This is a genomic window from Moraxella boevrei DSM 14165 (assembly GCF_000379845.1).
GTDB classification, from domain to species: Bacteria; Pseudomonadota; Gammaproteobacteria; order Pseudomonadales; family Moraxellaceae; genus Faucicola; species Faucicola boevrei.
Window position 1 is genome coordinate 57672 of sequence record NZ_KB903770.1, and the last position, 57671, is coordinate 115342.

Sequence of the window (57671 nt, forward strand, 5' to 3'; positions counted from 1 at the left end):
AAAATGGCAAAAACAAGGCTTTTTGGTGGCATTACAATGGCTATTTAATCAGCGAATTCGTTTGCCAAACCAGTCAAATTTAAGCGTTTGGCAACGGCTGGCAAGCCACGAAAAGGGCGAACGCTTTTTGATTGATTTACGCCAATTATTGGATATTATCAATGAGCAAATCAGCCATGATTTTGGCGGTGTGGCAGGCGAGCATCAGCTTTTAGAATGGTTTGCCGAGCAAGTGCAGACCGAACCGAACGATGATAGATTTTTGCAACAACGCTTGTCAAGCGAAATAGGGGTGCAGTTGATGACGATTCATCAGTCTAAGGGATTGGAATTTGGCATTGTATTTGTGGTTGGCTTAACCAATAATGTGCGAAAACTTGAGCCACCGCATTTGTACCTATACACAGACAACAGCGACAAAATTTTGTTAAATAGTCGACATTTATCCGCTCTTTCACAAGATAATGGCAAAAGTTTTGCGGATGAAGAAATGCAAAATCTTTATGAAGAACGCCTACGCTTACTGTATGTGGCGTTAACACGAGCCAGAGAACGTGTCTACATCGTGGTAAAATCAGCTTATAACAAGAGCAATCATTACACGCCGTTAAAGCCATTTTTGGCAGATGTGGACGGTACAAAAGATATCAAAGATTTTAACCTTGATGAGCGTTTGTATGATGTTGTTAATATCATTGATACGCAAAATCTAAAAAATAGCCTAAGCAATTATTTAACACTTATTCAAAAACAACAAAAACCAATACTCAGGCGAGAAGATAACACAACGCTACAACAACCCGACACAACCAGTTTGTCAAATAACATAAATAGCACAGAAGATTATGAAAATTATTTTCAAACAATTATTAAAAAAACCGAATTTAAAAGTTGGCAATCAACCAGCTTTACTAATTTAGCGAAATATAACAAAGAAGTAGACATGCTTGAGCTAAAAGAAAAAGATGATGAGCTGATTGCACCGATTGAGCAGGAAGATGAGCAGCAAAATATTGTCATTACAGAAGATAATCAACAAGATTTGGATATTCGGTTTAGCTTTGAAAAAGGCACGTCAGCAGGGACTTTTCTGCACGGTGTGTTAGAAAATTTGATGAATTTAACAATTTCTAAACGTCGTGATAACGCTGAAATGCAAGTAATTATTGATAGGGAATTACGTAATCAAGGGTTACCTGAAAAATATTTTTCAACCTTTATCAATGAAAATGCCCATGATGACAATCAAAAAGCGTACGATAAATTAGTCGCTTGGCTTAACGATATCATGAACACGCCATTATCTGCCCCGAATTCTCAAACTCATGAAAGTGTGGGCGTGTGCTTAAAAGATATTGAACCACAACACAAACAAACCGAAATGGCTTTTGAGTTATATTTAAAAAACAATTTGGATTTTGAGGCGTTAAATGCGTTGTTTAAAAAGTATGATAAACCGTTGTTATTACAGAATTCGGTGGACACCCTTTGGCAATATCTTAAAGGCGAAATTGATTTGATGTATCACTATCAAGGAAAATATTATGTGGTTGATTATAAAAGTAATTTTTTAGGTAGTGATTTCGCTGATTATAACCAAAATGCCATGCAAAATGCCATGGACCAGCATCATTATTGGCTACAAGCGATTATTTATCAAGTCGCGTTACACCGTTTTTTACGGTTGCGGTTACCGAGTTATGAGGTGAACACGCATTTGGGTGGGGTAGAGTACGCCTTTTTGCGTGGAATGTCGCCAAACAAAAACACAGGGCGATATGTTTGGCAAATTCCAAGTGAAATGCTTATTGCTTTAGATAAATTATTTGGTTAATTGGCTAAACATCTACCAAAAATCAATAGGAAAAAATATGCAAAATCTCTCAAAAAAAGTTGAAAATTCATTAGGCTTAGACAGCGTTGCTGAATTTATTGCGTTACGCCAACAACAAAAACAGCGTTTAATATCAAAAAATAGCCTAAGCAAAATTAAGCAAATCATTATATCAAATCCTACAGAAACAGAAAATTTTACCCAATTATCAGACATTAATATCAAACAATTATTTAATTTATTGGATAATGCCTTGGAAAATGGCAATACAATTTTTAGCCTAAACTGCCATGTCAATGATAAGCAGATTTTACAATCTTGGCAAAATAACGGCTGGCTTACCCAATTAGATGATGCACCAAGCCAAATTAACACGCCAGTCGTGGTGCGTAAACAGGGTAATCAGTGGACTTTTTGGCTACAACGCCAATGGTTCGCCGAATATCAGTTAGCAACTCAGTTATTGGCAATGACACAGCGTGAAGTAAGGCAGTTGGATTTTGATAATCAACCGCCAATCGCTTCTTCAAATAGTCAAGATAAAAATAATGAAAAAATTAAAACGCCAAATTTTTTGCAACAACAAGCGATTGATAAGGCCAACCGTTACGCATTTAGCATTATTACAGGTGGACCGGGAACGGGCAAAACTTTTACCGTTACTGAGTTGGTGAAACGCCTACAGCACGCACATCAGCAAGCCCAAACGAACGACCCAAATTTGCCTGCATTATCCATTGCATTGACCGCACCGACAGGCAAGGCGGCACAGCGGATGCAAGAGTCACTACAACATACTTTAAAAGGTGAAAAAATCAGTCTAGAAAACGCCAAAACCTTACACCGCTTGCTCGGTATTGGACAGCACGGCACGCCACGTTATCACAAGCACAATCCATTGCCTGATGACTTGGTGATTGTGGACGAAGCGTCAATGCTTGGGCTTGAGCTTGCCAGTCAATTGATAGATGCGATTAAACCGACAGCACGCTTGATTTTGCTAGGCGATACCAATCAGCTCTCGGCGGTAGATGCAGGCTCAGTGTTGGCAGATTTGTGCAAAATTGACGCATTACAAGATTTTCGTACAGAATTAACCGAAACCCAACGTTTTGACGGTAATTCAAAAGTGGGAAAATTAGCACAGCCCATTCAAAAGGCCTTAAACAACAATAAACCTTGTGATATCGATGATTTATTAGAAACTACCGATACGCTAACGGCAAAAAATCCTGAAAAAATCGCCTTGTTACCCGCAGAAAAATTTCAATCGCCAGTTACCCTTTACCAATTACTAGCCGAGCCATACCAACCGTTTTTTGCATTGTTGATAGATTGGCAAAAAAATGGGGTAAATTTAACCGATGAAAATCGCAAAAAATTGTTTGATATTTTTAACCGATATCGTATTTTAACCGCAGGTAATCATGGTATTTTGGGCAAACAGGCGTTAAACGAACAGCTTAAAAAAATCTTTTTTCAACATGGTCAACAGCAGTCCAATTATTATTTTTTTCATGGTTTGCCGATTATGATTACAGCGAATGATTATCATTTGGGATTGTTTAACGGTGATATTGGTATTTGTTTGTGGGTGAATGGGGCGTTAATGGTATGTTTTGCTGATAAGGATAAGTTGGTGGCGATAAATCAACTTAGCCCAAGCGTGTGTGAGCCTGCCTACGCCATGACAATTCACAAATCACAAGGTTCAGAGTTTGACTGTGTGGCGGTGTGTGTGGGGCAGTCACATCAGCGGTTGTTAAGTCAAGAGTTGATTTATACGGCCATCACACGTAGTAAAAATGAGGTGATTTTGGTGAATGAAAAGCAGAGTTTGGCAATGGCATTGCAGAAAAAATCACATCGGCATACGGGGTTGGCTTTGCAGTTTTGATTTAAAAAAGTTGGGCAAAACCCAACTTTTTACGTTTAATATCGAACAATTATTCTTTAATCGCATAAATACCAGGCATATGACGTAAATAACCATGATAATCCATACCACAGCCATAAACATAACGGTCCGCAACGTCCACCCCAACAAAATCCACATTAAAATCCGCTACTTTACGGTCATGTAATTTGTTTAACAACACGCAAGTTTTGACAGATTTTGGGTTTTCTTTTTTCAGCTCGTCCACCACCGCTTTTAGGGTAATACCTTCATCAAAAATATCATCAATCAACAAAATATCTTCACCAGCCACCGATACATCAGGCTTAAATTTCCACTCAAGCTCGCTTGTACCTGCATTGTTACGATAACGTGTCGCATGGATATAATACATTCGATGATAAAAGGTAAATTGCGTCAACAGTTGACCTGCAGGGATTAGCCCACCATTCATCACCACCATGACAATCGGATTTTGCCCTGCATAGTGCAGATTGACACTCGCCGCTAGACGCTCATACGCCGCTGCCACTTCAATACTACTAATCAAACATTCAGAATTGCGTAAGGCTTCTTCAATTTGTTGGTTGCTTAATTGGCTCATACATCACCTTTTGGGATTGAAAATTTAACCATTTTATCACATTTTTTTTACATTCGCATTAGTGGCTTTCAAAAATCAACACTTGATAATAAGTGGTAAACCGAGCGAGTGAATCTTGGGGCATTTGTGGAATTAGGCGGTTAAGTGCCAGCGATAACGCCTTGTTAATTACGCCGTCTGCAATCGGTATCGCCCCACGTTTTAACATATTTAACGGCAATGTTTTGGTAAAATCCACCAAAAAATGTTGCAAACACGCCTGCGTTAATTCGCTAAAAAGCCGAGTTAAATTTTCCACTTCCGCCTTGCCATTACCTTGTTGCACATTGGCAAAACTTGCCAATATTTGTTTGGCTAAATCATCGGACAATGGTACGCTAATACGGCGGTTACCTTGTGGGTCGTTTTTTAATACTTGTTTATCAAAAAATTCAAAACTTGGCAACACGTCATTGTTTTTAGCAGGGCTTAAAACGGTATTAATTAACCTATCGGTTGTTGTTTCAATCGTATGGCTGACTTTTATCAAATGTTGCTTGCGGTCGGAGTCCTCAGGTAAACTTTCAATCAGTTTAACCAACATGATATCAAGCAATTCCTGGTTGGTTAAATGGGTGATTTTATCACGGTACACGTCATAACGCTCGAGACTGTTTTGAGCAATTAACGCATAAGCGGTATCAATCGTGTTGGATAATTCGGCAGACGGCAAAAATCCGAAATAGTAAGACATAATATTCACTTAAAATGTTAAAATATGATTATTAAAACTTAATAATATTGATTAAAATAATCGAATATTGTAAAAAAAATCTCGACTGAATAGCAAGGATTTTTTGATAAAATCGCTTAAAAATACGCCAAAATAAAATTTATTTTGTGAATATGTTTATTCTTGTTAAAAATTATGCTAAATTGTCACTATTTATTTGTATTTGTAGGGAAAAATTATGTATCCTCTTGCCAAATTAACCACGAGTGTGTTATTGGTGTTATCTATAACTGCTTGCCAAACGCAAACCGCCAACCAAATCAGTCAACCTACCCAAAAACGGTTAACCCCAAAAATCACAACTGCCAAGACGTTAACCGCACAAGATTTGATGAAAAATGCGATGTTACAACGTTTTAGCCAAAGTTATGACTATGAAAAAACCACCAATTATCAAGTCGATATGTTGTACAATCAGCAAGACATTGAAAGCCAAGATGCTAGCGTATTTTTGACCGCAATCCAAGCCTTTAGCGTTAAAAAAGGTTATGATGACGACAGTCGCTATGACAGTCGCCCTGAACGCAAGGCATGCGAAGTGGATTTTAGCAAAAGCTATAGCCAAACCATTCAACAAGCCAATCCAAAAACGGCTAAAAAGTCAAGCGATAATAGCGAAACTGTAACAACAAAATCAACACAGCAAATTAATCAAGAGCTAGAAACGGTTTATCAAAACTACGAACAATGTTTATCGCAACTGCCACCTTTGCCCAAAAAAGAACCGCGTGAAAAATCCCTTGACGAGCTATTAGCCGATATCGCAAATGATGTGCCAACCGTAAATACGACGGTTGAAAAAGATGAACTTGCAACAACTGAAACGCCAAGCAAACAAATTCTAACCGATAATTCAAAGATTGTTTATAAAAATACTGATGAAACCAGTGCTAATCATAGCAATAAAAATAGCAATTCTGAATACACCACCATTGAAAATATCGTGGAAAATCAGCCATCAGTTTATCAAATGAGCTTACAAAAGGCGATTGATAAATTAAAAGAACTTGATAATAATAACAAAAATTGGCGACCGATTGATGAAAATGATGAAACACAATCAACGAGCGAAACAGGGATAACGAGCAAGGTTAACAAGGATAATTTGGCAAAAATGTTGTTTAATTTACGCTTAACGCCTGCTCAAATTGATGTGATTAATCAAGCTTATCTATTGCCACAAACCATTAAATATCAAGGCAGTTACAACCACCAAACAGGTCAGTTTAGCACGGTGGTAGAAGAAAATACTGAAACGCCGTACACCCAAGCCTACAAACGTGTGCCGATGCTGATTGATATCAATGAAATGAGCGTGATTTTTGAGCCTGATGTGGCGTTGCCCTTGGTGAGTTTTATGGTGGATAAGCCGTTGCCTGATTTGGCAGGAAAATCGGTAAAATTCACCTTGCCAGCAGATTTACGCCAAAATATTCCATTAACCTTGTTAAAAGATAGCTTGATCCAAGCGATTCGCAAGGCATATGCCGACCTTGATGGTGAAAAATTTGATGAGTTAGTATTAGATGATTATGGCAAATCCATTCACGCCAGCCGATTGGTAAAGGTAAGTTTAAACAGCAATGATATCGGCTTTGTGGTGGGGCGAGTAGTAAAATATTTTGCCAGTCATTTACAGCAAATCCGTGAACAACACCCTGAGTATATTAGCGATGATAAAAACTTTAATTTGACATTAGATTTTTTAATCAACCTAAATAAAGTGTACCGTGCAGAAGATTTGGCAAAACTGGCTCAATTGGTAGAAACGGTTAGCCCCCTGTCATTTAACAATTTTAATTATTATTATTTTGACAACAAAAATCAACTAATTGCTTATCGTAAAATTAACGATTACCGTTCAGGACTGTTTAACGCTAAAGCCCAATCTATTACGCTAAACCGCTTACAGTACCGTGAAACCCCAACAAAACACCGCTATTATCAGCCAAATCCTGCCGATATTGTGGACGGAAATGCCTTATTAGAAAATTATTATCAGGATAAAAAACTGCGTGGACAAGCCCAAGATGCACGTTTTGGCTATGCTTATGAGTTGGCGGATAACGAAACTGAAACCGAGATAGATAGTGTATTTGCACCTGTACCCGTTAATTATTAAGTTTTATTAAAAAGATGGTGGGAGTTTTAAAGGAAAAACATGAAAATCTTATTTCAAGCTAATTTTACCCAAAAAATGGCAAGTTTTTGCAAGCAATCACTTAATTTATCGCTTAGCATGGCGGTGCTTGCGACCACGTTAACCGCTTGCCAATCAGTTAAGACGCAACCGCAAGTGAACCCAATTTCTGCTGAAAATAGCAAAAAAGTGCTGGCTGATGCGGTGCAAAAAACCTTATACCGTAATCAAAGTTGGATTGCGGAGCATCAAATTTATCTAAACGCCAACCCTGAACAAGACACAAAAAAGAACCTGACAACGGATTGCCAAACGGAGCATGACGATGCCTTAGTTACCCAAATGAAGACCGATAAGCTAACTGATTTTTCGCAAGTAGCGGATTTGCCCGATGATAAAAAATTGGTGTACGAGCAGATTAAACAGACATTTTTAGCCTGTGAAAACACCGTTAATCCTGTCGCCGAAGGGATTGCAGAAGCAGAAAAAGACGATAATTATTTATATGAAAGCGAAATTCCAAGTGACGATGCATCTGATAACAATGCAAACATTCGTGAAAGCTTAAATGAACTCAACGAAATCATGGGGTATATAGGACTAAATCAAGACCAAATCCGTAGTCTTAATCAGTTTATGCTAAAATCAGGTAAACTCACGATTAGCGGAAATTATCAGCCTTATCAAGGTATTGTCAGTATGCAACTTGATGCAGGGTTTGAAAATAAGAACCTAAAATACCATTATCGGTTGCCGTTGGTTGCTAACTGGAAAAGCCAAAGCCTGTATGTCAAGCCTGACGTGATTATGCCGAGCGTGGCATTGTATTTGGACAATCAACTTGGCATGACGTGGCAAGATAAATGGTATAAATTTAGTTCAAATTCTGAAGATTTGCCTGCAAATGTAACCACAAAATCGTGGCTAATGGCGATAAAACAAAGTTTTGATGCGTTACCAAACAGTCAATTTCGCACGATTAATCGCAATTTGTTATTGCCAAATATTGCCTATGCCAACCAAAAAATTGCCGAAAATGGTGTTGTGATTGAATGGCAACAAACCGCCAAAGAGCAAGATAATCTATATCAAGATATGATAGAAAATTTTATTCAGCAAATGGACAAACAGATTGCTAACAGTAATGAAAATCAGCAAAAAAATTGGCAAAACTATAAACAAAAATTAAATCATTATTTAGAAAAACGTCTTACGATTGAGCCGAGCGATGACAATCGTTTGACAGGGCAACAGACTTATTTTGTGGTGGCAAATGGACAACTTAAACAAATTTTTGCCAAAAACACCGCCACGTCTAACGCCCAATCTTTTCAACTTAATACCTGGGTAACGTTTGACCCCAATGAAAAATTAATTACGCCAATCAACCGCCCAAGCACGCTCAATACGCTTAGCAAAAGCATTAACGATACGCCAAACGGCAATGTGATTGATGCCAAAGCGGAAATCAAACGTTTGGTGGAATTGGATAATTCTCGGCGATTATTTGGTGAAGAGCCTGAATGGTTAAAACATTTGGCAAAAATTGCTGATATTGATACCGAACTGGATAATGAAGATTATTGATTGTTTAACAAAATCATGGGGTAAAATTTAAAAACTCGCTAGAATTGGTGTATAATACATGCTTTTAACCAATGAAATAATATTATGAATATATCTACACATTCTAGCCAAAATGCAGTGGTATTACTATCAGGGGGCTTGGACTCGGTAACCTGTCTGTACTGGGCGAAAGCAAATTTTACCAAAGTGACTGCTGTAAGTTTTGACTATGGGCAACGCCACAATAGTGAACTAACTTCTGCCAAAAATATTGCCAAAATTGCCAAGGTTGACCACCGAGTGATTGCTATTGATTTGGCTCAGCTTGGCGGTTCGGCATTGACCGACCAAAGCATTAATGTACCTGATGCGGATAAAACCGCAGACTTTAGTGATAATCAAAACAATGACAATATTCCTGTTACTTATGTACCTGCTCGCAACACGATTTTTTTGTCCCATGCGTTGGCAGTTGCCGAAGTTACTCAAGCCAACACCATTGTGATTGGCGTGAATGCGGTGGATTATTCGGGTTATCCTGACTGCCGTCCTGAATATATTGATGCTTTTGCAAAAATGGCGAACCTTGCCACCAAAGTGGGCGTTATGGGCAATCATCTCACGATTGCAACGCCTTTGTTGCATTTAAGTAAAGCAGATATTATCAGATTAGGCGTTTCGCTCGGTGTGGATTATAGCCTGACCGTGTCGTGCTATCAGGCAGACAGCGAGGGTAGGGCGTGTGGCAACTGCGATAGTTGTTATTTACGTCAGCAAGGTTTTTTACAAGCTGAAATAGACGACCCAACCCGTTATCAGTAAAATAACCTTATTTCAGTTAAAACAGGAAACTCTATGAAAAAATCAATCTTTATGGCAATCTTGTTAAGCAGTAGTGCGATGTTGCCAAACCTTGCCAACGCCAACGCTCAAGTCAATGCGTGCGTGGCACAAATGACCGAGAAAAAAATCACCGACAACAAATCCGCCCAAAAAGTGTGTAGTTGCGTGGTTAAAGAACAATCACAAATTACTCAAAAACAAAAAAATGAATTGGATAATTGGGTAAAATCTGGCAAAGATATCCGTACCAACAAAACCTTTCAAAACATCAGTAACCGTATGAAAGCGTGTGGTAATGGGATTATCAAATAGTTTTTGCCATTAAAGTTTGCCATTAACGACAGCTATTTAAACAAATAAAAAAGGTGGGTTAAATGGTAACTAACCGCACCTTTTTTATTACTAATTTTCATTTTTTAAATATAGTTAAATAATTATAAATTCTAAATAAACAGTTGTATTAGTTTTTCTGCCGATGTTTTGGCATTTAATACCGTCATAAAGGTATAAGCCCCAATAAATTTTCGGCTAATAAACATAAACTCTTTTGGTGGTACGCTAAAAGCTTTTGAGCTTGCTGACTTGCTCGCCAGCCCAATCACACGGTTATGTAAATCACTTTTTGCCCAAATATAATTGCCATCTTTGTCCAAACAGTGGCTAGGAATATTCGGATTATGGCTTGGCAAACTAAAGGGTTCGCTTGCCAACAAAAATAACTTAACGATATCATGCTTGACTTGTTCATTCATTTTGGCAAAAAAGCTATAATACTCGCCTGCATCGTTAATTGCTTCGTACATTTGTTGGCGGTCATGATAAAATCCTGCTAACAAAAAACGTTTGGCAATTGTTAACAATTTTTCATCAAACTGACGAATTGCCCCAAAATCAAGCAAAACCAGCTGGTCGCTAAGGTGGGCATCGGTTTGCTGTTCAGCAGTGCGTATCAGATAGTTGCCAAAATTAGGGTCGGTCTGCATATCGCCCCATTCAAAAATCTCTCGCAACATGATTTCAATAGAGGCTTGTCCGATACGATCTCGACGTGCTTCAGGCAAAATAAACACTTGTTCATCGGTAATCGCAATGCCTTGTTCAAAGGTCATACACAGCACTCGGCTCGTGCTATAATCGTTGATAATGCGTGGCACGACATACCGCTTATCAGCATTTAGGCGTTGATAAAACGTTTCGGTGGTTTTCGCTTCTAACAGATAATTGACTTCATGGTGCAACAAATCCCGAATTTCTTCAAACCATTCATCTAACTGGCGAGTTTGTGGCACGGCATTGGTAACTTTGAGCAGTTGACGAAACAAATCAAGGTCGCTATCCACCGCATCAGCGATATTGGGGTATTGTACTTTTAGCACCACCTGTTCGCCTGTGGTTCTTAAGGTTGCACGGTGTACTTGAGCAAGGCTTGCCGTACCGATTGGCGTCGTGTCAATATCAAAATCGTGGATTTTTTCGCCCAACTCGTGGCGTAACGCAGTCTCAATAATATGCCAAGAAAAAGTTGTCGTGTTGCTGTTTAAGGTTTGCAAGGCTTCGGTAATTGCTGGTGGTAAAAAATGCTCACCGTATAAAGCCAGCATTTGTCCGATTTTTACCACAGAGCCTTTGAGTTTACCTAACTCATCAACCAAATATTGGGCTTGTTCTTTCATAAAGGCTTGTTTATCCAGTTGTTTTTGTTCTTTGGATTTAAACACGCCAAACGCACTATTGGTCGCCCAACGTCTGCCGATGTTTAGCGACGCTTTGGCAATGGACAAACGTCTGTCTAATGCCGATGTCTTTAGCGTATCAAGGGGTTGGCTGTTCGGATTGTCCGTCATTTATCTGCCTGCAAAGTTTATTAAAAAGTGCGTCAAAAGTTGCATCAAAAAAGTTGCGTTTGTCAAAATGCGGTCATTTTAACATAAAAAAAGATTTTTACAAAAAATTCAGCCGTCATTATCATGGTAAAATTGTTAACAAAACCGCCCCAAAAAGTGGTAATCTACTTTTTTATTGGCAAAAATTATGCTATTATTTTTCGCAATTTTTTAAAAACAGAAGACCGCTTATGCAAAATCTTAGCAAAAATCCAATTTTTAATAAAAATAGTTTAACAAAAAATTTAGCAAAACTTGGTTTAATCGGTTTAATCGCCACCGCCTTACCACAAGCCTATGGTGCAGAAGCCACTATTGTCAAAACCGCTCCACGTTCTGCCACGCAAATTGCCATTGTGCCATTTGCAGGGGCAAAAGGCGTGTCTGATGTGGTAGAAAACTATTTGACAAATATCGGACAAATGGCAGGCAGTGACAGCTTACCTGAAAATCCTTACAGCAGTGGTGAGCTACATTTAGAATTATGGCAAGCCCGTCAAGTGCCGTATGTAGTGGTTGGTAACAGTAAAAGTAACCGTGGCAATGTAGAAATTAATTTTGAAGTCATCAATGTACAAACAGGGCAAGTGCTAGGCGGTGTGCATACCGAAAAAGCCCAAAATAATAACCAAAGTTTGCGTTTTGCGAGTGCCAAAATTGCTGATAAAGTGTTAGAATTAATCACAGGTATTAAAGGTGATTTCTCAGGAAAAATTGCTTATGTGGTGAAACAAGGTACAGCCAAAAATGCCACGTCATACCTAGTCGTATCGGACGTGGACGGCTATAACCCACAAACCATCCGCACGGTAAAAGGCAATATTAAAGCGTTAAATCCATCCGCTAACGGCAGACAGTTCACCTTTGAAGAACAACAACACAATGGCTATCCTGTTGTATATGTCGCTGATATTAATGGTGCGGTAAATTTGGTAACGCCTTACAAAGCCAATAACCTTGGTGGGGCGATATCCCCTAACGGTAGCCAACTTTTGTTTAGTAGTGATAAAGACGGTAATCCTGATATTTACCTTGCTAATGCCAACGGTGGCAATCCACGCCGATTGACCAACAGCCCCGCTCCAGAAATATACCCAAGTTGGTCGCCAGATGGCAAATCATTCGTGTTCACGTCTGACCGTCATGGTAACAACCGTGGGCAAATTTTCCGTTACAATTTAACCAATGGGCAAATGCAACAATTAACGAGTGGTGGTTTAAATAGTATGGCTCGTATCAGTAATGATGGCAAACAAATGAGCTACTTATCAGGCACAAATAACGGTGTGGTGCGTGATTTGACCACAGGTTCAGTAAAATCTATAAATAACGCAGGGGTAAGCGAAGCACCGAGTATTTCACCCAATGGCATGCATTATATTTACTCAACCAAAAACGCCTTAACCATTAATACCAAAGGCAACGTAATTAGCATTAATCCAAGCCAATACGGTGTGCCAAAAGGCACGATTTATAACCCAATTTGGCTAAATCCAAATCGTTAACGATTTTTCTTTTCTAAATTATTCGTGTAAGATGGATTAGCTTTTTTGGCGTAGTCCATCGTGTTATTTATATTTTTTAAAGGCTTATTATGAAAAAATTATTATTAAGTTTAATGATACTTAGTAGTGCTAGTTTTGCTAATACCGTTGCGGTATGGAATTCTGAACTGGCGATTGCCAATACCACTTTTGCCAAAGATAAAATCGTCACCACTCAAAACGCCATTCAACCCAAACAACAACAAATCAAAACCTATCAAGCCAATATAGAAAGCCTACAGCAACAATACCGCACCGCTGATGATAGTCAAAAAGCTGAGATTGCCAAACAAATTGAAAGCAATGTTAAAAACTACGAACAAGTTTCTGCCCAAATTCAGCAGACTTTAACTATCAATCAAAAAGAAATTTTTAATAAAATCAACCCACAACTAAAAACAATTATGCAAAACTTGATGAAACAAAAGAATATTGATGTTTTGATTGACGATGCGACGGGAGCGGTGAGTTTTGTTAAACCTGAGTTTGACATTACCAATGACGTTACCAATGCCTTAAATCAACAAGTGAAATAATTGATTAAAAAATGAGCAATCTTACGTTAACCGAACTTATTCATCAGTTGGCAAATGACCCACAAACGTCAGTAAAAAATACGGATATATTATTAACTTTTGCTAAAAACAATCCAAACTTTACTTTAACAGGTATTGCTCCATTAAAAGATGCAAAAGCCAATGAATTGGCATTTTTGGCAAACCCAAAATATCAAGAGCAACTAAGCAACACCCAAGCAGGGGCAGTACTGGTACACGATAAATTATTACCAACATGTCAACCTAATTTTCCAAATCAGACGTTGCCAATTGAGGTGGCAAATCCCTACCTTGCTTTTGCTAAATTAAGTGAAAGTTTTGTATATCAGCCCAATGCTTTGATAAGTGGGCGTATGCACCCAACTGCTAGCATTGATGAGAGTGCTAGCATTGGGCGTGATGTGAAGATTGGGGCCTATTGTGTGATTGGCGAAAATGTTGAAATCGGTGATAACTGCGTGCTTGACAGTCACGTCGTCGTGGCAGATTTTGCAAAAATTGGGCAGTGTTGTCAATTAAAACCCCATAGTTTTGTAGCACATCATTGTCAACTTGGTGATTTTGTGGTGCTACATAGCCATGCCAGTATCGGCAATGACGGCTTTGGATATGCCCCAAAAGGTGATACGGCGGTGGTCGGTTGGCAAAAAATTCATCAGCTTGGGCGAGTGGTGATTGGTAATCATGTGCGTATCGGTAGTCAAAGTTGTGTTGACCGTGGGGCATTAGGTGATACTGTGATCGGCAATCATGTGATAATTGATAATCTTGTACAGATTGCCCATAATGTGCAAATCGGCGACGGCACGGTGATTTCAGGTTGTGTCGGTATAGCAGGTAGTAGTAAAATCGGCAAGCGGTGCGTGTTAGCAGGGGGTGTTGGCTTGGTAGGGCATATTGAAATTTGTGATGATGTTACCATCACAGGCATGAGCATGGTTACCAAAAGCATCCAACAAAAGGGCAGTTATTCATCAGGCACGCCGATGTTACCAACCCCAATGTGGAAAAAAATGGCAATTAAAATCAAACAGTTAGTTAAAAATTAAATTTTTTAATGATTTGATTAAAAATTTAAAAGGAAAATGTATGGACACCGAGTTATTAACCGAACAAGATTTGACCGCTTTAGCAGAACGCCAAATCACTTTGCCCATTAACATCATGGAGTTGCGTGATTATTTGCCCCACCGTTATCCGTTTTTGTTGCTTGACCGAGTAACCGCTTGTCGCCCTGATGAGTGGATTACCGCCATTAAAAACGTGTCAATTAATGAACCATTTTTTCATGGGCATTTCCCTGAAGAGCCTGTAATGCCAGGGGTGTTGATGATTGAAGCCTTGGCACAATCGGCAGGGGTATTGCAGTTTATCAGCAAAAATGTCAAACCCAAAGACGGTATTTTATATCTGTTTGCAGGGGTGGATAAAGTCCGCTTTAAACACTTGGTAATCCCCGGTGACCAGTTGGTGTTACGCACGCAAAAAACCATGGCTCGGGGCGGAATTTACAAATTTTCTGCCACTGCAGAAGTGGCAGGCGAGTTAGCAGTGAGTGCTGAAATCACCTTAAGTGAACAACGCCGTCAATATGGTAAAGGCTAAATTTGGCAAATTTTTGGCAAAATGCTATAATAGGTCCTTTTCACGGTTAAGGAAAATTCATGCACATCCACCCAACGGCAATCATTGATCCCACGGCAAATATTCACCCATCTGCCAAGATTGGGGCATTTTGCGTCATTGGTAATGCGGTCAGTATTGGGGCAGATAGCGTGCTACATTCGCACGTTGTGGTCGCTAAAAATACTCGCATTGGTAAGCGTAATGAGATTTTTCAATTTGCTAGTATTGGTGAAGATTGTCAAGACTTAAAATATCAAGGCGAAACAACTTGGTTAGAAATCGGTGATGATAACTGTATCCGTGAAGCCTGTAGCTTACATCGTGGCACTGTCCAAGACAAGGGTTTAACCAAAATTGGCAACCGCAATCTATTCATGGTAAATACCCATATTGCTCACGATTGTCAAGTTGGCGATGATAATATTCTTGCTAATAATGTCGGTGTGGCAGGTCATGTAGTGATTGGTAATCATGTGATTATCGGCGGTAATTCGGGCATTCACCAGTTTTGTCGCATTGATGATTTTAGCATGATTGGTGGAGCGAGTTTGGTTTTAAAAGATGTGGGTGCATTTAACATGGTATCGGGCAACCCTGCCAAAAGCCATGGTTTAAACGTGGAAGGTATGAAACGCAAAGGCTGGTCAAGCCGAACTATTGATACTTTAAAACAAGCGTATAAGATTATTTATCGTTCAGCTCTAGTAAAACAATCAGCAATTGACGCTTTGCAACCACTATTATTAGAAGAACCAAAAGTGCAATTATTAATTAATTCTTTAATCTATAGTGAGCGTGGATTAACTCGTTAAATCACTGGGTTTATTTCATATTTTTTTAAAATTATAATAATCATTTACAAAATTACTGACAAGATTTTGTTAAAATTTGTTATAATCCTAACATAAAATTGCTATTTTGGCATGGTTATTGTTTTTGTCATTATTTTTATGGAGCGTTTTGATGAGTACTCAACACATCAGTCAGACGCAATTTGAAGAATTGCGTGATTTATTGGAAGAAGATTTTTTAGATTTAATTAATACTTATATGTCGGATAGCGAACTACGCCTTGAAGAAATGCAAGTGGCGTTTGACAATGATGATAACCGCATGGGGTTTGAAGCATCGCACAGCCTAAAAGGGGCAAGCTCAAACCTTGGGGCAACGCATTTAACCGAGATGTGCTATCAATTGCAGGAAATCTGCCGTGGCGGTCAAATTCATAAGCACCAACAATTAATTGACGAAATCAAAGCTGAATCGCAAGCGGTGAATACTGACATTAAGCAATTAATCGGGCAATAATTGCATCCATTTTTGGCAATCTAATGGATAAGCAATTAACACAATTATTAGATAATATTTATATTATCATGGTGAATACTACCTTGCCTGCCAATATTGGCTCAGTGGCTCGAGCCATGCGTACCATGGGTTTACACCATTTAATTTTGGTTAATCCGAAAAAACCGATTGATGAGGATGCGATTGCGCTATCGGCAGGGGGCGAAGCGATTTTACACAACTGCCAATATACCGATACCTTGGCAGAGGCGATTGCCGATTGTCAATGGGTATTTGCCACCAGTAGCCGTCAACGTCATATTCCAAAACCTGTACTTACCCCACGTAATTCGGCAAAACTGTTAATCAATCAGTTTTTTTCACAACGCCAAAATGGTGATGTACTGCCAAAAATCGCTTTTGTATTTGGACGTGAAGACCGTGGTTTAACCAATGACGAACTTATGTTGGCGGATTATCATGTGCAAATCCCTGCTAATCCTGACTATAGCGTGCTAAACGTGGCAATGGCGGTGCAAGTGATTGCTAGCGTGATTTATGACGTGGCGGAAGAAACCTTATTAAACCCAAATTTAGTAGAAAAATCACCCAAAATTTCGCATGAATTGGCGTTAAATTTTCGCCAACAATGGGACGAGCCTGCGATTAATCATACACAAAAACAACAACTTGAAGCCAGTTTTTTGGCATTATTAAGCGATTTAAATCTGTACGATGCCCATCAATCTAAAGTGTTACCGCAACGGGTCAGCCGATTATTTGGACGGTTGCAATTAGATATCAAAGAATTTCAACTGTTACAAGCGATGATTGCCAAAATCAAACAACGTCAATAAATTTAGCGTGCTAAATCTAAAAACCGTTCGTATTAAGTTGTTTAAAATGCCATGGTTTTCCAATACTTCAAAAGGTTCACTACGAACGCAAAACCTAATTTTTAGCAAAATTTCTTTTAAGCAAAGCTAAGATGTAAGTTTTCATCTTTTACCAACGCTTTTAATGCCAATAAATTATCATCATCAGGTAAAATTTGCCAATGTTCAGGCATATTCAAATTGGCAATCGCAAAATCGGTATAAACACACAGATTTAACGGCACGCCAGCGTGATTTTCAGCAGTTTCGTCTGATTGGTTTAACTGATGTGAAAGATAGTGAATGGTAGAGTTATCCGCCTTTAATAACAAGTTTTGCAACCGTTCAAATAACGACAAATCCGTGCCTGCGATTTTTACCGAGATTTTTTTGAGCCAGCGTTTGCGAGCGTCTGTCATAGTTAACACGTCTTGTAATGTCGCATAAAACACGCCGTCTCGCTCACGTACGGTACTTTCAATCAGCACCACGCTTTCTACTTTGAGTTTGTCTTTTAGGCGGTGAAATTTTTCGGCATAACAGCTGACTTCAATGCGACTTTTGCCGTCATCAAGGCTAATCACCGAGCGGTTGCCAAAATTTGCCACATCCATGATAATCCCTGCGATAAACAGTGTACTGCCAAATTTGGTTTCGCTCAATTTATCCAAAGTGCAGTTGGTGTAGCGTTTGAGTTCATCACGATAACTGTCCACAGGATGCCCTGTCAAATATAGTCCAAGCGTGTCCTTTTCGGCTTTTAGGCGTTCTTTATCTGTCCAAACAGGCTCATGTGGTAACGGCGGTGGAGCGGAAACTTCGCTCATCTCGGCAAACATATCCATCATGCCAAGACTATCATTTTGGCGGTGTTGCTCGGCAGACTGTACTGCTTTTGGTAATTCTTGCAATAATGCACCACGAATATCAAAGGCTTGTTCTTTGTTTAATTCAGGGCGTAAGTTTTGGGCAAAACTGTCAAAACAACCTGCACGAATTAAGGCTTCTAGCGTGCGTTTGTTGACTTTTTTGGTATCTACTCGCCGACAAAAATCGTACAAATCGGTAAATTTTCCACCTGTTTGACGAGCATGAACGATGGACTCTACCGCCCCTTCACCCACGCCTTTTAACGCTCCCAAGCCATAAATAACAGTCTTTGGGTCTTTGGGTACAAATTCCCAATTGGAATGATTAACGCACGGATTTTCAACGTTTAGACCAAAGTTTTCTCGGCAATCATTGATAAAAAACACCACACTATCGGTATTATTCATATCAGACGTGATAACCGCTGACATAAATTCTGCAGGGTAATAATGCTTTAGATAGGCGGTCTGGTAGGCTAATACGCCATAGGCTGCCGAGTGAGATTTGTTAAAACCATATTCGGCAAATTTTTCCATTAAATCAAAAATTTCACCTGCCAATTTTTCATCAACACCTTTTTCTCTGGCACCGTCGGTAAAAATAGAGCGTTGTTTTGCCATTTCTTCAGGTTTTTTCTTACCCATGGCACGGCGTAACATATCCGCACCGCCAAGACTATAACCTGCCATGATTTGCGAGATTTGCATTACCTGCTCTTGATAGACAATCACGCCATACGTGTTAGACAACACAGGCTCAAGCCATTCATGGTCGTAAGTAACGTCAAGCACGCCGTGTTTACGGTCAATGTACATATCCACCATGCCACTGCCGAGCGGACCGGGACGATACAAGGCACACATCGCAATCACGTCTTCAATATTCGTCGGTTTTAGCTTTGCTAAATATTTTTTCATGCCTGAGCTTTCAAGCTGAAAAACCGCGGTGGTGTGGGCGTCTTGTAACAGACCATAAGTTGGCTTATCATCAAGCGGTAATTCGTCCAAATCTAACGGAGCAAGCCCCTCGTTCGCTCGGCGTTGGTTAATATTTTTGACCGCCGCATGGATAACGGTTAAATTTCGCAAGCCTAAAAAGTCAAATTTAACCAAGCCGACTGCTTCTACGTCATCTTTATCAAATTGGCTGACGCGATGCCCTTCGTCATCACAATAAATCGCACTAAAGTCGGTGATTTTGTTCGGTGCGATTAACACACCCCCTGCGTGCTTACCGACACCACGGGTTATCCCTTCCAAACGCAACGCCATTTCCCAAATTTCATTGGCATCTTCATAATCCATATTATCAGGATTGTTTAATAAATCTTTTAGCTGGGCTTCTTCTTCCACCGCTTCTTTGAGCGAAATACCAGGTGTTTTTGGAATAAGTTTGGAAATTTTATCCGCCAAACCATAGGATTTTCCTTGCACACGAGCCACATCTCGCACCACCGCTTTTGCCGCCATTGTACCGAAGGTAATGATTTGTGAAACCGCTTCACGTCCGTATTTTTGAGCAACATAATCAATCACTCGGTCTCGCCCTTCAATACAAAAATCCACGTCAAAGTCAGGCATGGACACCCGCTCAGGGTTTAAAAAACGCTCAAAAAGTAAATCGTAAGCCAGTGGGTCAAGGTCGGTAATGTTCAATGCATAAGCCACAAGCGAGCCAGCCCCAGAGCCACGACCTGGTCCGACGGGAACGTCATTGGCTTTTGCCCAACGAATAAAGTCCATCACGATTAAAAAATAGCCAGGGAAACCCATGTGCAAAATTGTATTAATCTCAAACGCTAGGCGTTCGTCATATGGTTTGCGAATTTTTTCCCACGTTTCATCACGGCTTTCTAGCGGATATAGTTTTTCCAAACGACGTTCTAAGCCTTCTTGTGACGTTTTACGAAAAAATGTATCAATCGTATCTTCAGGTGGAATGGGGAAGGCGGGTAACACAGGTTTACCTAATGTCAAAATCACATTACAGCGTTTTGCTAAATCTAGCGTATTATCAATCACTTGTGGCATATCGCTAAACAAATCTGCCATTTGGGATTGAGTTTTTAAATATTGTTCTTCGGAATACGCTCGTGGGCGGTTGGGGTCGGCAAGGATTTGCGAATTGGCGATACACACACGGGCTTCATGGGCTTCAAAATCATCTTTGACCAAAAAACGCACGTCATTATGAGCGATGATTGGCACATTGTAAGCGTTTGATAGGCGAATGGCTTGCTCAATAAAACGGTCTTCATTGGCACGATTGGTACGTTTTACCGCAAAATATAAGCGGTCGCCAAACACGTTTTGCCATTCTTGTGATAAAGTATCAGCACGCTTAGCATGATTAGACAACATGGCTTGTCCCACGTCCGATTTTTCGGTGAGTAGGGCGATAATCCCTGCGTGATTTTCAAAAACCCAATCACGTTTGATAAGCGGTTTGCCAAGTACTTGTCCATGCGTAAAGCCGAGTGACACGATATTGGTTAAATTTTTATAGCCTTGCTGGTCGCTTGCCAACAACATCACGCTGTGGTGTTCGTCATCTAGCAGGATTTCTGAACCGATTATTGGCTTAATACCGCTACCCAAACAGGCTTTGTAAAATTTGACCGTGGCATACAAATTGGATAAATCGGTCAACGCCAACGCCAACTGACCGTCTTTACTCGCCGTTTTCACCAATTCCTTGATACGCACGATAGAGTCGGTAATGGAAAATTCGCTGTGAATGCCAAAATGTACAAATGCCATGCTATGCCTTTTGAAAATAGAAAGATGATAACTAAATAAGTATGATTTTTAGATTAGAAAAGTCTATTATAGCATTTTTGCTGAAAAAAAGCATAAATGGCGAGTTTGTTGTTTTTGATTTAAATTATTTTTATTTTTTTTAATTCATTGCTTGCTATGTTGGCTGTGTAGAGTTGGTATACAACCACTTAAACGTAAGCTATAGATGATGAGGAGAACGGCGTGAGTGATTTAGAGAATAGATTTAGCAATCAAGTGAATTTGGAAACTTATCAAGCTCAAGTGGAAAATTTGGCATTGTTATTGAATATTTTGGCGGAGAATGTTGCTGAGTTAAAGCAGGGGGTTGTGGATGTTATTCGAATGCTGAATGGTTTCTAATTTAAAATAAAAAACAAAAACCTTTAAGGTAAAGTTAAAGGTTTTTGTTTTATTTGCTTGATTATTTTAGTAAATCAAAGTGTTTACATTTGTAAACAGTTATTTTATAATGGAAACAAAAAATGAGTTATCTTTATGAAATGCCACTCCAACAAAGCCATTAGCCAAGCGATAGAGTATGCTCTTGCAAATGGTTGGCATAAAATAGAAAGTGGTAAATCAAGCCATGCTTATTGTCGGTTACGTTGTCATTTTGGACATAGTGAACATCAAATGAGTGTTTGGAGTACACCAAGAAATCCTGAAAATCATGCCAAACAAATTATCCGTAAAGTTGATGAATGTAAAGGAGCTGAATAATGAATACTTATCATTTTACCATTATCGTCCGTGATGCCACTGCCTTTGATGATAGCCTTGATGATTTGTTGTTTGAAGCAGGTTGTGATGATGCGTTGGTTTGCCGTTTGGATAATGTGATTTATCTTGAGTTTGACCGTATTGCTGATACCGCCAAAGATGCGGTTAAGAGTGCGTTTGCCAATTTAAATCAAGCTGGATTTTATGATTTGATTTTGCAAGAAAAAGGTGTATCATCATTGGCAGAAATGGCAAAACGCCTTGATGTTTCAAGGGCGACAATGAGTCATTATGCCAATAATAAGCGTGGTTGTGGTAATTTTCCAAAACCTGTTGCAGGGGTATTGTCAGGTTCGGCTTTGTATGATTGGGGGGAGGTTGCCGAGTGGTTGTATCGGCAAGGCAAACTGTCGCAAAATGATTACGATGTGGCAACGGTTAGCCTTGCGTGATTTGTTTATCAATTATTCCTTATAAATTATAAATTTTTCAAATCATATTCTTTAAAACTGATAATCTCTTCGCCCAGTTTTGCGTTTAAGTCGGTTAAAAGATTGATGATTGGCAAAATTTCATGAAAATAAAACACTTCGGCTGCCTTTTTGATGTCGCCAAATCCCCCTGCGTTGCTTGGCACGATGCCCATGAGTTGTGGTGGCACTCGGTGTCCTGCTAACTGGTCGTCTCGGCTTGCGATTTTGATGTTCATAAATTCATCTTTGGCAGCGACTTCGGCAAGTGGTATCACTTTGGCACCGTCTGCCTTGCCATTTGGCACATACATGAATAAGTTTTTAAAGTTACCAGCCCCTTTGCTTTCTTTGACCGCTTGCTCTAGGATGTCCACGTCTGCTTGTGTGGTGAGTGGGTCGGATAAATATAAAATATAGCCTGCGTCAAACTGAATTTTTCGGTGGTAAGACAGCTCTTTTATCCGCAACGCCATGCGAGTTTTGACTTCTATGCTATAATTAATGCCAGTGTAATACGAATAAAATGCTTTGACGTGTTCAGCCACGGCAATGCCCGCACCTGTTGTGTCTATGCCCAAAAATTCTACTTGGTAACGTTCGCAAACTTTTTTATCGCTAAGATATAAGTCGCCCCAATCTGCCGAGATTTTAACAACAAAAATGCACGAGCAGGGGCGTGCTTTTGTTTACCGTTTTGTTTTAAACCGTTTAAAATTGCGACCCAATCTTGCCAAAATCCTAAACTAGCCCACACAAAAAAAGCCGTATCCCTTGTAGAATACGGCTTTTTAGATTTAAAAAGCAAAATCTAGCCCACGAGAATAAAAAGCCCTAACAGACCATAAAAATCCGCTAAGGCATTGATATATAAACGTTTTTTAACCTTTATTATCAATATCACCTAGCCCACAAACTGATCCACAATAGGGGATTATACTCTGCTAAGTTATTGATTTTAAAAGATTTTATATGGTGGCGATGAAGAGACTTGAACTCTTGACCTCACGATTATGAGTCGTGCGCTCTAACCAGCTGAGCTACATCGCCTTTTGTAGGGGCATATTATACGCAAAAATTTTTACACGTCAAGCGATTTTTAAAAAATTATCAAAAAATCTGTATTTTTTACCAATTACGAAATTGTACAGGTTTTTCCATGTCAATCTCACTCGGTGCAACGTGTGGATAATGTTGGTCATGCCCGATATCGCAATCTTCCGACTCTTTTTTAGGGCGGTGAATATAGCCGACACGTTCATCTACAGGCAAATATTCATGCTCCCACACCATAACTGCCTGCATACAGGTATGACGCTGTTCATCGGTTAAACGTACGCCATTTTCCCATTTATCAAGCTGAATGGCAGTGCGAAATTTTTCAACAATTTCAGGGGTTAGGGCATCTAAAATCTGCTGTTTATCCATAGCAAAACCTTATTTTTTAAACATTTTTGACAAAAACTGCTAATATAACAAATTTTTTCAAATTTTGCACAAGTAATTTGCAAGAAAAATCTTGACAAAATTTTATAGAATTATTAATCTGGCAAGAAGGATTTTTTAAAACAAATGACTGTAAGCCAAATCACTCTTAGCTTTGACTTGTTAAAAAGTCTGTTCAATTTCACCATTTTCAAGGAAGATTAAGATGAGCAACATCAACCTAAGCGATTATCAACCTGCTAGTGAAAATTATCAATATCCGTTAATTATCAAACACTTATTAGACAGGGCAAAAGTCGCATCTCGCAATCAAAAAATCCATTATGCCGATAAGTTGACTTATAATTATACCGATTTTTTTAAACGCATTAATCGCCTTGCCAATGTGTTACAGTCACTAACTCTACAAGCGAGAAATGCGGTAGCGAATGGCATTGAAGCCTATACTGCTTATGGTATGTCGGAAAGTGGCAAGGTGGTTATTTACACACGCAAGATATTGCTAAGATTGATAACAATGGCTTTTTGCAAGTGACTGACCGCCTAAAAGACGTAATTAAATCAGGTGGTTAATGGGTGTCATCTATTATTTAACATAATATACATTATGCGAAATTGAACATTTTCCTAAAAATAGCATATTTTTGCAAAATTTTCAGTTGCTTTTTTGTTATGCTAAGTTTAATCAAACTCCACAATTGTCATTGTTATTTGTCATGGTTAAAAATTACACTTCGTCATCATCTACCAACATTTTTTCACTCATAGCAACGGTGTTAAACCCACAATCCACAAACAAAATCTCACCTGTAATGCCACTTGCCCAAGGTGATAACAAAAACAAGCTAGCGTTACCGACTTCTTGTTGGGTGACGTTACGTTGCAACGGTGCGATTTTTTCATTCATGTCCAACATTTTACGAAATGACTTAATACCACTTGCCGCCAATGTGCGAATTGGTCCTGCAGAAATCGCATTAACACGAATACCATCTGCCCCAAGTGAGCTTGCTAAATAACGCACCGACGCTTCCAAACTCGCCTTTGCTAAGCCCATCACATTATAGTTTGGCAACACCGAAATACTACCTTCATAAGTTAATGTTAACAGTGAACCTTGACGTTTTTTGAGCAATTCACGGCTCGCCTTTGCCAACGCAATAAAGCTATAACTGCTGATATCATGAGCAATCGCAAAGCCCTCACGGGTGGTAACATCGGTAAAATCGCCGTCAAGCTGTTCGGCAGGTGCAAAACCAATGGCGTGTACCACACCATCAATCCCATCACCCCAAATATTGGCAACTTTGGCAAAACACGCTTCAATATCCGCATCATTCGCCACATCACACGGCAATACCGCCACCGCACCAAAAGCTTTGCTCGCCATATCTACCCGTTTTTTGATTTTATCATTCGGATAAGTCAAAATCAGCTCTGCCCCTTGTGCATGCAGGCTTTCGGTGATTGCCCACGCAATGGATAATTTACTGGCAATGCCTGTTACCACAAATCGTTTGCCTGTTAACAACATGATGATTTCCTTAAAAAAATGGATGAAAAACCACATTATAGCACATTTTGGCAAAAATAAATTGCATAAAAAGTACAACTGTAAACCTTAATGCTTGATGGTTAAATTGATAATATTTTTTAAAAACAAGGATATTAAATATCAATTAATTACAAAAAAATACTTTACAAAAATCAAATAATCCTTAAAATAACCCGATTTATTTTTGGTCGGTTTTTAGAATGTCAAATAACACCCAACGCCCTATTGGTTCTGATTTTATTTTTGATGTAGACAGCACTGCACAGCATTATGCCCAAATTATCAGCAATGCAGGGGAAGATTTGAGCCGTGCAGGACTGGTAGATACACCGATGCGTGCCTCTAAAGCCTTTGCATTTTTGACCCAAGGTTATCATCAAAATTTGGAAGAAATTACCAACGGTGCGATTTTCCCTACTGATAACAATGAGCTGATTTTGGTAAAAAATATTGAGTTTTATTCCATGTGTGAGCATCATTTGTTGCCATTTTATGGGGTGGCTCATGTGGCGTATCTGCCTGATAATAAAGTAATTGGCTTGTCAAAAATGGCTCGTATCGTGGATATGTACGCTCGCCGTTTGCAAATTCAAGAAAATCTCACCAAACAAGTCGCCCAAGCGGTCATAGACATGACAGGGGCAAAAGGCTGTGCGGTGGTCATGGATGCGGTGCATATGTGCATGATGATGCGTGGTGTTAACAAGCAACAGTCTAGTACTCGCAGTATCTCAATGTTGGGAGAGTTTAAAGACAATAAAGACGCTCGCAATGAGTTTTTAATGGCAATTCCACAACCTTAATCAATCGTATATTGATATCAATTTAAAAAATTATCACGATTTACCACTAGGTTAGTGTAAAAAATTATGCTATTGTTGACATTTTCATACGATTAATAAGTCAAATAAAATGTCAACTTTTATCCAATTTTTACAAGAATCTCAAACCAAACCCCTTATCCAAGCACCCATGGCAGGCGTGCAGAATAGCAAACTTGCGATTGCCGTTTGTCAAGAAAATGCGATTGGATCATTGCCTTGTGCCATGTTATCTGCAGACAAAATAGAACAAGAAATTATCAAAATCCAACAAGCGACTAACACACCGTTTAATGTCAATTTTTATACTTTACAAAAATTTTATGATGAATTTAATATAGATAATCAAAATATTGCTCTTACAGGGGCAAGACAGCCGTTTAACCGTGAAAATGCGGAACTGATTGCCGATTTAAAAGTGCCGATTGTCAGTTTTCATTTTGGTTTGCCTGATGATGACTTGTTAACTATGGTTAAACAATCTGGTGCAAAAATTTTGGCAACAGCAACCACTGTAAACGAAGCCAAATTTTTGGCAAATAAAGGCGTTGATGCGATTATCGCTCAAGGTATTGAGGCTGGCGGGCATCGTGGTATGTTTTTGGATAAGGATTTAACCACGCAATCAGGTACATTTAGCTTATTACCAAATATTGCTAAATTATTGAAAAATAGTGATATTACACTTATCGGAGCAGGTGGGATTAGTGATAATATCACGGTAAAATCGGCTTTTGGGTTGGGGGCAGATTTGGTACAAATTGGCACGGCATTTTTGCTTGCTGATGAGTGCGATACCAAGCCAACTCATAAATTTTTACTTCAAATTTAACCAATTTATTTAGTGGTGGTGTGGCTCGTGGTATGGTTACGCCATTTATGCGTGATTTTGCGTTTGTGAATGACAATGTTCCGCCTTTTCCTTATGCGTCATTTGTGCTAAATCATTTAAAAAATAATTTAGCACAGTACAAAAACAATCCTTACCAAGATTATTTTAACAGTTTTTGGGCAGGGCAAAATGCACCGCTTGCTCAGGCAGGCTCGGTAAAATCAATTATTGACAGAATTTTGCATTAAGAATTAATCAAAAAATCCAACAAATCTTGAAAATCATCTGGCAAATCTGCGGTAAACTGCCTATTTTCGCCAGTTTTTGGATGCACAAAACCCAGCTCATAAGCGTGTAAGGCTTGACGTGCAAAACGTTCAATCACCTGTTTTTCATCATCATTAAAATGTTTTAACAACATCGCCGTTTTGCGTTTGTCATAATACACAGGGTCACCCAGCAAAGGATACCCCAAATGCGACAAATGCACACGGATTTGATGTGTTCGCCCAGTTTCTAACCGTACACTGACCAAACTCACCCCTTCAAAAATTTCTTGCACATTGTCAATATGGGTAACGGCAGACTTGCCAGAGCCGACCACCGCCATTTGGGTGCGTTTGGTTGGGTGGCGTCCAATCGGTGCGTTAATGGTATGATGTTTAACAAGTTCACCCACATTTGCCAATACCAACGCTTGATAATGGCGATAAACCGACTTGTCTTTTAGCTGATTAATCAGGTGTAGCTGACTTTGACTGTCTTTGGCAATCACCATAAGCCCTGTGGTTTCTTTGTCAATCCGATGTACTAAGCCAGCTCTGGGTAAATGTTTGCTATTTGGGTAATGATACAGTAACGCATTGACCAGCGTGCCAGTCCAGTTGCCCGCTCCGCCATGCACCACCATGCCTGCAGGCTTGTTAATGACCAAAACGGCATCATCTTCATACACGATATCAAGCGGTATATTTTCAGGCATATCGCTTTGTTGCTCGGCAAGGGTCGCATTTAATTGTAAAACATCGCCAAATTTTAACCGATATTTGGGTTTTTCTGCTTTGCCATTGACGGTTAATTCGCCTGTTTCTAGCCAAGTTTTGACTTGTTCTCTGGAGTAATTTTCAAAAGCAGATGTGGCGATTTTATCAATTCGTTCACCGATTTCATAGTCTTTTGGGGTGTAGTTTTGTTGTATGATTTGGTTAAAATCTTGAAGATTTTCTGCATCATTTTCAATAAAATCTGTTGAATTTTGCTCAGTTTGCATGGTGTTTTCTCAAAAGCGTTAAAAATAGATTTAAAAGTATAGCGTATCATGATAAACTTAGCGAAATTTTTTTTCGTATAATGACAAAATTATTGCAAAATTTTTTGTAAAAAAAACAAAAACGAGGTTTTTATGCAAAATGCTAACACAGTTTTTAACAAAATGTCTGGTTTAAAATTGGCAGGCGTGTCAGTGTTGACCGTTGCCGTGATGGGATTGACAGGTTGCCAAAGTTTAAAGTCTAACAAGCTTTTTGGTGGAAAAAACGAAATCAAAGCCGAAAAAGCTGAAAAAAGCGAACAAGCTTATTACCAAGAAGCCAAAGCCAATTTTGATAAAGGCAATTATAGCAAGGCGATTGCCAATTTAAACGATTTACGCACATTTTATCCAGTCGGTGATTATAGTGAACAAGCGTTGCTTGATTTGATGTATGGTTATTTTCAACATGGCGATTATCAAGATGCCGTCGCCAGTGCCGAAAAATTTATCCAACTTTATCCAACCAACCCACAAGTTTCTTATGCCTACTATGTGCGTGGCGTTGCCAATATGCAAACCGCTAGCAACGGTATCATGAAATATACCAAATTAAACCCTGCACACCGTGATGTGGGTTATTACCGTTTGGCATTTAGCAATTTTCAAGAATTGATTACCAAATATCCAAATAGCCCTTATGCCCCTGATAGTGCGTTGCGGATGCGGTATTTGTACAATCAATTTGCCGAAAATGAAATGGAAGTCGCTCGTTGGTATATCAAGCGTAAAGCCTACCTAGCATCTGCCAACCGTGCCAAGTGGGTGTTCCAATATTATCCACAAAGTCTAGCCGTGCCTGAAGCGATTGCTACCCTAGCCTATAGCTATGACAAACTTGGCATGAGCGACACCGCCACTCAATACAAGCAATTATTAAAAATCAATTATCCAAATTTATTGGCAAATAACGGCTTGGTACGCCTAGAAAATACACGTACGGCGAATGATTGGTTAAACAAAGCCACGCTTGGATTATTGGGAAAAAGTACCGATAACGTTGTGGTTAATCAAGCCACGACAAGCGATATTGCCACAAAACCCCAAATCGTGCAAAGTATGCAAAGCGTGGCAAATTTACGCCTTGCTCCTGAAGAAAATACTGAGGCTAAAACGGATGATAATGAAAGCTTGTTAAGAAAACCAAAAAATCTAAATATTGGTTTGGATTTACCACAAGACGAACAGCATTAATTTATTTTTTTAATATTAATTTTTAATATTATTTAAAAAATACAAAAGGTGTGAGCCATTCGCACCTTTTTTAATCCGTTTTAATTTTTTAAGCATTAAATATTTCCCAATTTTTCCATGACTAATCACATTATTGAACAAATTCTGCAACAAGCGGATATTGTCAAAATCATTGGCAAACACGTTGAACTCAAAAGATCTGGCAATGAGTTTAAAGGCTGTTGTCCGTTTCATGGTGAAAAAACGGCATCGTTTTTTGTCAATCCGCAAAAAAATCTGTACAATTGCTTTGGTTGTGGGGCAAAAGGCAATGCACTTACCTTTTTAAAAGAATACGAAAACCTCACTGCAGGCGAGGCGTTAAAAGAATTATCCAAACAAACAGGCATTGAATTGCCAAAAGAACCGATACAAAAAAATCAAACCTATCAACGTCAGCCAAAACCACAAACACAACAGACACAACAAAATCAACAACCGTTAAATCCACCAGATTTTGCCAATAGTGACAATAATTATCACGATGAAAACTGTTTTTTAGAAAATGGTGCTGAGCCTAAATTTAATCATGATTTTATTCCTGCAAATTTTGATAATAACCAAACGGTTAATTTTGACGCATTATTCACTGATAACGGGCAACTTACAGACAGTGCGAATTTTTACCAGCCGAGGGATTATGATGCAATTGACATCGCTGAGTTAGAAGACGGCTCAACTAGTTTGTACGATTTATTAGCCCATGTTGCCGAGTTTTATCAACAACAATTGGCAAAAAATTCTATGGCTCAAGTCTACTTTAAACAGCGTGGCTTGACGGATGAGACCATGGCGACTTTTGGCTTGGGCTACGCTCCGAGCGGTTGGCAAAATTTGGCAAATGCCTTTCCTAGAGATATTTCAGGCTTGAAAATGTTGGGTTTGGTACAAACATCAAAAAAAGGCAGGGATTATGATTTTTTACGTGAACGGGTCATTTTCCCCATTCGTGATAATCAAGGGCGGGTTGTCGGCTTTGCAGGGCGTGCGTTAGCAGATAATGTAACACCAAAATATCTCAACTCAAGCGAATCCCCTGTTTTTCATAAACAGCAAATTTTGTACGGTCTATACGAAGGACGGCTTGCCAAAGCCAAAAATTGGCTAGTAGTAGAAGGCTATATGGACGTGATTAGCCTACATCAGGCAGGCGTGTATGGTGCGGTGGCGAGCATGGGAACGTCAATTGCGACCAATCAAATTGAACGGTTATTGCAGTTAAATCCTGTGTTAACCTTAAGTTTTGACGGCGACTTGGCAGGGCAAAAAGCGTCATGGCGAGCCATGGAAACGGCTCTACCTGCATTGACTGACGGCAAAGAATTGCGGTTTTTGACCTTGCCAAACAACCACGACCCAGACAGTTTTGTCAAAGCCCACGGCAAATTAGCAATGGAACAACAAATTGCCAACGCCATTCCGTTATCGCAATATGTGTTTTCGGTGTTAAGCCAACGTTACAATACCGAACGACCAGAAGAACGTGCCAAACTGCTCAAAGACGTGAGCGACTTAACTCAAAAACTACCAAAAGGTAGCTACGGTTGGCTGTTACGAGAAGAAATGCGAAATCGCTTGGGGCTTGGCAAACGTAAAACCAATCAAAATACCCAAGATGCATTGTTAAATTTTGATAGCGAACTTACCAAAGAACGCTTGTTACAACTGTGTTTTTTGTATCAACCGAGCATTCTTGGCAATAAAATTCACCAAAAAATCAATCATTTTTTTGTCGAACATCTGCTTGAAATGTCAGGGGCAAATCAAGTTAACTTTTTTTACCTAGACATTGCCAAAAAAGATTTAAAACCTGTGTATGACGTGTTTAATGACGTTTACCAACCGACTGATGACGAACAAAAGTCGGAAAATGCACGGTTGTCTCGGATTTTGCAAGCGGAAAAAGCCTTAGAAATCCGAACCGAGCAACATTTACAACAACATCCGATTGAACCGATAACGTGGCAACAAGTTGTTGACAAAGAAACCTATCAGCTGATTGACTGGATACAGAGTATTCAAGAGCCATTAGAACAACTTGAAATGCAGGTAAAACAACAATCGGATGCTGATGATTTTGCAGTTATCAATGCCAAAGCCCATTTTATTTTTGCAGGCTTACCGATAACGTTACGGCAGGCGTTGGCGGGACATTGGGTGGATTTTTTTATCAGTTTACGCCAACGCAATGTTACGGATATTGGTGATTTGATTACCGAACTGATGTTGGTTAATATCAAAGATACGTTAGAAAAACAGCGTGCCAATGAAAAAAACTTGGTAAATATTAATTATTATAATACAAAAGTCAGACGGTTTGTTGCGTGGTATCAGCAGTGGTTACAACAAAAAGATGATTAACCTAGCATTTTGATACTATCCTGCTGAAACATATCCATTTCAGGGGCAAGTACTTTCATAAAACGGTCAAAATACAATAATTGTTTGGTTAAAAGAGCAAAATCTCGTGGAAAATGAATACCATGCCGTTTGCCAACTTCAACGATTTGTAACATCATTTGATTGATTTCATCGGCGTGGTCTTTGAGTTTGGTCGGGTCAGTTTTATCAATGGTTTTACCGATAAACAAGCTATCTTCGGCAAGGATTTTTTTCATCACCATGCGTAAATCATCCGCCAACTCATCCACATTCATCAGCCGTGCATCGTGGGTTATATTCATGTCAATCATGTGGCGAGCCATACCACGATAGTCTTCTTTGGCAAAACTATCCATCATTAACACACACGCTTGCCATGCTTTGGGTTCAAGTTTTCCAACAATGCCAAAATCCAAAAAGCCAATCCGACCATCGGTCAATAACATCAAATTCCCTGCGTGCAAATCCGCATGAAAGGTGTTACACATCATTAAACTTGCAAACCAAGTATTGAGCGTATCTGCCATGACTTCGGCAGGGTGTTTGCAATACTGTCGCATCGCCACATCATCAATCATAGATACCCCAAAAAAGCGTTCCATCACTAACACTTTTCGTGTGCTTAACTCGTGATATACGTTGGGGGCGATCACTTTTTGATTAGCCGATTTTTCCAAAAAATCTTGAAAATCATCAATATTTTTGGCTTCTTGTAGAAAGTCAGTTTCTGCAGACATTCTTAAGCGAATTTCATCAATAATCGATGAAATACTGGCAAATTTTAATGACGGTGCGAGCATATCCATGATTTTTGTCAAACCGTACATCATACCCAAATCAGTATCAATAATAGTATCAACGTTGGGTTTTTGCACCTTTAACACCACGTTATCACCGTTTTTTAGTACAGCAGAATGCACTTGAGCAATGGAGGCTGATGCGAGTGGTTTTGGGTCAATACTGGTAAAAATATCCGTTAAATTTTTACCATTTTTTTCTAATTCATTTTTTAGCATATCTTCAATATACATATATGGCATTGGTGTGGTTTGGTCAAGACAACCTTGAAATGCTTCGACATATTCTCGTGGAAAAATAGACGGCGTACTGGCAATAAATTGACCGATTTTGATATAAGTCGTGCCAAGCTGTTCAAAACTATGTTTGAGTAAGGTTGGCGACATTTTTTCGCCTTGGGCAATACGTAAGCCAGTTCTGCCTGCGATGGTAGCGGTCTGCCCGACTCGTTGGATGATATTTATAGATTTTTTAAATAAATTTTTAGTTTTCATGAACGGACCTAAAATAACTCTGAGTGGCTATAATTTTTGTTAGGTATTATTAAATAAAGATAGATTTTAAGGTTTTTTGTAAGATATATTTAATTAACAATGTCTTTTGTTATATTTTAACATAATTAAATCAACCACATACAGGACAATTTTCATCTTTTTTATATTTCATTTTGCGTAACGACATACTTTGCCCCTGCCAAAGTAACAACGTTTGAGCGATTGAATTTTTACCAAGCCCCAAAAACGTCAAAGCCACTTGAGCTTGCAGATTACCCATAATTTGCGTGGTACTCGCAAGCACGCCACTGGTTGCACAATTTCGGCTGTCATCGCCTTCACCATGAAATAAGCAATGATAACACCCTGTATTTTGGTACGGCTCAAATAACGCCAACTGCCCCACTTGAGCAATCGCTGAGGCGGATAATAACGGCAAATTCTCTTTGACAGCGATTTGGTTAATGTGGTCTCGTGTTTTGAAGTTATCGGTGCAATCACAAATTAATAAATATTTGCTTAGGCTATTTTTCAAATTAGTAAAGAAATCAATTTGGGCATAATTGTCCAAAGTTACCCGTGTTTGATAAGCAAAAATTTGGCAAAAATCGTTAATTTCTTGCAATTTTTGCTGTGCAACCAAGGCTTTAGATTGTCCAACATCCTTTGGCGTAAACAAGGATTGACGCTGTAAGTTGCTCTCATCTATTGTGTCATCGTCCACGATATGCACCGCCAACACGCCCGCCCGCACCAAGGTTTCGGCAAGTGGACAGCCCAAGCCCCCTGCCCCAACGATAAGCACGCAGGCATTTTTTAGGCGTAGCTGGGCATCAATGTCCCAACCGTCTAGCAAAATTTGGCGTGCGTAACGGAACATCTCAGCATCGGTTAATACTTGATTTTTTTGAATTTTTGATGTTTTGTTAGAATTATTTTGATAAATAGATTGTATCATATTTGCTTAGGCTATTTTATTAAGTTTTGATTAAAATTAGAGCAAAAACCGTAGGTTACTCTATCATTTCCGCCATAATCTTTGACAGTTTTAATTTGACAAAAAGCATGATGAGTAAAAATTTGTTGTACTTTTCCCGCTTGGTCATAGCCATGCTCAATCGCTAACAACCCCATGTCATTTAAATAGCCTTTGGCTTGACCAACAATGGTTTCAATATCTGCCAATCCATGATTTTCTGCCACCAACGCAGTGATTGGCTCATGGGTTAAATTGGCTAAATGTTTATCATCTTTATCAATATAAGGCGGATTTGACACAATAATATCAAACTTTTGTTTATCAATATTATCAAACCAATCACTTTGTAGAAACTGAATATTTTTTACCCCTATCCTTTCGGCATTTTTTTTGGCGATTTCTAAAGCATTTTTTGAAAAATCAACAGCTATTACCTTTGTATTCGGTTTTTCGTAAGCTAAACTGACAGCAATACAGCCAGTGCCTGTACCTAAATCAAGAATTTTTAAATTGCTTAGGCTATTTTCCTGAATATAATTTAATACCGTTTCAATCAAAATTTCGGTATCTGGACGTGGAATTAAGGTATTTTCATTCACCAAAAAATCATGTTTCCAAAACCCTTGGTAACCCAACACATACGCCAGTGGCTTGCCATTTTTTAGCAAGTCCAGTGACTTTTGGTAGCTTTGCAATTTATCATCGGTTAATTCATAATCGTCATGACTGATTAAAAAACTGTGATTTTTTTGCAAAATATGAATTAAAAGTTGTTGATTAGTTTGGCGGTCAATATCACTGTTTTTTAGCAACGTTTTTAACAAATTTTTAGTTTGCATTTTGGTTATCTTCTGTATTAATCGTTTGATTTAACATAATTTTTTTATCCACCAAATAGACCAAATACAAAATCGGCAAGCCAATCAAAGCGGTAAAAGTGTAAAAATTGGCATAGCCCATTTCCGCCACCATACTGCCTGAATAGCCTGATAAAATCTTAGGGGTGAGTGTCATCAACGAGCTTAATACGGCATATTGCACGGCGGTAAAGCGAATATTGGTTAAAGACGATAAAAACGCCAAAAAGACTGCACTCGCTAGCCCAGATGCTAAATTATCTAACACAACTGCCAAATAGAAAAAGGTAAAATCATGCCCCTTCATCGCCAACAACACAAACAGTAAATTACTCGCCGATGCCAAAATCGCCCCTATCATCATCGCAGGCATGACACGAAAACGCTCCGCCAACAAACCGCCAACAAATCCACCCAAAATCGTCATTATCATGCCGACTGTTTTTACCGCTGTTGCTACGTCTTCTTTGGTAAAGCCAAGTTCTTTGGTATAAAAAACGTTGGAAGTTGCCCCTGCGATTATGTCTGAAATGCGGTACAAACCGATTAATAACAAGAGTAAAATGGCCTTTTTACCATATCGTACAAAAAAATCTTTAATCGGCTCAACCCAAACTTCCATTGCCACTTGTTTATTAATCACATTGGCTTTTACCAAAACTGTGCCGACCAAAATAACTGAAACAGCCGAAACCACAAATTTTAGCGTTTCAATCAAAAATTTTAACAAAGGGCTTTTAATGGCGGTTAAATCCCCAAGCATCGCCACCATGACATTGCCTATTAGGATAAAACTACCAATAAACGTCCCAACACCGACTAAAAATAACAAAAATAAATTTAAATAATCTTGGGTTTTTCTTTCGTGGCGTTTGACCGCAACGGTAGGTTTGGCAACAAATAAGGTAGTTAAAATCCCGACACCGACAAAACTTGCCATGACGTAATAAGTTTTTTGCCACGCTTCATAGCTATAATGCCCTTCCACCGAGCCAAACCAAGATGCCAAAAACAACGCCCCACCTGCCGACAAAATATAGGCTATGCGATAACCCGCTACATAAGATGCCGATAAAGCCGTTTGCAAAGAAACATCAGCAATTTCAATACGATATGCATCTATCACGATATCTTGCGTTGCCGATGAAAAACCAAGCAAGACAGCAAACACCGCCATATACACCAAAACTTGCTCAGATATCGGACTAAATGAACCGAGCATAACTGTCATCAGCAAAATCAACACTTGAGCGACCAACAGCCACGCACGGCGTTGCCCCAGTTTTTTTGTCAAAATAGGCAAAGGCACAATATCCACCAGGGGCGACCAAATAAATTTGAATGAATACGCCAAACCCGCCCAACTAAACATGGTAATCAGCTTAATGTCAAAACCCGCTTCATCAAGCCAAATTGACAAGGTAGAAAAAATCAACGGAAACGGCAAGCCAGCCGAAAAACCCAATAAAATCAAAGTTAAAACACGTCTATCCATATACGCAGAAAACGCATCACCCCAAGTTTTTTTGGGGTTTTTGGGTTGCCTGTCTGTATTGAGCGTTGTTACAGAGGTGGGTTGATTATCGGTGGTCATAGCAATATCAGTTCGCTGAAATTTAAAATTAGAGTTTAAAAGCGTTAGTATAATCGATTTTTTGCCACAACAAAATCAAAAATAGAGCCAAATCATTCATTTTAGCCATTTTTTTGCAAATTACGGTCAATTGATACCGAGTTTTAACGCAATAACTTGTAAAAAAACGAAAAAATCACCATGAACTTATGCTATAATTAAGTCATTATGCTTTTCATTTTGTATAAATTTTTGTAAAATTTAACAACAATTATCCATTATTCGCAATTAGCAAGCGAAAACCGTAAAGGCTGAACTTAAAGGAATACAGAATGCAATATCCAATTGCGATTTTTCATAAAGACAAAAATTATCATGTAACCGTGCCTGATATTCCAGAATTAAATATCACAGGTAAAAATATGGCAGATGTGGTGACAAATGCCCGCATGGGAGTAATTGCCCATTTGCACCAACTGATTGAAAATGATAAAAAAATTCCGCAACCCACGCCGATTTCTGACCATTTAAAAAAACCTGAGTATTCTGGCTACACTTGGGCGATTGTCAGCGTGGAATTGGCGAGAATTATGGGTGAAAGTATTGAATTAAATTTACAATTACCCGTTAAATTGTTTAAAAAAATCACCCAAAAACACCCTGATGAAACCATGGAAAAGATTATCATCACTGCCCTAAAGCAGCTTTTAGAAAAAGAATAAAAACAATCAGTTAAAAAGGGCAAAACGGCATGGCGGTGAATATTATCATTAATCAACGACACCTACAAATCCAACTTAAACAACTGGAGACCGTGTGGCAAACGGTGATTAACAATTATAATCTAAGCCAGTCTGCCAAAGTGCTACATACCAGTCAGTCCAGTTTGAGCAAACATATTGCCAGTTTGGAGAACCAGTTGCGTGCCGATGTGTTCGTGCGACAAGGTAAACGTTTGGTCGGTTTAACGCCGATTGGCGAACAGTTATTGCCACATATTGAAAAGATTTTTGTGGAAATTCGCACCATTGAAAATTTGACCCTTGATTTTCAAAATCCGACCAAAGGCGAGTTATCTATTGCCACCACCCACACCCAAGCCCGTTATGTGTTGCCATGGGTGGTAAAACGGTTTAAAGAACAATTTCCGAATGTACATTTGATTTTGAACCAAGCCGACCCCGAGTCTATCGCCAATATGGTAGCACAAGGGCAAGTGGATATCGGCATTGCCACCGAATCGCTGTTGGCAAAGGATAATTTGCACTGTGTTCGTTATTACGATTGGTATCACCATATTATTGTGCCGATTGAGCATGCGTTGGCATGTTTGCCGAGCATTGACGATTTGTCAATTTTGAAAGATTATCCAATTATCACTTATCACGGCGGTTTTACAGGTCGTGGGGCGATTGATAAAGTGTTTGCTGATTCAAATATTGAACCCAATATCGTGCTAACCGCACTAGATGCCGATGTGATTAGCACGTATGTAGGCTTGGGTATGGGGGTTGGTACAATTGCAGAAATGGCATTTGAGGGCGAACATTATCGCAATTTGGTAAAAATTCCGACCAAAATCTTTGGCAAACACGTGACTTGGATTGCCACACGTGCCGATAGCGAAGTACGCAGTTTTACCAAAGCGTTTATTGATATTTGTGAAAAACAATTTGGCTAAAAACTAAACAGTTTAAAAAATTAAACGGTTAACATGACGAAACCAACCTCACCTGTTCGGCAGGCGTGTCCTACAACAAAATGCTTGCCAAAATCGCATCGGATATGAACAAACCCAACGGCACAACCGTGATTTTATTCGAGCAAGCTTTGGATTTTATTGCCAATTTACCTGTCAAAAAATTTCATGGTATAGACAAAGCCACTCTAAAATCCCTTGAAAAGCAGCCATAAATCTATCGGTTCTGAAACTACTTTTTTGCAAAATAGCCGTGACGATACGCTAATTATTGACAAACTATTGATAGAAAATGCCACTGCCTTTACCGATTTAGCCAAAAAACAAAAACTCGCTCGCACACCTTAGCAAGCGGAATTTTGGATAAAACAATTATATGATAACGCCCTAAAACCGTTACCCATTCGCTTGGTGGACGTAACTTATTCAAATTTAACCGAGCAAAATTATCACAATCAAAGCCAATTGGATTTATTTATTTAATTTTAAACCACTTGTTAAATTTTGGAAAAAATAATGTTAAAACCAACGCAAAAAAATCCTTATCAGCTATATCTAGTCGCCGACCAAAACTGTTTGCCAAAAGATACATCGTTAATTGATGCGGTAGAACAAGCGATTTTGGGTGGGGTGAGTATTGTGCAACTGCGAGAAAAAACCGCTGATACACGCACCTTTTATCAACAGGCGGTAGCAATAAAAACTCGCTGTCAATTGCATGATGTGCCACTTTTGATTAATGACCGCCTTGATATTGCATTGGCGATCGGTGCAGACGGCGTGCATTTGGGGCAATCAGATATGCCATGCGATATTGCTCGGCAACTGTTGGGTGACAATAAAATTATTGGCATATCGGCTCGTAACGTGACAGAAGCGGTACAAGCACATCAACAAGGGGCAGATTATCTTGGCGTTGGGGCGGTATTTGGCACGAGTACCAAAACCGATGCCAAACTGCTAGATATGGCAACGCTCGTAGAAATCATGGATTCGGTAGATTTACCGATTGTGCTGATTGGTGGGATTAACGAAACGAATTTACCTAGCTTGCAACAACAACTTCACACCCAAAAAATTAGCGTGGCAGGCGTGGCAGTGGTGTCGGCGATTTTGGCAAAAGACAATCCATTTCATGCTAGTCAACAGCTTAGACGACTGTTAAACCAATCATTAATTTTTAGAAAAAATTAACAAACATCAGTTTATCTGTATTTTGCTAAAGACTGTCTGAAAATACTAGACCAATAACCATTTTGCCTTATAATAGCGATAAAATTTTATATTTTGTTGTTTTTAACCAACAGCTTTCATCTATTTTAACCTTAAAACGGGACGATTATGTTACAATTTTCTGTGAAATCCATTCCTTTAAACGCTTTGGCAATTAAACCGCTATCATTAGCGGTGGTTGCTACGTTGACATTGACCGCATGTAGCAACTCATCTAATCACAGCTCAAAGAATAGCAACACCAATCCTAATAACGCTAATAATAGCACACCAAGCAACCCTGTTACCCCCATTAATCCGACCCCAGTACCAACACCAGTACCAACACCGACTATCCCAAAAACGCCAAAAGCCCTAACCCCTGCCGAACGTATCGCTAAGGCTCAACAATCAGGCAATAGTAGTGATGTAGTGGCAAATTGGGCAACGGATGAAAGTGTACTCCTGCAACAACTTGTTCAAGCCATCAATACGCAACAAACCTATCTTGATAAAGTGGTAAAATCTATCTTATCTGAGAATAGCAAGCCTTTGGATTTACAATTTAAGGGTATGACTGATAGCAATACCTTACGAGCAAGTGACCCATTTGTTAGCCGTGATATTTTAACAAGCGATACTGGCGTACCGATTAGTACCTTATCTGTGAAAAATGACAGCCGTTTTTTAGGTTATGGCATTGATATTTTGGCAAAAGTTGGTATTAGCCATCAAAATCACGCCCCTATGTTACAACGTGGGATTAACTGGCTAATCTTGGGAGATGCTGATAAAAATTTAAGTCAAAATCAACCGTTAACCATTGCTTACGTTGGTTATAAAGATACGGTCATTAAAAATTATTTTAAAAATACATATGATATTACACCAACGCTTATCGCTTGTGATTTATTTAGTGAAAATAATACCTGTTGGCAATCCGCAGATTTATTAATCATCGGTAGCGGTCATGCCAATATTAGCGACCAGCGTCTATTAGAGCGTTTATTTAACCAATACCAAACTGCCAAAAAACCGTTATTATATGTAGGCGGTGGTTGGTGGGCAAATAATGATGGACGAGAAAACTTTTTGCGTCAGTATGGCATTGACTTACAAGGCTATGCAGGAAACTACTTTGCAAGTCCCGCTAACTTAACATCTTCTAGCAACAATCGTTTAGACAATGTTTTAACCTTTAGCGAAAAACTCGCTGGTTTAGCCAACTTATTAACCAATCTAAATAATGGCAATCCGTTTGATAAAGCAGGCTATGAGCAAGCCAAAAATAGCATTCAGCACATACAAACTTTCTTTAACCAACAAAACCAAATCGGTCATTCGGTCTTTAGCCAAAATAGTACCATTGGCAAAAATTTGGCATTGTTAGCCGATGGTTGGCGAAAAAATGCGGTGTATGACGGTTTTGATATGAATGATGAAACCTTTTACCGCCGTACACTGATGACTTTGATTGCGGATAAATGGGTGGATTATAAACGTCCAATGAGCATTGCACCGAGTGAAGGGGCTGGCGACTATATGCCAAAAACTGCCAATGATTTGGCAGTATCTAGCGACTGGGAAACCATTACCTTAACCTTACCACAGGGCAATGGCATTACAGCGATTGGACGTGCAGTTATTCCTGCCAAAACAGCACAAATCCAAGTAGTCAATGCCGATAAAGCCAATCTGAACATTCAAACAGGCTATATCCGTACCGTTGCCGAAAAGGACAACAAGTACAAACGCCCTGCCAAGCCAAACAGTGTGAGTGTACCGATTAATGATACAGTCACTGATTTTAACAGTCCATTTGGTGGGGTGTTGATGTTAAATTATAACAACGCAACCGCAGGACAAACAGTTACCTTAAAAGTAAAAGGTGTGGCAAAATACGCTCACTTTGACTTTACCAAAGCCATGAGTCAAGGTGAGATTGACGAAGCATCGCAAGCCTTACGCCAAAATTTATTTGGTTGGAGTACCATTAAACTCATTGGCGGTGAAATTCAACAACTCAACAGCAAAGCGTTAAATAGCATTGGCAACCGTACGCCACAGCAATATACTGAGCAAATTAAAGCGGTGATTTTTGACAGTAACCATATCGCCAACGGTTATAATAATATGCCGATTGATGCATCAACCCAAACTTATTGTAATCAGCTTGGTTGGGATTGTATGGGCAAAATCCACAATCCGCCAAACGTTCAGCATATGGTGGGTTGGTTACCTGCCTGTGGGGCGTTGTGTTCTGGACACCCAATTGATGCTTATTATGGCGTTGATACAGGCTGGGGCTGGGTACATGAGCTTGGGCATAATACGGTTCAGCGTGTACTATCCATGACCTTTAAATCCAGCGAAACAGGCGAGACGATTGGCTGTGGTGTGGAATGTGATAATAACATTTTATCAGGCCTAAGCATGCTTCGTAAAAATGAACTGTATCAACAAAATAACAACGGTCGGAATTTTGCTCACTGGGCATTGTTAAGCCAAATCCATGAAAGCCGAAATACAGGCAAAACAGGCGAAGCCTTGCGTTTAGACATGGAAAAACGTCTTTGGTCAGGCAATGGTTACACCAATCCCAATGCCAAACAAGCCGTTACCATGCAACTTGCTATGCTCTATACCAAACATAAACAAGCCAAAGCCTTACCTGACAGTCAAGGTATATTTGAATTTTTCCGTTTGTTAAACACAGCTAACCGTTTGGTCAATCAAATTGATTGGAAAACAGCTAATGCCGAAGAAAAAGCCAAATACGGACTGGGTGCGTATAGCGACAAAGACTTTAGCACACCTGAACTCGTGTATATGCTCTCATCAAAAATTGTTGGCAAAGATTTAAAAGACGTGTTTAATCTATATGGTTTGCCAATTTCGGACAAAGCCAAATCATCGGTCGCCATGTTAAACTTGCCTGTTGCCCCATTGGATTTTTATAACCAAACCAAAGACCGGAACAACTTTTTACAAGAAGGACAATGGATTAACTTATAATCCATTTGTTGGCAAGTGTTTAATAAAAAATTTGACAAAAAAGTGGGTTATGCTGATTGCTAACCCACCCTAGTTTTTTTTAAACAATTTTTAAACAACTTTAACAACAATCACTTATCTTCATAAGTACATAGATAGGCGGTTTCTACGTCGGTTTTGACGTTAAATTTTTGGTTGGGATCGATGGTAAAGAGTTCACCCACGCCAAAGTTTTGCCAATCGTTTGCATTTGGTAATAGTACCGTCAATGCACCGCTGACCACAGTCATGTTTCAAGCTGGCTCGTACCAAATTCGTATTCGCCAATTTTCATCACGCCGACAGTTGAAGGCAACGTTGCGGTTTGAAAGCCAATAGATGCCACTGCACCGTCAAAATATTGGTTAACTTTTAACATATACATTCCTTAAAGTTTGCGATAAAAACCTTATCATAGCGTTCTTTTTAGCATTGTCAAGGATGATGTTGGATTATTGCGTATCGCTGACAAACGAAATTTTACTTAATCCTGCATGACTGGCACTTGCTAACACTTGAGCGACAGTTTCATAACGTCCATCTTTGTCGGCTCGCAGTTGGATTTGTGGGTCAGTACCTTTTTGGGCTTCGGCTGTTAGGCGTTTTTGTAGCTCTTCTAAACTAATTGCTTCGCTATCCCAAAAAATCCCTGCCTCTTTGTCAATACTAATTTGAATGACTTCAGGTGGTAATTCGCTAACACTTGCGGTGGTTTTTGGCAAACTTAACGGTACGGTTGGGTTTAGCACCGTTGCCGTTACCAAAAAGATAATCATTAACACTAACATAATATCAATCAAGGGAATAAGGTTCATCTCATTCATGCCTTGGTTATCATCTTCACCCAGTTGAAATGCCATTTTGGTTTCCTTTATGTGAATACGATTAAGCGGTTTGGCTTGCGGTTTTAGCAAGCAGTTCATGAGCGGTATCGTTGGCAACGTGCAAGGCTTTGCGGTTTAACCGATTGGCAAGGTTATAAAAAATCACCGCAGGAATTGCCACCGCCAAGCCCAAACCTGTCATAATTAAGGCTTCACCCACAGGGCCTGCAACTTGCCCAAGCCCTGCCTGCCCTGACTCGCCAATGCGATGCAAGGCATGAAAAATCCCCCAAACTGTACCAAACAGCCCAATAAAAGGGGCGATAGACGCCGTCGTTCCCAAAATTGCCAAGCCTTTTTCGCTCTCAAAACGGTAACGGCTAATTTGTTGTAACAAAATTTGTTCAATGACGGTTTTTTGTCGCTCAAGTGGTAGATTGCTAACCGCTTTTTGTTTTTGTCCGATATTTTCGGCTAGGTCATCGGCAAGGGTTTCAGTCATTTTTTTGCTTTGAATTAGGCGTAAAATACCCACAATCCAAGACGTTAGCGATAAAGCAACTAAAATAAAAAATAAAGTCTGACTGACAGCATCAGTGTGTTGCCAGTATTTTGCAAAGTCCATAAAGACTCCTTTAGTGAATTAGCTAAAATAAATAAACTATTAAACAATTAATTAAAATAATTTTAAAAAACATTGATTTTGAATGGCACTGTCACGTTACCCGCAACAGGTTTGCCATTGCGTTTAAATGGGTTAAAACGCCCCGTCCGTACTTGTTGCAATACCAAACGGTCGGCTTTTGGATTACCGCTAGATTTTGTGATACTCGCCCCTGTGATTTTACCTTGTTTGTCAACACTCAAACGTACGGATACATTTAGGCTTTCACCTGCATTGCCTACATTATTAAGGTTAAAACGGGGTTGTCTTGCCCATGATATTTCGCTACTGGATAATTCAACAGGTGTATTGCTTTCACGTTCTTGACGTTCACGGTTTTCACGCTCTTGACGTTCACGGTTTTCACGCTCTTGACGTTCACGGTTTTCACGCTCTTGGCGTTCACGGTTTTCACGTTCTTGACGTTCACGGTTTTCACGTTCTTGACGTTCACGGTTTTCACGTTCTTGACGTTCACGGTTTTCACGCTCTTGGCGTTCACGGTTTTCACGTTCTTGACGTTCACGGTTTTCACGTTCTTGACGTTCACGGTTTTCACGTTCTTGACGTTCACGGTTTTCACGCTCTTGGCGTTCACGGTTTTCACGCTCTTGGCGTTCACGTTCCTTTTGACGTTCTATTTCAAAGGTGTTGTCTTGCTTATTTTTTTCTGTTGTCAAAAGTTGCTCTTGTTTTGGCGTATCTTTTGGTTTGATAATTTCTTTTGGTTTTTCCACAGGTTTTGGTGGTGGTGGAGTAACCTTCGGTTTTACAGGCTTAGGCGGTGGCGGTACGGGTTTTACAACTGGTTTTGGTTCGGGTTTTACTTCAGGCTCAGGCTCTGTGGGAGCTTCAGTAGGCTTTTCTACCAGTTTTGGTTCGGTCATCATGGTGATTTCTAGCGGTGCAACTGTGGCAGGTGTTTGTAACTTTAGCATTGGCATATTGACAAGCCCTACGCCCACGACCGCATGAATTGCCAACGCCAACGTAATCACGCTATATTTTACTTTAGGATGTTGCTCAAGATAACCGTCACGCATAATTTTTCCAAAACTCACAACTTTTGTTAATTTATCTGTTAAAAATTGTTTAAAATAGTCATATTGTTGTATTTATTAAAATCGCTAAGTCAATGCAAATTTTTAGCATTAAAAAAATATCACAATAATAAAGCAAATGATAATGATTATCAACTTTTTTTATAAAAAATCTGAGATTTTTTGCTAAATTTGTTAAATTGTGATTAAAAATTCCTAGACAGGCTACATCTTGTCACAAAATTGTTAGCTTTTATGCAAAAATTTTTGTTACAATATTGCAACTTTTTTTAAAAAAACCTTTATGTTTCAACAAGCTCAGCACGAACGATTTTTTATATTTTACCCTATGTTAACAATGGATAATGAAAATGCGTGATTTATTTACCCCAACATTTATCGCAAAAACGCTTAGCATCAGTGTGGCAGCGTTGCTCGTGGTATCCTGTACCACCACACCACAACAACCGACACCACCAAGCCAAACCACGGTAATCGTACCGACCAAGCCTGTGCAACGCCCAACACTAACCTTGCAAGCCCCTGTGATTAAACAAAGTTACAACAGTTTTTATGATTGGAAGATGGATTTTATCAACCGTGCATCGGCAAACGGTGTCAATCGCTATATGTTGGAAAATCTGTTGGCAAATGCTGAATATAACGAACGGGTAGTGAGTGCCGACCGCAATCAAGCCGAATTTGTCAAAATGCCGTGGGAATATGTGGACAGTGCTGTATCTTCCAACCGTGTCAATCAAGGCAAACGCCAATACGCAAATAACAGCGATGTGTTGATGCGTGCCGAAAGTCAATATGGCGTGCCTGCGTCAATCGTCACAGCGATTTGGGGTATGGAGTCATCATTTGGACAAGGTATGGGTAATGCGTCATTGGTGGACAGCTTAGCGACGTTGGCGTATGATGGCAGACGCCAAGACTTTGCCGAAAATCAGCTATTGGCATTGGTAACATTATTACAACGTGGCGATTTGCAACAATCACAACTCAAAGGCTCTTGGGCAGGGGGCATGGGACATACCCAATTTATCCCAAAAACATGGCTCGATGAAAGCGTGGACGGTGACGGTGATGGGCATCGCAGTCCGTTTAATCGTGCCGATGCGTTAGCGTCAACCGCCAGTTATTTGGCAAATGCAGGCTGGCAACGTGGCTTAAATCCATTTTATGAAGTGCGTTTGCCAAGCAATTTTGATTATCGCCAATTAAGCGGTAAAAAAACCATTGCCAAATGGCAAGCCCTTGGCGTACAAAGCATTGATAACAGCACCTTGCCAAGCCAAGAACTAGCAGAACTTTGGCTACCTGCTGGACAGGCGGGCCCTGCGTTGCTCACCACACGTAATTTTGATGCCATTCGTGTTTATAATAACTCATCTAGCTACGCGTTGGGCGTGAGCTTATTGGCAAAAGGCATCATCAGCAAGAGCGGTTTACAGGCAGATTTCCCGCGTTATGAACAGCCATTATCAGGCTACCAAGTGCGTCAATTACAAGAGCGGTTGACATCGCTCGGCTATGATACCAAAGGTGTTGACGGAATTTTGGGGAATAATACCCGTTTGGCATTTCAACGTTGGCAATTAGCCAATGGACAAGTAGCAGACGGATTTATTAGCCAGCGTTCGGTGAGTGGATTGGTATATTAAACCATTGATTTTAAAAATAAAAAACAAGGTGCTTGCCTTGTTTTTTTGCTTTATTGCTTGTCATCAGATTAGGAACGATAATCGGCATTAATTTTCACATAATCATAGGACAAATCGCAAGTGTAAACCGTGTCACTCGCCTGCCCTTGCCCCAAGTCAATATGAATGCTGATTTCTGGTCGGCTCATGACCGTTTGCCCTTGTGCTTCGGTGTAGCCGTCCGCAAGTCCGCCACGCTCGCAGATTTTGATTTCGTCAAGATGAACGCTCACTTTGGATTGGTCAAAATCCACACCTGCATAGCCTGCCGCTGCCAAAATCCGCCCCCAATTTGGGTCGGATGCAAAAAAGGCAGTTTTTACCAGTGGTGAATGAGCGATAGCATAAGCAATTTTGGCACAGTCTTCGGTAGTTTTTCCGCCAGACACTTTTACGGTGATAAATTTGGTTGCCCCTTCACCATCACGCACGATGAGTTGGGCGATTTTTAACATGACCTGATAAATTGCTTGATAAATTGCTAAAAAATGCGAATGATTTTCACTGTCAATTTTTTCACCGACTTGCCCTGTGGCAATGAGTGTACAGCAGTCATTGGTCGATGTATCACCGTCCACAGTAATGCGGTTAAACGTTTTATTCACAATTTTTGTTAAAATTTGTTGTAATAAATTTTTATCAATATTTGCATCCGTTGCCACAAAGCCGAGCATAGTCGCCATATTTGGACGTATCATGCCCGCTCCTTTACTAATACCTGTTACAGTATAGGTCGTACCGTCAATTTTTACCTGTTCGCTATGACCTTTTGGCGTGGTGTCAGTGGTCATAATACTGTGGGCGGCATTTAACCAATTATCTTCGGCTAAGTCCGCCAAAGCATTATCAAGCCCTGCAATAATTTTATCAGACGGTAAAAATTCGCCAATCACTCCTGTAGAATACGGTAGAACTTGGCTCACTTTTATGCCTGTTTTATTCGCTAAGGCTTGACAAGTTGCCAAAGCTCGCTCGTTGCCGTCAGCCCCTGTCCCTGCGTTAGCGTTACCTGTGTTAATTAGCAAATAGCGTGGGGTATCATTTTTGATAAATTCACGCACGAGTTGCACGGGGCTGGCACAAAACTGATTTTGTGTGGTAACCACCACTACGCTTGCGTTGTCGCAAATTTCAAAAATGGTTAAATCTTTGCGATTGGCATAGCGGACGTGGGCTTCGGTGATACCGATTTTGATGCCTTTGATTGGCAAAAGCTCACTTAAATTGACATTTCCAACTGACACGTTTTGCTCCATTAAGTTTTGACAAAATTTAAGATTATTTATCTTTGATTAATTTTGAGTTTACTTTAACAACTGACTGTTGTTCCACCTCAAACACAGCAAAATCTTTGGCGAGCCAATAATTACCTTGGTAAAACTGCTCAACTTCTTGGGCGATATGCCCCATATTTGGCGTTTTGTCATTGGCATTAAAAAACAACGCAAACCTTGCACTAAAGTGGGTTAAAATCAGATTGGGTAACTGCATCTTTTGGGCAAAACGAGCCACTTGCCCTGCACTACTATGCTTCGGGTCAAAGCCGTTGGGCTTAGTTTTTATCTTATGGGCAATGGCATCGGTGTAAGTGGCTTCATGCACCAATACGCCGATTTTTTCACGGCTATTCTTTTGTTTTTTATTTTCTTGACAAAAATCCGCTAATAATTCAGGCTTATCATTATCACCACCCACGATAATATGGGTCGCAATTTGCTTAGTTTGGCAAAACTCACTTGCCAATAACACGTCGCCATTGTCAAGTTTAACATCAAAACCGTGTTGTAATTTGCCCCAAATCGCACTGGGTTGTAATCCCATTTTAGTTAATTTTTGACTGTGTAACAGTTTGGTGTCAATGGTTTCACTAATTTTATAGCCATAGCTTGGTGTACGATGCGACAGTTTCATTGGGTGAATACTAACGTTATGATTTTTAGACAAGGTTAAATGAACCGATTGCACGCTTTTCGCCATATTATCAACATCATTATCAGCATCGTCAAACAAGCTTTCTACCGCCACAAACTCAATGGGAAAATCAAAATACAACTCGCTTACAATCGTAAGCGTGTCCAATAATTTGGCAATGCTTTGTGGTGCGATTAACAGCAAACGCTCACGCCTGCCCGACATCGCCATGCTAGACAGCAGTCCTGCCAAGCCATAACAATGGTCGCCGTGCGTATGGGTAATACAAATCGCTTGCAAACTTGCCAATGATAAGGGGGTTTTTAATAACTGATGTTGCGTACCTTCACCACAGTCAATCAATATCCAAGGGGCTGATTTTGCTTGTTTTTTTGGATTTTGGCTTGTTTTTTGTCCATAAGGATTAACAAACGACACCGCCAGTCCTGTTACATTGCGATGACGTGTCGGCATCCCTGCTGACGTTCCCAAAAATGTTAAGCGTTGCATAAAAATTCCTGTGATTAATTGGTATTAAAAATTAAAGATATACCAAAATAGGTAATTTTTAATCAACAAATGCCGATAAATCCATTGTATTGAGCCTATCCAAATCACTTTGGGTATCCACGCCTGCAGGAAGCATGGCACACGCCACATCAAGGGCGATTTTGTGTCCGTGTTCCATGATGCGTAGTTGCTCAAGGCTTTCTAACTGCTCAAGTTGACCTTGTTGCCATTCGCCAAATTGACGTAACAACGCCACCCGATACGCATACAAACCTAAATGGCGTAAAGCATTGATAGGTGTGTCAGTCGGTTTTGTTGCGGTGTCTGCCATTGCGACATCACGGTCGCAAGGAATGGGCGAACGGCTAAAATACAAGGCTTCATATTGTTGATTTTTCACCACTTTTACCACCGATGGGCGATAAAATTCTTCAAAGCTCAAAATCGGTTCAGCAAGGGTCGCCATCACGCAATCAGTTTTGCTAAGTAACAACTCGGTAACTTGGGCAATCAATGCTTTTGGCACGAGTGGTTCATCGCCTTGCATATTAATCACGATATCGGTATCACTCCAACCTTGTTGCGTGGCAACTTCGGCAAGGCGGTCAGTGCCTGATGCGTGATTGGGACTTGTCATGACGACTTGCACATGGTTGGCATGGGCGTGCGATTGGCAATATTCTCGGCAAACATTGGCAATCGTATTATCATCGGTCGCCACAAATACATCATCAGCAATCCCTACTTTGTGTACCGCACAAGCACGGTCAATCACCCATAAAATCATCGGCTTACCGTGAATATTTAACAAGGGTTTGTTGGGTAAACGGGTACTTTTTAAGCGAGCAGGAATGACAAGATGTTTGTTCATAAGCGACCTTTTTTTACATTTATTTATATTTATTTAAATATTACTTAACTTTTCAAAGCACATATTTAACCCAATTCGGCTTTTACCGCACCAGCTAACTCATGAGCAAGTGTATCACATTCAATTTCATCATCACTTTCCACCATAACACGAATTAACGCTTCTGTCCCTGACTGGCGGATTAACAGTCGCCCACGCCCTACCAATTTTTCTTCAGCCTGTTTAAATTTTTCTGCCAAAATTGGAATGGCGTACGGGTCTTGTTTTTGACTAAGTTTAACATTAACCAGTTTTTGCGGTAATATGCTAAATCCGTGGGTTAATTCTGCCAATGATTTACCCGTTTTTGCCACCACCGCAAGCACCTGCAGCCCTGCGACAATCGCATCGCCTGTACTTGCTTTGTCAAGGGTTAAAATATGTCCTGACGGCTCACCGCCGAGCTTCCAACCATGTTTGTCAAGTTCTTGCATGACATAGCGGTCGCCCACTTTGGCACGCACAAAGTCAATGCCGTGTTTTTCCAACGCCAGTTGTAGCCCCATATTGCTCATCAGCGTACCGACCACACCTGTGGTTTTCGTGGCTTTGTCGTCCGCTTGTGTGGCTAAAATGTACAAAATCGCATCACCATCCACCACTGAGCCGTTTTCGTCCACCATAATAATACGGTCACCGTCACCGTCAAGGGCAATCCCTAAATCCGCTTTGTGTGCAATTACCGCATTTTGAAGCGTGTCAATATGCGTTGAGCCAATGTTGTCATTAATGTTCGTACCGTTTGGTTCATTGCCAATCGCAATCACATTCGCCCCAAGCTCATGCAGTACACGTGGGGCAACGCTGTAGCCTGCCCCATTTGCACAATCCACGACAATGGTTAAATTCTCCAAACTTAATTGATACGGAAAACTACCCTTACAAAACTCAATATAACGCCCCTTAGCATCATCAATACGATAATGGCGACCTAAATTTAAACCGTCTATTGCAAAAGTTTGCTCAAATGATTGTCCGTCAAGTTGGGCTAATTTTTCATTAATGGCGTTTTGCAGTTCATCAGACAATTTTTTGCCGTCCTGTGAAAAGAATTTCACGCCATTGTCATAAAAGGGATTATGACTTGCCGAAATCACCACCCCAGCATCTGCATGAAACGAACGGGTTAAATGAGCAATCGCAGGCGTGGGAATAACCCCAAGCATATGCACATCCACGCCTGACGCATTGAAACCCGCCTGCAAACACGCTTCAATCACATAACCTGACAGGCGAGTATCTTTGCCAATCACCACGTTGGGGCGATGGTTCGGATTTTTGTTTTGGGCGATTAATACTTGCCCTGTGGCAAAACCCAGTTTTAACAAAAATTCTGGGTGAATGGGAAATTCGCCAAACTTGCCCCGAATACCGTCTGTGCCAAAATAACTCATGATTTTCCCCTTTTCTTTTACCGATTTTAAGAAAAAATTGATGTCAAATAACCTTTAGCATAGCAAAATTTCATAGAATTTACAAAAGGTTTTGCGTGAACGTTTTGATGAATACTCGGTGAAAGTTTGACTACCGTTTACCAAAATTTCACTTGTAATCTTTACAAGCCACCCCAAATACCTTAATATTGTTTCTTTTGATATTTTTTTAAAACAACCACTGATTTAGAGATTTTCATGCAAATTTATTTGGCTCGTAATAATGTCCAAGCAGGACCGTACACCCTTGAACAATTTAACCAAATTTTGGCAACTAATCAACTGTTGCCCACCGATTTGATGTGGCATGACGGCATGGCAACGTGGCAAAGCGTAGAAACCACCGTGCAAGGACAAAGCCACTACGCACCGATTGCCGAAGAAGAACCCTACATCATCAGCAATCGCCCTGCCCCCACCGAAACCGCCCCGGATGACAAAAACGACGAAAAAAAAACCACGAGTAATAGCGTATGGGACAAATATAACGCCAATAATCCACACAAAAATGATAAAGAAAAAGATAAAAATTCAGGTTTATTTGGCAAACCCAACTTAAAAAAAATAGACAAAACCGACAGAAGCAATCAAGGCATGGATATCGCCCACGCCAAAAAACAGCTGACCCTTGCACCGATTGGCAGTCGGATTTTGGCAAAACTGATTGATTTTGGCTTGCTAATTTTGGCATCGTCACCGTTGTTAATCGCGATTATCAATAGCCCAAGTTTTGACAAACTTAAAAAACTTGCTGAGACAGGGGCAACCCAACTCACCACCGCCCAACAAAGCGAGTTGTTATCGGTTGTGCCCAATCATATTTTGGTGTTAACCAATATTTTGGTATGGGGGATTTTGTTCGCCCAAATGTTGTTATTGATGAAACGTGGGCAGACGCTTGGCAAAATGGCAATGGGTATTCGGGTGCTAGATTTGCAAAGCAACGCCATTCCCAATTTTTTAAATCTGATTGTGTTACGCAGTATTTTGCCCATGGTGGTGTACTCGTTATCTGCCTTTGGTTTGGCGTTTTTGTTGGTAGATTTTATCATGATTTTTATGAATAATGACCGCCAAAGCCTGCATGACAAATTGGCAAAAACTTATGTGGTTATCGCTGACGATACCCAAATTAATCCTTTAGAGTTAAACGCACAATAATTTATTTTTTTAAAAAACCAATTTAATTAAATTGGTTTTTTATTTGAAAAAAACCGACTAAGAACTGACAAAAGCAGACAACTTGCATGACGAACTCTGATTGGCAAATCGCCCACGCTTCCGCCATTGGCAAATCACATTTAGACTGCCAACTTCACAATCAAGACCGAATATTTGTTAATCAAACAGTCGATTATAGCATTGCGATTGTCTGTGACGGGGCGGGTTCAGCACGTTTTAGCGAATTTGGAGCAAGTTTTTTTAGCAAACACATCGGTAAATTATTGCAAAATTTTGCCGTACAATTTATTGATAAAGATTTAAATCAAACGGTTGCCAAGGCGTATTTTTTACAAGCCATTACCACCTTGCGTGAACAGCTTATTCCACAATTTTTAAAAAAATTTTCAAAAAATGTTTATAATAGCGAAAATATTGGTTTAGCAGATTTTCACACGACCTTAACTGCTATTTTACAATTTCATTCCACAGCACAACCCAATTTTTGTCAAACTTTATTGCTAAAAATCGGCGATAGCCCACTATTTATCAGCCAATTTTCGCTAAGCACTAAACAAATTGATTATTTTAGCGATTTACAATATATCAATGAAGCAAAAGGCGAATATGCGAATGAGACGCATTTTATCACTGAAGATAATTGGCAAGATTTTTTACAGATTGAATGGCTAGACACGAGCAAGGCAGATTTGATAGCGGTGATGTCGGACGGTTGTGCGGATTTGACACTTACCACGCAACCGATTGACGTGTACCGTCCATTTTTTGCCAATTTGTTGTTTAATCTGTGTCATCAACCCAGCGAAAATTACCAAACAATCATTGAGCAATCGCTTGCCAACCCTGCGACTTATCGCTTGACAGGAGATGACAAAAGCTTGGTATTACTCATGAAAAATCTTGAGCAATATCAAGGTGTTGAGCCATTTTTAGGGCAAAGTTTGCTAACCCAAGAAACCAAGCAAGAAACCAAGCAACAAGCCATACAAAATAACAAGACACTAACGCCAAGCCAACCCCAACCGACCGCCTTGCCCAACGTCCAAGCATTAAGCGATGATGCCAAACAACGGCGAAATTTGGCAGTTTATACTACCGTGGGAGTGTTACTTTCCGTCGGATTATTGGCATGGTTCAATGCGGATAAATTAAATAACCATTTTAACAAAATTGCACAAAGTAGCCAATCCACGCTTGCCAAAGTTAGCGAACCAAGAAGCAAAATGTTACTGACGCCAAGCCCAACTTCACAAGGTTTTGCGATAAATTATCCGTTAAATATTGTGCTTGCCAATGAACACTTTTTTATCCAAACTTTTATCATTTTACCAAACGATGTGAGCAAAGATTTCATAAAAAATAGCGTTCAGACTCAATCAATTAGCCACATAACGCTGAATGCAACCGTTTTGCCAAATATATTGACACCCACGCAAAAACCGTATAGCCAATCGATGAATTTTCAAGTTACGCCACATTGTCAATCCTTAAATGCCCAACAACAAGTGTCATCGCCACTGTTAGCGAATATTCCGCAATTTAGTGAGATTGTGGCAAATCAGCGTGGGATTTATTGCAAAATTAACTTTCAAGTTAGCGAAAATCAGCCCTTGCCAACCAACTTTAGCTTGACCGATAGCACAGTAGTGTTAACGCATGGCTTGGATTTTTTGCCATTTTACCAAGATTATCAAGCACAAACTGCGAACACAAATATAACTGCGAGTACAAGCGTATCGCATGACCCTGCGAGTGGGATATTTTTGGCAAGCACCAAGCCAAATAGCAACCTTACACCCAATAAGATACAAGTGCATTATTTGCCAAATGACGTTAATTTTAACCGTATATTTGATAAAAATACCAATAACAACATTAAAAAATAATTGATAATTTTTGGAAAAATATTTAGGAAAACTTTATTGTGTTTTATATTAAAAAAGATAATCAATCTATCGCTATTCCACAATCTCAGTTGCAACGCCTTGGCGAAGGTGGGATTGGCATCGTGTATGCAATTGGCGTAGTGCCAGAGCTTGACGAGGTGAATGCACACTATCCGACCCATTGGGCAATCAAGCTATATAAACACCCTGAAAAACTCACCGCCCACGACCTTGCCAAACTGCAAACCATGCAACAACGTCCGCCGACTCGACTATACCAGTCGCTAGATGGCGTGCGATATCCACAGTTTAGTTGGGTGCGATTTTTGGTAACTAATTGCAAGGGTGAAGTCGTGGGCTATGCCATGCCACAGCTCACTGACAGCTATTCGCTCGCCCCATTCATCTATCCCAATGAAGCCAAAAACTTAACAGATTATCAAAAAAGTCTAAATTATAGAGTACAATTATGTGCCAACTTAAGTGCCTTGATGGCGGATTTGCACGCCCAAGGTCATGCGTTTATTGATTTTAAAGAAACCAACATTCGTTTACTATTAACCAAAACAGCAGAACAAACCACCAAGCAAAAAAACAATGATTATCAAGGTTTTATCGCTTGTTTTATTGATTGTGATGATTATCTAATTAGCGATAAAACAGGCAAAGTTTTCCCTTGCCAAGTGCTATCTCCAGAGATTAGTAGCCCTGATTTTTACCCGCACAAAGACCCAAAACAGCTAGACGAACGGCATGACCGCTTTGTGTTAGCCATCCAACTGTTTAAAATTTTAAACAACGGCATTCACCCATTTTCCTTTATCCCTGTATCGCCCAACATCAAAAACTTGCCTGAACAGCACTATCATCTTGATTATTTTATTGAGCAAGGTTGGTACGCTTATGGCTTAAATCAGGCAAAAACAGCGGCTATTTTGCCTGTAAAACGCAGTTTGCACCAGTTTTGGGATAATAAAACTCGGCAAATGTTTGATAAAGCCTTTTTAAGCGACAATCCCACTGACCGCCCCACCGCCAAAGACTGGGAGCAACACTTACGCCAGCTTATCAACGAACGGCAATTTAGCCGTTGTGAACGCTATCCTGACGATATGAGCCATGTACATTTTTTTGGTAAACCGTGCTATCAATGCTTTATCAATTCTGGATATGACCCAAACTTTCACAACGATTTGAAAAAAAATTTAACGTCAAATTTTAATCAAGACTTTGTCAATCAGACGATTAAAGATAAGACAAATATTGTACCTGTTAAAGCCAAAAAAACTAGCATTGAACCCCCGAGTACTCCCAAAGTATCTGAGCAAACCTATACCAATAAAGCCAACCACAGCAAGCCTAAATTTGATATCAATCGCACCAACAAAGTAAATAATATTACAACCAAAAAACGTAGTAAAACCCTCGTGATTGTAGGCATCATTCTGCTATTTTTTGTTTTGGCAAGTTGGCAACTCTCTCGGCAATCCAAGCCAAAAATCCAACCCTATTTGACCAAAACCGCACCGCTTAGCGAAAATCAGCTAGACGATTATGCCAAGATTGTCAAACAATTACCGACGATTAAAACCCAACTGCAACAATTACAAACCACCATGCAACAACATGCCACTGATTTTGCTGATTTATCCAAAGCAGATAGTGAATTGTTGTTTCAACATCAGCTGTATTTACCGAATGATTTTTTTCAAAATGTGTTACAAGTCGCTAAACAAGGTGAAAACGACTTAACAAAATTGGAAAAAGTCGGCTATCAACATGACAATGACGCCATTCAACAGCTTGCAAAAAGAGGCTTTCGTCAAGCGGATTTTGCCTATTTTAATGAATTAAATCAACAAGGCAATGCAATTTTAGCCAAACAATTAAACAATTTGGCAAAAAAATATTTTTGGGAAAAACATGACCCACTGTCTGCAATGTTTTTACAAGCCCAAGCGGTGAAAAATCAACCGACCCACAGCGAATATACCGCAAATTTGGCATTTTATTTATTTAAAAATGAGATTGCCTTTGCTAGAGACTTTAATCTGTATGCATTACAAGTGCCACGACCACCGCAAAAACCAATTAATGTTTATCCGCTTGAGTTGCTCGGTGCGATTGCCAATCAAAAAAATAATGAAAAACAAGCGGTGGGCTTATTACTGGCTCAGTATTATCTCAGCGATGATAAAACAAGACGTTGTCAAGCCATGCAACGCTATAATAAAAATTACCCAAAACTTGTCCCGATTGCTAAACAAGTGTTTGAAATTTTAAATGAGCAACGCCAAGCAGGAGAAACTGTACCAAAGGTTTGTTTAAACTAATCTTAATTTTTGAAATATTTTGTAACAAAATTGGTAAAATTCTCCAAAAACAGGCATAATAGCCAAAAACAGGCATAATAGCCCATTATTGATTTTAACCATTTTTAACCACACAATGAACATAAGGAATTGCCATGTCAATTTTTATCACCGCCACAGGTCTGTATACCCCACCGTTTAGCATTAGCAATGATGAATTGGTGGCAAGTTTTAACCAATATGTGGACAATTATAACCGTGAAAATGCCGATGCGATTGCGTCAGGTGAAAAGGTCGCTTTGCAACATTCTACTAGCGAGTTTATTGAAAAAGCATCAGGGATAAAATCTCGCTATGTGGTTGAAAAATCAGGAATTTTAGACCCAAATATCATGACACCGATTATCCCAAAACGTAAACTTGGCGAAGAGCTTTCTGTGATGGCAGAAATGGGGGTAAATGCTTTGATCCAAGCCCTTGACAATGCAGGGTTAACCGCCAACGATTTAGATGCGATTATCGTGGCAAGTTCTAACTTTCAACGTGCCTACCCTGCGATTGCCATTGAAGTTCAGCATGCGATTGGTATGCAAGGTGGATTTGCCTATGATATGAATGTGGCATGTAGTGCGGCGACATTCGGTATCGCCCAAGCGGTCGGCTCTATCCAAGCAGGCATTGCCAAACGTGTGGCAGTGCTAAACATTGAGGTTACATCCGCACATCTCAACTGGCGAAACCGTGATAGTCACTTTATTTTTGGTGATGTAGCAACCGCAACGATAATTGAAAACATTGA

Annotated in this window: 52 protein-coding genes, 1 tRNA gene and 2 pseudogenes (2 of these 55 cut by a window edge); 33 read left to right on the forward strand and 22 right to left on the reverse strand. The window is 39.7% G+C overall.

The genetic code is table 11. The features are described from left to right. Both A3G3_RS0100290 and recD read left to right on the forward strand, forming a co-directional pair. On the forward strand, window positions 1-1834 hold the 3' end of the coding sequence (locus A3G3_RS0100290) for a UvrD-helicase domain-containing protein (RefSeq protein WP_019518542.1). It extends 2387 nt beyond the left edge of the window; only the last 1834 of its 4221 coding nucleotides appear in the window; its start codon lies beyond the left edge, outside the window; it ends in the stop codon at window positions 1832-1834. 37 nt (window positions 1835-1871) lie between these two features. Beyond that, entirely contained in the window at window positions 1872-3731 is a 1860-nt protein-coding gene (gene recD, locus A3G3_RS0100295) for an exodeoxyribonuclease V subunit alpha (RefSeq protein ID WP_019518543.1), read from the forward strand. 49 nt (window positions 3732-3780) lie between these two features. Here recD and A3G3_RS0100300 read toward each other — a convergent pair whose 3' ends face one another. After that, the gene (locus tag A3G3_RS0100300; protein WP_019518544.1) at window positions 3781-4335 is read right to left on the reverse strand and encodes a hypoxanthine-guanine phosphoribosyltransferase; all 555 of its coding nucleotides are present in this window, start codon (window positions 4333-4335) and stop codon (window positions 3781-3783) included. Window positions 4336-4393: 58 nt separating this feature from the next. Continuing rightward, window positions 4394-5068 carry a hypothetical protein gene (locus A3G3_RS0100305; protein WP_019518545.1) on the reverse strand — a complete coding sequence of 225 codons (675 nt, stop codon included), beginning with the start codon at window positions 5066-5068 and terminating at the stop codon, window positions 4394-4396. A 217-nt stretch (window positions 5069-5285) separates the two neighbouring features. On the opposite strand from A3G3_RS0100305, the gene A3G3_RS0100310 reads away from it, so the two are divergent. From A3G3_RS0100310 to A3G3_RS0100325, 4 genes are all read left to right on the forward strand, one after another. Then, window positions 5286-7229, forward strand: coding sequence for a hypothetical protein (locus tag A3G3_RS0100310; RefSeq protein ID WP_019518546.1), 1944 nt, complete (start codon window positions 5286-5288; stop codon window positions 7227-7229). Between the two features lie 39 nt (window positions 7230-7268). Beyond that, window positions 7269-8834: a hypothetical protein gene (locus A3G3_RS0100315; protein ID WP_019518547.1), complete on the forward strand. Its 1566-nt coding sequence runs from the start codon at window positions 7269-7271 to the stop codon at window positions 8832-8834. Between the two features lie 84 nt (window positions 8835-8918). Then, entirely contained in the window at window positions 8919-9635 is a 717-nt protein-coding gene (gene queC / locus A3G3_RS0100320; protein WP_019518548.1) for a 7-cyano-7-deazaguanine synthase QueC, read from the forward strand. Window positions 9636-9668: 33 nt separating this feature from the next. Then, window positions 9669-9968 (forward strand): hypothetical protein, encoded by a 300-nt coding sequence (locus tag A3G3_RS0100325; RefSeq protein ID WP_019518549.1) that lies wholly within the window; start codon window positions 9669-9671, stop codon window positions 9966-9968. Between the two features lie 131 nt (window positions 9969-10099). On the opposite strand, the gene A3G3_RS0100330 is transcribed toward A3G3_RS0100325, so the two are convergent. Beyond that, a complete protein-coding gene (locus A3G3_RS0100330; RefSeq protein ID WP_019518550.1) occupies window positions 10100-11500 on the reverse strand; it encodes an ABC1 kinase family protein in 1401 nt (466 codons plus the stop codon). Window positions 11501-11730: 230 nt separating this feature from the next. Between A3G3_RS0100330 and A3G3_RS0100335 the strand changes: the two genes are divergently transcribed. From A3G3_RS0100335 to A3G3_RS0100365, 7 genes are all read left to right on the forward strand, one after another. After that, window positions 11731-13044 carry a PD40 domain-containing protein gene (locus tag A3G3_RS0100335; RefSeq protein WP_156802056.1) on the forward strand — a complete coding sequence of 438 codons (1314 nt, stop codon included), beginning with the start codon at window positions 11731-11733 and terminating at the stop codon, window positions 13042-13044. Window positions 13045-13133: 89 nt separating this feature from the next. Then, a complete protein-coding gene (locus A3G3_RS0100340) occupies window positions 13134-13619 on the forward strand; it encodes an OmpH family outer membrane protein (RefSeq protein WP_019518552.1) in 486 nt (161 codons plus the stop codon). A gap of 11 nt (window positions 13620-13630) precedes the next feature. Further along, window positions 13631-14689, forward strand: a complete 1059-nt coding sequence (gene lpxD / locus A3G3_RS0100345; RefSeq protein ID WP_019518553.1) for a UDP-3-O-(3-hydroxymyristoyl)glucosamine N-acyltransferase — start codon at window positions 13631-13633, stop codon at window positions 14687-14689. A gap of 40 nt (window positions 14690-14729) precedes the next feature. Further along, on the forward strand, window positions 14730-15245 hold the full coding sequence (gene fabZ, locus A3G3_RS0100350) for a 3-hydroxyacyl-ACP dehydratase FabZ (protein WP_019518554.1): 516 nt from the start codon (window positions 14730-14732) through the stop codon (window positions 15243-15245). A gap of 59 nt (window positions 15246-15304) precedes the next feature. After that, window positions 15305-16078, forward strand: coding sequence for an acyl-ACP--UDP-N-acetylglucosamine O-acyltransferase (gene lpxA, locus A3G3_RS0100355; RefSeq protein WP_019518555.1), 774 nt, complete (start codon window positions 15305-15307; stop codon window positions 16076-16078). A gap of 151 nt (window positions 16079-16229) precedes the next feature. Next, window positions 16230-16574 (forward strand): Hpt domain-containing protein, encoded by a 345-nt coding sequence (locus tag A3G3_RS0100360; protein ID WP_019518556.1) that lies wholly within the window; start codon window positions 16230-16232, stop codon window positions 16572-16574. A gap of 23 nt (window positions 16575-16597) precedes the next feature. Next, complete coding sequence (locus A3G3_RS0100365; protein ID WP_019518557.1) at window positions 16598-17410, forward strand: RNA methyltransferase; 813 nt, start codon at window positions 16598-16600, stop codon at window positions 17408-17410. A 116-nt stretch (window positions 17411-17526) separates the two neighbouring features. On the opposite strand, the gene dnaE is transcribed toward A3G3_RS0100365, so the two are convergent. Then, a complete protein-coding gene (gene dnaE, locus A3G3_RS0100370; RefSeq protein ID WP_019518558.1) occupies window positions 17527-21057 on the reverse strand; it encodes a DNA polymerase III subunit alpha in 3531 nt (1176 codons plus the stop codon). A gap of 222 nt (window positions 21058-21279) precedes the next feature. Here dnaE and A3G3_RS14390 point away from each other — a divergent pair, with 222 nt between their 5' ends. From A3G3_RS14390 to A3G3_RS0100385, 3 genes are all read left to right on the forward strand, one after another. Next, entirely contained in the window at window positions 21280-21438 is a 159-nt protein-coding gene (locus tag A3G3_RS14390) for a hypothetical protein (RefSeq protein WP_019518559.1), read from the forward strand. Window positions 21439-21573: 135 nt separating this feature from the next. After that, window positions 21574-21798 (forward strand): ribulose bisphosphate carboxylase small subunit, encoded by a 225-nt coding sequence (locus A3G3_RS0100380; protein ID WP_019518560.1) that lies wholly within the window; start codon window positions 21574-21576, stop codon window positions 21796-21798. Continuing rightward, a complete protein-coding gene (locus A3G3_RS0100385; RefSeq protein ID WP_019518561.1) occupies window positions 21798-22250 on the forward strand; it encodes a helix-turn-helix domain-containing protein in 453 nt (150 codons plus the stop codon). Before A3G3_RS0100380 ends, A3G3_RS0100385 begins: the two co-directional genes overlap by 1 nt. A 26-nt stretch (window positions 22251-22276) precedes the next feature. Here A3G3_RS0100385 and A3G3_RS14800 read toward each other — a convergent pair whose 3' ends face one another. The 4 genes from A3G3_RS14800 to A3G3_RS0100405 form a co-directional block, all read right to left on the reverse strand. Next, a complete protein-coding gene (locus A3G3_RS14800) occupies window positions 22277-22849 on the reverse strand; it encodes a hypothetical protein (RefSeq protein WP_019518562.1) in 573 nt (190 codons plus the stop codon). A gap of 5 nt (window positions 22850-22854) precedes the next feature. Then, a complete protein-coding gene (locus tag A3G3_RS14395; protein ID WP_019518563.1) occupies window positions 22855-23025 on the reverse strand; it encodes a hypothetical protein in 171 nt (56 codons plus the stop codon). 216 nt (window positions 23026-23241) lie between these two features. Continuing rightward, window positions 23242-23318, reverse strand: a tRNA-Met gene (locus A3G3_RS0100400). Window positions 23319-23396: 78 nt separating this feature from the next. Beyond that, entirely contained in the window at window positions 23397-23696 is a 300-nt protein-coding gene (locus A3G3_RS0100405; protein WP_019518564.1) for a YeaC family protein, read from the reverse strand. Window positions 23697-23919: 223 nt separating this feature from the next. Between A3G3_RS0100405 and A3G3_RS0100410 the strand changes: the two genes are divergently transcribed. Beyond that, the gene (locus tag A3G3_RS0100410; RefSeq protein ID WP_019518565.1) at window positions 23920-24249 is read left to right on the forward strand and encodes a hypothetical protein; all 330 of its coding nucleotides are present in this window, start codon (window positions 23920-23922) and stop codon (window positions 24247-24249) included. Window positions 24250-24441: 192 nt separating this feature from the next. Here A3G3_RS0100410 and A3G3_RS0100415 read toward each other — a convergent pair whose 3' ends face one another. Next, complete coding sequence (locus tag A3G3_RS0100415; RefSeq protein ID WP_019518566.1) at window positions 24442-25248, reverse strand: enoyl-ACP reductase FabI; 807 nt, start codon at window positions 25246-25248, stop codon at window positions 24442-24444. Between the two features lie 221 nt (window positions 25249-25469). On the opposite strand from A3G3_RS0100415, the gene folE reads away from it, so the two are divergent. The 3 genes from folE (at window position 25470) to A3G3_RS14655 (ending at window position 27170) form a co-directional block, all read left to right on the forward strand. After that, window positions 25470-26072 carry a GTP cyclohydrolase I FolE gene (folE, locus tag A3G3_RS0100420; RefSeq protein WP_019518567.1) on the forward strand — a complete coding sequence of 201 codons (603 nt, stop codon included), beginning with the start codon at window positions 25470-25472 and terminating at the stop codon, window positions 26070-26072. A 109-nt stretch (window positions 26073-26181) separates the two neighbouring features. Continuing rightward, window positions 26182-26922, forward strand: a complete 741-nt coding sequence (locus A3G3_RS12790; protein WP_019518568.1) for an NAD(P)H-dependent flavin oxidoreductase — start codon at window positions 26182-26184, stop codon at window positions 26920-26922. Between the two features lie 32 nt (window positions 26923-26954). Continuing rightward, complete coding sequence (locus A3G3_RS14655) at window positions 26955-27170, forward strand: nitronate monooxygenase family protein (RefSeq protein ID WP_019518569.1); 216 nt, start codon at window positions 26955-26957, stop codon at window positions 27168-27170. Here A3G3_RS14655 and A3G3_RS0100430 read toward each other — a convergent pair. Continuing rightward, on the reverse strand, window positions 27167-28192 hold the full coding sequence (locus A3G3_RS0100430) for an RluA family pseudouridine synthase (RefSeq protein WP_019518570.1): 1026 nt from the start codon (window positions 28190-28192) through the stop codon (window positions 27167-27169). The two genes, A3G3_RS14655 and A3G3_RS0100430, sit on opposite strands and share 4 nt — an antisense overlap. 132 nt (window positions 28193-28324) lie before the next feature. On the opposite strand from A3G3_RS0100430, the gene A3G3_RS0100435 reads away from it, so the two are divergent. Both A3G3_RS0100435 and A3G3_RS12795 read left to right on the forward strand, forming a co-directional pair. Continuing rightward, the gene (locus A3G3_RS0100435; protein WP_019518571.1) at window positions 28325-29425 is read left to right on the forward strand and encodes an outer membrane protein assembly factor BamD; all 1101 of its coding nucleotides are present in this window, start codon (window positions 28325-28327) and stop codon (window positions 29423-29425) included. Between the two features lie 117 nt (window positions 29426-29542). Beyond that, window positions 29543-31825 carry a DNA primase gene (locus A3G3_RS12795; RefSeq protein WP_019518572.1) on the forward strand — a complete coding sequence of 761 codons (2283 nt, stop codon included), beginning with the start codon at window positions 29543-29545 and terminating at the stop codon, window positions 31823-31825. Here the strand turns inward: A3G3_RS12795 and A3G3_RS0100450 are convergent. The 4 genes from A3G3_RS0100450 to A3G3_RS0100465 all read right to left on the reverse strand — a co-directional run bounded on the left by A3G3_RS0100450 (window position 31822) and on the right by A3G3_RS0100465 (window position 36568). Further along, complete coding sequence (locus tag A3G3_RS0100450; RefSeq protein WP_019518573.1) at window positions 31822-33138, reverse strand: ABC1 kinase family protein; 1317 nt, start codon at window positions 33136-33138, stop codon at window positions 31822-31824. The genes A3G3_RS12795 and A3G3_RS0100450 overlap by 4 nt on opposite strands. A 130-nt stretch (window positions 33139-33268) precedes the next feature. Next, entirely contained in the window at window positions 33269-34096 is an 828-nt protein-coding gene (locus A3G3_RS0100455; protein ID WP_019518574.1) for a HesA/MoeB/ThiF family protein, read from the reverse strand. Between the two features lie 11 nt (window positions 34097-34107). Further along, window positions 34108-34956, reverse strand: coding sequence for a peptide chain release factor N(5)-glutamine methyltransferase (gene prmC / locus A3G3_RS12800; protein WP_019518575.1), 849 nt, complete (start codon window positions 34954-34956; stop codon window positions 34108-34110). Then, window positions 34946-36568: an AmpG family muropeptide MFS transporter gene (locus A3G3_RS0100465; protein WP_019518576.1), complete on the reverse strand. Its 1623-nt coding sequence runs from the start codon at window positions 36566-36568 to the stop codon at window positions 34946-34948. The genes prmC and A3G3_RS0100465 overlap by 11 nt, the downstream gene beginning before the upstream one ends. Before the next feature lie 311 nt (window positions 36569-36879). Between A3G3_RS0100465 and A3G3_RS0100475 the strand changes: the two genes are divergently transcribed. The 6 genes and pseudogenes from A3G3_RS0100475 to A3G3_RS0100500 all read left to right on the forward strand — a co-directional run bounded on the left by A3G3_RS0100475 (window position 36880) and on the right by A3G3_RS0100500 (window position 42473). Then, window positions 36880-37269 carry a type II toxin-antitoxin system HicB family antitoxin gene (locus A3G3_RS0100475; RefSeq protein WP_019518577.1) on the forward strand — a complete coding sequence of 130 codons (390 nt, stop codon included), beginning with the start codon at window positions 36880-36882 and terminating at the stop codon, window positions 37267-37269. Window positions 37270-37337: 68 nt separating this feature from the next. Continuing rightward, on the forward strand, window positions 37338-38228 hold the full coding sequence (locus A3G3_RS12805; RefSeq protein ID WP_407635252.1) for a LysR substrate-binding domain-containing protein: 891 nt from the start codon (window positions 37338-37340) through the stop codon (window positions 38226-38228). A gap of 41 nt (window positions 38229-38269) precedes the next feature. Next, window positions 38270-38461 (forward strand): annotated as a pseudogene (locus tag A3G3_RS14180) (DNA polymerase IV); the annotation flags it as partial. Beyond that, a complete protein-coding gene (locus tag A3G3_RS14405) occupies window positions 38445-38594 on the forward strand; it encodes a hypothetical protein (protein WP_156802057.1) in 150 nt (49 codons plus the stop codon). The pseudogene A3G3_RS14180 and the gene A3G3_RS14405, both read left to right, overlap by 17 nt. 168 nt (window positions 38595-38762) lie before the next feature. Further along, entirely contained in the window at window positions 38763-39440 is a 678-nt protein-coding gene (gene thiE / locus A3G3_RS0100495) for a thiamine phosphate synthase (RefSeq protein WP_019518579.1), read from the forward strand. Window positions 39441-39587: 147 nt separating this feature from the next. Beyond that, entirely contained in the window at window positions 39588-42473 is a 2886-nt protein-coding gene (locus A3G3_RS0100500) for an ImpA family metalloprotease (protein WP_019518580.1), read from the forward strand. Between the two features lie 110 nt (window positions 42474-42583). On the opposite strand, the pseudogene ppnP reads toward A3G3_RS0100500, so the two are convergent. The 4 genes and pseudogenes from ppnP to A3G3_RS13860 form a co-directional block, all read right to left on the reverse strand. Further along, window positions 42584-42870: pseudogene (gene ppnP / locus A3G3_RS12810) on the reverse strand (pyrimidine/purine nucleoside phosphorylase). A 73-nt stretch (window positions 42871-42943) separates the two neighbouring features. After that, window positions 42944-43351: an ExbD/TolR family protein gene (locus tag A3G3_RS0100510; protein ID WP_019518583.1), complete on the reverse strand. Its 408-nt coding sequence runs from the start codon at window positions 43349-43351 to the stop codon at window positions 42944-42946. A 25-nt stretch (window positions 43352-43376) separates the two neighbouring features. After that, a complete protein-coding gene (locus A3G3_RS0100515) occupies window positions 43377-43940 on the reverse strand; it encodes a MotA/TolQ/ExbB proton channel family protein (RefSeq protein WP_019518584.1) in 564 nt (187 codons plus the stop codon). A gap of 62 nt (window positions 43941-44002) precedes the next feature. Continuing rightward, window positions 44003-45022 carry an energy transducer TonB family protein gene (locus A3G3_RS13860; RefSeq protein WP_019518585.1) on the reverse strand — a complete coding sequence of 340 codons (1020 nt, stop codon included), beginning with the start codon at window positions 45020-45022 and terminating at the stop codon, window positions 44003-44005. Between the two features lie 368 nt (window positions 45023-45390). Between A3G3_RS13860 and A3G3_RS0100525 the strand changes: the two genes are divergently transcribed. After that, the gene (locus A3G3_RS0100525; protein ID WP_019518586.1) at window positions 45391-46689 is read left to right on the forward strand and encodes a lytic murein transglycosylase; all 1299 of its coding nucleotides are present in this window, start codon (window positions 45391-45393) and stop codon (window positions 46687-46689) included. Between the two features lie 68 nt (window positions 46690-46757). On the opposite strand, the gene argJ is transcribed toward A3G3_RS0100525, so the two are convergent. The 4 genes from argJ to glmM all read right to left on the reverse strand — a co-directional run bounded on the left by argJ (window position 46758) and on the right by glmM (window position 51453). Further along, entirely contained in the window at window positions 46758-47972 is a 1215-nt protein-coding gene (argJ, locus tag A3G3_RS0100530) for a bifunctional glutamate N-acetyltransferase/amino-acid acetyltransferase ArgJ (protein WP_026212760.1), read from the reverse strand. A 34-nt stretch (window positions 47973-48006) separates the two neighbouring features. After that, window positions 48007-49149: a ribonuclease Z gene (locus A3G3_RS0100535; RefSeq protein WP_019518588.1), complete on the reverse strand. Its 1143-nt coding sequence runs from the start codon at window positions 49147-49149 to the stop codon at window positions 48007-48009. Between the two features lie 58 nt (window positions 49150-49207). After that, on the reverse strand, window positions 49208-50020 hold the full coding sequence (kdsB, locus tag A3G3_RS0100540; RefSeq protein WP_019518589.1) for a 3-deoxy-manno-octulosonate cytidylyltransferase: 813 nt from the start codon (window positions 50018-50020) through the stop codon (window positions 49208-49210). A gap of 65 nt (window positions 50021-50085) precedes the next feature. Next, the gene (glmM, locus tag A3G3_RS0100545) at window positions 50086-51453 is read right to left on the reverse strand and encodes a phosphoglucosamine mutase (protein WP_019518590.1); all 1368 of its coding nucleotides are present in this window, start codon (window positions 51451-51453) and stop codon (window positions 50086-50088) included. Between the two features lie 237 nt (window positions 51454-51690). Here glmM and A3G3_RS0100550 point away from each other — a divergent pair, with 237 nt between their 5' ends. The 4 genes from A3G3_RS0100550 to A3G3_RS0100570 all read left to right on the forward strand — a co-directional run. Next, window positions 51691-52653 (forward strand): RDD family protein, encoded by a 963-nt coding sequence (locus A3G3_RS0100550; protein ID WP_019518591.1) that lies wholly within the window; start codon window positions 51691-51693, stop codon window positions 52651-52653. A gap of 86 nt (window positions 52654-52739) precedes the next feature. Further along, window positions 52740-54560: a protein phosphatase 2C domain-containing protein gene (locus A3G3_RS0100555; protein WP_019518592.1), complete on the forward strand. Its 1821-nt coding sequence runs from the start codon at window positions 52740-52742 to the stop codon at window positions 54558-54560. A gap of 38 nt (window positions 54561-54598) precedes the next feature. Then, the gene (locus A3G3_RS0100560) at window positions 54599-56893 is read left to right on the forward strand and encodes a hypothetical protein (protein WP_019518593.1); all 2295 of its coding nucleotides are present in this window, start codon (window positions 54599-54601) and stop codon (window positions 56891-56893) included. A 134-nt stretch (window positions 56894-57027) separates the two neighbouring features. After that, window positions 57028-57671: the 5' portion of a beta-ketoacyl-ACP synthase III gene (locus A3G3_RS0100570; protein WP_019518595.1), read on the forward strand. Its footprint extends 514 nt past the window's final position; the window shows 644 of its 1158 coding nt (coding positions 1-644); it begins with the start codon at window positions 57028-57030; its stop codon lies off the right edge, out of view.

Bases quoted from the DNA above. Each gene is read 5' to 3' on its own strand.
- A3G3_RS0100510 (WP_019518583.1), bottom strand. From the start codon at position 43,351: ATGGCATTTCAACTGGGTGAAGATGATAACCAAGGCATGAATGAGATG.
- folE (WP_019518567.1), top strand. From the start codon at position 25,470: ATGTCAAATAACACCCAACGCCCTATTGGTTCTGATTTTATTTTTGAT.
- A3G3_RS0100550 (WP_019518591.1), top strand. From the start codon at position 51,691: ATGCAAATTTATTTGGCTCGTAATAATGTCCAAGCAGGACCGTACACC.
- A3G3_RS0100455 (WP_019518574.1), bottom strand. From the start codon at position 34,096: ATGATACAATCTATTTATCAAAATAATTCTAACAAAACATCAAAAATT.
- fabZ (WP_019518554.1), top strand. From the start codon at position 14,730: ATGGACACCGAGTTATTAACCGAACAAGATTTGACCGCTTTAGCAGAA.
- recD (WP_019518543.1), top strand. From the start codon at position 1,872: ATGCAAAATCTCTCAAAAAAAGTTGAAAATTCATTAGGCTTAGACAGC.
- lpxD (WP_019518553.1), top strand. From the start codon at position 13,631: ATGAGCAATCTTACGTTAACCGAACTTATTCATCAGTTGGCAAATGAC.
- A3G3_RS13860 (WP_019518585.1), bottom strand. From the start codon at position 45,022: ATGCGTGACGGTTATCTTGAGCAACATCCTAAAGTAAAATATAGCGTG.
- kdsB (WP_019518589.1), bottom strand. From the start codon at position 50,020: ATGAACAAACATCTTGTCATTCCTGCTCGCTTAAAAAGTACCCGTTTA.
- A3G3_RS0100525 (WP_019518586.1), top strand. From the start codon at position 45,391: ATGCGTGATTTATTTACCCCAACATTTATCGCAAAAACGCTTAGCATC.
- dnaE (WP_019518558.1), bottom strand. From the start codon at position 21,057: ATGGCATTTGTACATTTTGGCATTCACAGCGAATTTTCCATTACCGAC.
- A3G3_RS0100325 (WP_019518549.1), top strand. From the start codon at position 9,669: ATGAAAAAATCAATCTTTATGGCAATCTTGTTAAGCAGTAGTGCGATG.
- A3G3_RS0100475 (WP_019518577.1), top strand. From the start codon at position 36,880: ATGCAATATCCAATTGCGATTTTTCATAAAGACAAAAATTATCATGTA.
- A3G3_RS0100340 (WP_019518552.1), top strand. From the start codon at position 13,134: ATGAAAAAATTATTATTAAGTTTAATGATACTTAGTAGTGCTAGTTTT.
- A3G3_RS14655 (WP_019518569.1), top strand. From the start codon at position 26,955: ATGGTTACGCCATTTATGCGTGATTTTGCGTTTGTGAATGACAATGTT.
- A3G3_RS0100300 (WP_019518544.1), bottom strand. From the start codon at position 4,335: ATGAGCCAATTAAGCAACCAACAAATTGAAGAAGCCTTACGCAATTCT.
- A3G3_RS0100515 (WP_019518584.1), bottom strand. From the start codon at position 43,940: ATGGACTTTGCAAAATACTGGCAACACACTGATGCTGTCAGTCAGACT.
- A3G3_RS0100310 (WP_019518546.1), top strand. From the start codon at position 5,286: ATGTATCCTCTTGCCAAATTAACCACGAGTGTGTTATTGGTGTTATCT.
- A3G3_RS0100555 (WP_019518592.1), top strand. From the start codon at position 52,740: ATGACGAACTCTGATTGGCAAATCGCCCACGCTTCCGCCATTGGCAAA.
- A3G3_RS12795 (WP_019518572.1), top strand. From the start codon at position 29,543: ATGACTAATCACATTATTGAACAAATTCTGCAACAAGCGGATATTGTC.
- A3G3_RS0100315 (WP_019518547.1), top strand. From the start codon at position 7,269: ATGAAAATCTTATTTCAAGCTAATTTTACCCAAAAAATGGCAAGTTTT.
- prmC (WP_019518575.1), bottom strand. From the start codon at position 34,956: ATGCAAACTAAAAATTTGTTAAAAACGTTGCTAAAAAACAGTGATATT.
- A3G3_RS0100385 (WP_019518561.1), top strand. From the start codon at position 21,798: ATGAATACTTATCATTTTACCATTATCGTCCGTGATGCCACTGCCTTT.
- A3G3_RS0100365 (WP_019518557.1), top strand. From the start codon at position 16,598: ATGGATAAGCAATTAACACAATTATTAGATAATATTTATATTATCATG.
- glmM (WP_019518590.1), bottom strand. From the start codon at position 51,453: ATGAGTTATTTTGGCACAGACGGTATTCGGGGCAAGTTTGGCGAATTT.
- lpxA (WP_019518555.1), top strand. From the start codon at position 15,305: ATGCACATCCACCCAACGGCAATCATTGATCCCACGGCAAATATTCAC.
- thiE (WP_019518579.1), top strand. From the start codon at position 38,763: ATGTTAAAACCAACGCAAAAAAATCCTTATCAGCTATATCTAGTCGCC.
- A3G3_RS0100415 (WP_019518566.1), bottom strand. From the start codon at position 25,248: ATGTTGTTAACAGGCAAACGATTTGTGGTAACAGGCATTGCCAGTAAA.
- A3G3_RS0100535 (WP_019518588.1), bottom strand. From the start codon at position 49,149: ATGCAACGCTTAACATTTTTGGGAACGTCAGCAGGGATGCCGACACGT.
- A3G3_RS0100500 (WP_019518580.1), top strand. From the start codon at position 39,588: ATGTTACAATTTTCTGTGAAATCCATTCCTTTAAACGCTTTGGCAATT.
- A3G3_RS0100335 (WP_156802056.1), top strand. From the start codon at position 11,731: ATGCAAAATCTTAGCAAAAATCCAATTTTTAATAAAAATAGTTTAACA.
- queC (WP_019518548.1), top strand. From the start codon at position 8,919: ATGAATATATCTACACATTCTAGCCAAAATGCAGTGGTATTACTATCA.
- A3G3_RS0100380 (WP_019518560.1), top strand. From the start codon at position 21,574: ATGAAATGCCACTCCAACAAAGCCATTAGCCAAGCGATAGAGTATGCT.
- A3G3_RS0100360 (WP_019518556.1), top strand. From the start codon at position 16,230: ATGAGTACTCAACACATCAGTCAGACGCAATTTGAAGAATTGCGTGAT.
- A3G3_RS0100410 (WP_019518565.1), top strand. From the start codon at position 23,920: ATGAGCAACATCAACCTAAGCGATTATCAACCTGCTAGTGAAAATTAT.
- A3G3_RS0100465 (WP_019518576.1), bottom strand. From the start codon at position 36,568: ATGACCACCGATAATCAACCCACCTCTGTAACAACGCTCAATACAGAC.
- A3G3_RS12790 (WP_019518568.1), top strand. From the start codon at position 26,182: ATGTCAACTTTTATCCAATTTTTACAAGAATCTCAAACCAAACCCCTT.
- A3G3_RS0100450 (WP_019518573.1), bottom strand. From the start codon at position 33,138: ATGAAAACTAAAAATTTATTTAAAAAATCTATAAATATCATCCAACGA.
- A3G3_RS0100435 (WP_019518571.1), top strand. From the start codon at position 28,325: ATGCAAAATGCTAACACAGTTTTTAACAAAATGTCTGGTTTAAAATTG.
- A3G3_RS0100430 (WP_019518570.1), bottom strand. From the start codon at position 28,192: ATGCAAACTGAGCAAAATTCAACAGATTTTATTGAAAATGATGCAGAA.
- A3G3_RS0100330 (WP_019518550.1), bottom strand. From the start codon at position 11,500: ATGACGGACAATCCGAACAGCCAACCCCTTGATACGCTAAAGACATCG.
- A3G3_RS0100405 (WP_019518564.1), bottom strand. From the start codon at position 23,696: ATGGATAAACAGCAGATTTTAGATGCCCTAACCCCTGAAATTGTTGAA.
- A3G3_RS0100305 (WP_019518545.1), bottom strand. From the start codon at position 5,068: ATGTCTTACTATTTCGGATTTTTGCCGTCTGCCGAATTATCCAACACG.